This window comes from Verrucomicrobiota bacterium (assembly GCA_019247695.1).
GTDB lineage: Bacteria > Verrucomicrobiota > Verrucomicrobiia > Chthoniobacterales > JAFAMB01 > JAFBAP01.
This window is the reverse complement of sequence record JAFBAP010000152.1, coordinates 1-57,671: the sequence shown is the minus strand read 5'-3', so window position 1 is coordinate 57,671 and position 57,671 is coordinate 1. Positions and strand designations below refer to the sequence as shown.

Genomic DNA, 57,671 nt, shown 5'->3' with positions numbered 1-57,671 from the left:
GGTGGAACTCGCCGCCCTCCAAAGGGGCCAACACGTGGTCGTAACCGCGGCCAGCTCTTCGATGGGCGTTGCCGCCCTCCGAACGATCCATGCCATCGGGGCTAAAAGCATCGCCGTGACGCGTTCGGAGGGAAAACGAGAAGGACTGCTCGCCGCTGGAGCAGATGAAGTCCTCATCGCCGGCCGTGAGGATATCCTTGACGCCATTTTCGAACGCACTGAGGGGCTTGGGGCCGAAGTGATTTACGACGCGGTGGGCGGGCCCGGTCTCGAAGAGCTCATCTGGGCAACCAAACGCTTCGGCTGGGTCATCGTCTACGGCCAGCTGGGCGCCATGGACAGCGGAACGCCGTTACCCCTGGGCGCGTGCGCCTTACGGGGGCTCAAAGTGCACCCCAGTTTCCGGGTGTTCGATTTTACGGGCCATCCAAGACTGGGCCTTCCGGCAAGGGCCGAAGCCGTCGAGCGTGCGAAGCACTCTATTTCGAACGCCTTGGCGGCGGGCCGCTTTTCGCCCAAGATCGATCGGGTCTTTGTCGGACTGGAGCAATACGCCGCGGCGCACCGTCACATGGAAAAGGACGCACGGCTCGGCGGGGTTGTGATTTCGTTGCGCCGCTGAAGAAGCGATGCCGGCTCGAGCGGCACGTCGCGTTTCCTTCCGGCGTTCGCGCCTGCCGGTATGGCCCCTGACTGGCCGCCACGGACCTGACGACCGCGGAAGCAACTCCCCTCGCCGTGTGGTACGGCCCCGCAGTAGGTCTACCGAGCCATAAAAATCAGCGCTTCCGGCGCATACAACCGCTCGTCAGCCGGTGATAGGATTTGTCCCGAGTCACTTTGGATGAACGAAGCGCGCTCGCAACCTCCGATCCCGGGCCCGATGCAGCCCACAGAAAGTTATGGACAACTTACGGAATGAGACCTGCCTACCCATTGACCCCCTCACCCTTCCCACCAGGAGGGGTAGGCGACCTGCCACGATTCGTGGCCCCTTCCACATCCAGTCCAGCGACAATGGTGACGAGCGCCTGTTACGTGAGCTCGTTGGCGAGGTGACAACGTGGCCGGGCGTCGAGACAAGCCCCTGGCCGGTTGGCAGCGAGAACCTGGTGTCCCTCCGGGTAAACGAAGACCTGGCCACCGATGATCGATCTATCTTCATCACCGGCAGGGAGTTTGGGCGGGTTCTGTTCGACGCACCGACGATCTATCTTACATTACCGTTGAGTTGCGCCCATTGGGCCATCGTTCGCGGGTGGGCCGAACCCCATTTCTCCTCAAGCTTTGGCGTGGTACCGCCGGAGGTGATGGTCATTTACACGCCACGCGACGAACAAGAAAGGGCAGTGTGCCGGCGGCTGTTTCGGACGTCTTACACTTACTCGCTACACCGGTTTTCACGTCGGTTGAGCTGTCTTTGCCCCGCAGGGGCGATCCCGAAGGGATGATCGAGAGCAGCCAGGGACTTATACCATTTAGCTACGGTCTCTCAAATACGTGTGAAAAAGTATGCTCGGGAAACATCGATTCTCCGGATCCCCCCGGCACAAAAAGCCCGAAGTGGCGCTGGTGACCGCCGGGGTCGATTTGGACGTCCTCGGGATCGGCTACCATGAGGTGCCTGACGCCCAGCGGGAGGCGGTACTCAAGGCCCATCCGCGCGGGGAGGCCTTCAAGGAAAAGCTCATCCAAGCCTTTTACGACGGGTTCGGCCACAAGCCCGAGACCACCTTCGGCACGATGAACGACGACGTGCTCGCGTTGCTGGATCCAACATTCAGACGGGCCAACTTTTGCAGCATCATCCTTAATTCGGCCTGGCGCGAGTAGGCCAAGGGAGGAGGAAAGAACGGGCGGCGATACGTCGCGAGCCGCAGGCAACGCGACCAGGCGGCCCATGTAGCCGTCCGCGCCCGCGTTGCCGGATTCGCACGAAGGATTGTGCTGCGCCGGACGCCTTTGACGCCCCGTCGATCGGACCGGCGAACGCGTCGGTGTTCATTCGGGTTAGACGACTCCACGATCAGCTGGTCGCCTGACAACTCGTACACGCGCGTCAGGTCCTTGCCTATCAGGGTGCGCACCAGTCCGCCGTCCACGTGATACTTGAAGGTGTGAGCGCGTTCGTCGATCTCATAGGTGCCATAGGAAGCTTTGTAGCCGCCTTGCGCATATTGGACTGGCACAACGGAATTTCCTGCCTGCCTTTCGCGGTCATGACCTGCACCGACATATGGCCGTCGCGCGTGTAGACGAGCAGCCCGGTGCAGTCAGCCCGGTGAACGTTCCCGTCCGCGCCTTCCTCTTCAAGCCAGGCCAGCCGCCAAGCCCCGATAAACCGATCCCGAACGCCATCACTGACGCCGCGCTCCTCGCTACCGAACAGCGCGAGTGTGGTCATACCGATTGACAACGACGCTGCGCCAAGTAAAAGCGCGTTTTTCATTTGGAGCGTTTCTCGAAGACTTCCTTCGCGACCGGCACGGCGGACATCACGTTCAGCCAACCCGCGTAGAAGAGCAGGTGCGTAAGCACTTCCGAAGCTTCCGATTGTGTCAGGCCGTTATCCATCGCCCGGTTCAGGTGATACGGGATTTGTGCGACCTGGCCGGAGGCGATGAGCGCGCTGAGGGTCACGAGACTGCGGTCCCGAGGCGCGAGCGCCGGACGCAACCACAGGTCACGAAACAGGGGATCGCTGGTGTATTGCACGATGCCCGGAGCGACCGGCCCGACGTTTTGCTCGACCGAAGCCGCCCGCTGCATTATCGAGCGCCCGGACGAGGTGGAACGACAACTGAGACGCCTGGTTACGCGCGATCAGAACGGCGACCGTAATGAGGCCACGATCTCGCGCCGATAGACCAGGTCGTTTCCATACCTCCTCAAGTGTACCATGCGTGTACGGTCCGAGCGCCGGCGCGACGCCGTGAACAGCATCATCGCCTGCATAACCCGGGGTATTCGGATTTGTAGCCACGTTGTTTTGCTCCTAATGGTTCACTTGCCTTAAGGGATCGCCATTCACCCGCGATCTGGTTAGTGACTAACCGCCTTCCTCGCGCGGCATGACCTTGACGGTGGCGGCGCGGGCGCGGGCGCCGATCATGGGGCTCAAGTAGGAGCTGTCGCCGTACTTCGCCCGGTAGGCCTCGTCGATGCGGTCGTTAATCGGCCCGTCGACCGGCTCGAAGGTTACGTCCCTGGTCAGGCCCGCGGCCCTGATCCGCCCCGCCTTCTGGCGCAAGGCCGCCTGATACCATCGGGAGCCCTTCCCGTGGTACGCGCGCACATAGAGGCTATCAGCAACCGCGACCGACCAAATCCAGGTCAGGGTGCCGTAAGTTTTACCGTCTTCGCGGAAGGGTGCGATGTGCAGGTCATCGGCCTCGGCAATCTTGCGCAGTTCGTCTTTTGACCATTCAGTCATTGGTGGGTCCTTTCGTGCTTACTACTCGTCGATCCGGATGGGCCACGTTCCGGCGTTGACCGTTTCAGGATTGGCACCCGCGCGCACGCCCGTGTCGAGCGCATCAATGGGCGCGAGTTCCTCCTGGCTCAGAACAAAATCGAAGAGGTCGATGTTTTCCGCGATGCGTTCCGGCCGCACCGACTTGGGGATGGCCGAGAGCCCCTGATCGATATGCCAGCGGAGGATGACCTGCGCCGGGGTCTTGCCGTGTTTGGCTGCCACTTGGACAACGGCGGGGTGTTCCAGCGGGTTCTTCGCCGCCTTCGGGTCGACCCCGAAGTACACGTTCACGCCCCCCGATCCAGGTAGTCCAACGCGACCCTTCAGCGGTAGGTCATTCGCTCCAGCTCTTCGGGGTACCGAGCCCCTTGCACGGGGATCTTGGAGGCGGCAGCATCGACCTCGCGCAGGTCGTCCGGTGTAAGCTCGAGGGTGGCCGCGCCGAGGTTCTCCTCGAGGCGATGCGGCTTGGTGGTGCCTGGGATCGGCACGATCCACGGCTTCTGGGCCAGCAACCAGGCGAGTGCAACCTGAGCAGGCGTCGCGTTCTTGCGCTGCGCGATGCGGCCAAGTAAATCCACCAATGCCTGATTGGCTTCCCGAGCCTCCGGCGTAAACCGGGGGATGCGGCTGCGAAGGTCGGCAGGGTCGAACCCGGTGGTTTCGTTGATCTTGCCGGTCAGGAAGCCCCTGCCCAGGGGGCTGTAGGGCACAAAGCCGATCCCGAGTTCTTCGAGCGCCGGCAGCACCTCCTCTTCCGGCTTTCGCCACCACAGCGAGTATTCGCTCTGGATAGCCGTGACCGGATGGACGGCGTGCGCGCGACGGATCGTCTGCGCGCCGGCTTCCGAAAGGCCGAAGTGCTTGACCTTGCCGGCTTGGATCAGGTCCTTGACCGCCCCCGCCACCTCTTCGATGGGCACCTCCGGATCAACCCGGTGCTGGTAAAACAGGTCGATGGCGTCGACCCGGAGCCGCTGGAGCGAGCCCTCGGCGACCTGCTTGATGCGCTCGGGCCGGCTGTCCAGCCCGAACCGTTCGCCGGTAGCCGGATCGATCCTCCAGCCGAACTTGGTGGCGATGACCACTTGGCCACGGAAGGGGGCGACGGCGTCGCCCACCAGTTCTTCATTGGTGAATGGGCCGTAGACTTCCGCGGTATCGAAAAAGGTAACGCCGCGTTCGACGGCCGACCGGATCAAGGCAATGGCCGCCTGTTTCTCGGTGGCCGGCCCATACCCAGAGCTCAAGCCCATGCACCCAAGGCCGAGGGCCGAGACTTCCAGGTTGCGGTTTCCAAGTTTGCGCTTTTGCATCGGTTTCTCCTTACTTGTTTTCTGCTTCGAAGGCCTTCTTGGAGGCTCACCTCATCCGCCAGGCGGATAGCCCCCCCCACGAAGCCGGGGAGGAGTTGTGTGGGCGCAGAGCCCCCAGCCCTCCGGCGACCGCGGCGACCAGTAGGCCGGTGCCGACCGCGCCCGGCAGCGCCCGTAATGAATCGAGCTTTCGTGGCCATAGGGTAGTGAATGGTTCTGGTGAGGTTGCATACTTAAGGTTCGGCCTGAGCATCGGCCATTGACGCAGCGGCCGCTCGCGGAATCCTGCGGCCCCTGTCGGATTCTTGCGGGAAAAAGCCGTGTGGTGCTCCTGCCCTAGAGGGCGCGGCGGAACTGCGTGGGCGCCACGCCCACCTCCCGCCGAAAGACCTGCGCGAAATGGCTCGGGCTGATGTAGCCGACTTCGAGTCCGATTTCAATGAGGCTGCGGGAGATTTCCCGAATCAATTGTTGCGCCCGCAGCATGCGCTCGCGGGTCACGAATTGGTGCGGCGTCATGCCGGTGGCCTGCTTGAACACGCGCGCGAAATGGAACGGGCTCAGCCCAGCCAACTCCGCCAGCGCCCTGATGCAGATGCTTTCGGCCAGGTGCCCATGCACATAGTCCTCGATCTTATGGAGCCGGGCGATCGGCAAGCCGCCGCGCCGGTCCGGCCGCGGCGCGACGGCGACGTTGGCGTATTGCTCGGCCAGGTAAATCGCCAGCAACCGGGCGAAGGCCGCGACGCGTTTTGCATTCCCCGCCGTTCGGGCCGACAGCATCTCGGCACAGGCAAAACTCAGCTGCGCCAGCGTCTCATCCCGGCCGAAGAACTCGGTCACCTCCACGGCGTCCGCCTTGCCTGGGTGGATCATCTCGAAGGCGGTCAGGCACTGGTCCACGGCCAAGTGGAGGTGGATGAGGTCCAGTCCCGCTCCCACCGGGGAGCGCCAGCGCAACTCGTATGGGGTCTTGGAGCCCGTCACAAAGATATCTTTGCGCCGGACGTGCTGAGGCAGCCAGGCCCCGCCGACGTCCCGTTCCTGAAACTCGGCTGAGCCGTTCAAGGTGCAGACGATCAGGGGTTCGGCCGTGGCCGGCACGAGAAAGCCGTTCACCACGCGAGGGAAATGGTAGCGCCGGGCGAACAGCCCCGGCCATTTCAGGGTGGCGCTGTCGGCGAGCACCTCGCGTCCCGTATAGCGCGGAAAGACCTCGGCGGTGGTACGTTCAGGGGTCGTCATGGCAGGCCGGGGGTGATTGCAGAATCCGCTCCGAAGCGTACGCTAAACGGTCAAGAATCGTAAAAAGATTTAGCTCTCAACAGGCGACGCGGAACATGGGGCTGCCCTCAGGGCGGGAGCGGCGCCGGTCGTAAAGTCGGGTGGTCGACACGTTGTCGGCCTCAGCCACTCCCGGATTTCCCCCAAAGTCAGCGACCCGATCCGGCGCGTTGGCGGCCGCGGTGGCTCAACGCGCGTGCGGCCCGAAGCTTTTTCCATCAGTGGCCAAGAGCTCCTATGCCATAGAGGTAAAATCTTGTCTTCCTTCCCAGGCGCCCTGCCAACGTTACACCTATCAGACCGTATAAACGGTCCCGGCCCAACGGGCCGGCAGAAGGCGTTGCTTGCTGGCGGGTTCTGCCGCCCCTTCAGCAAATCCATTCCGGCGGGGCGGGCGTTTGTTGGGATGGGCGTACAGGCGTGACGCCTTAGGAGGGCTCGATCGTGATTTGACGGTTACCCAGGGGGTAAAGCCCTGGGCTAGGTTCCTTTGGCCCTTCAGGCCATCTAACCGTCTGTCTCCCGGCCCGTTGGGCCTAAAACCGATTCGACCGGCTACGGAGGATCCTCCGGCGCCGACATCCCCTGAGGCGACATTCTACCGAGATAACTGTCTGAATGGTATTAGGCGTTTCCGGCAGCCAGCGTCGTTTTCGCAGCTTGCGATGTAATCAAGGATTTCGACGAGATCCCGATCGGCCCGGCTCGTTATTTTAACTTCATAGCCCATCGTCTGATCGTCCCGCGCGCCTCCTCAATGCTCAGGCGCGGTTCGGTTGCGGCCGAACTCAACCCCTCATCGGCAGCGGCGATCAGCCCGTCAGTCTCGGGAAACGTATCGGCATTCAGCCAGTCGCGAAGTTCCTGACGCTCTTGCGGCGTGAGTTTCGGCAGCTCGTCGAGGATTTCCTTGATGCTCATTGCGTTGTCTCGAAGATATCGATTTGCCTGGCTAATTGTCAGTCCAAAGGAAATCCCGGCATTTTCCGTAAGTTACCTGTGGATGCGCTTGAGGGTGAGCGGGGGCACCGGCGCTTGGCGCACTCCGGCACTCTTGCCCAGGGGGGATCCGCACCTGGGGCCGCCAGAGAAACCGCAGCCAGCTTGAGCGCAAGGCGAATATCCGTTAACGATGACGCCCATGGTCGTCGGAAAGGGGGTGGGATTTGAGCACGCGCGCCGCTTTGCCCTGATCTATCATCTCTAATGGGCGCGGACGGACAAGAGCTCAACACGGCAGACGCGTTGGCGTGGTACGATACCCACGCCCGGGAAGTCGTTGAGCGCCATGAGACGCTAAATCCGGCTGCGGTGAATGCGTGGCTGGAACCGTTCCTGCCACCCGCGGGCGGGTTGGTCGCCGATGTCGGCGCGGGCGCCGGGCGAGACGCCGTATGGTTGGCCGGTAAGGGTTACGAGGTCGTCGCGGTCGAACCCTCGGTGGAGATGCGGCGCCAGGCAGAGCAGTTAGGCCGCACCCAGAGCGGCCGGATTCGCTGGATCAACGACCGGTTGCCCGGTTTGGAAGAACTTCACCGCAGCGGGCTCACCTTCGATTTCATCATGGTCAACGCGGTCTGGCACCATGTGCCGCCCGCCCAGCGCGAGCGCGCCTTCCGAAAGCTGGTCACCTTACTGAAGCCGACCGGCGCCCTCGCGATCACGTTGAAACGCGGGGAGGAACGGGGGTCATCAATCACAGCAGACGCCGGGCAAGAACACCGGGAAATCAGGTTTCCGGTTTCAGTTGAAGAACTCGAGAAGCTCGCCCGGGAACACGGGGCCTATGTCGCGCATGCCGGCAAAGCCCCGGACCAGATGAATCGCGAGGGCGTCAGTTGGGAACAGATCCTGATCCGTCTACCGGACGACGGCACCGGCGCCTTACCCCTGTTGCGGCACATCATCCTGGAGAACAGCAAGTCGTCCACATACAAACTGGCGCTGCTCCGGGTACTGGCCCGGATCGCGAACAGTTCGCTGGGGCTGGTCCGTGCGGACGAGGACGAGTTCGTGCAGGTGCCTTTGGGGTTAGTCGGCCTTTACTGGTTGCGGCAGTTCAAGCCGTTGCTTGCGGCCAACTTGCCCCAGATGCCGAGCCATGAGCAGCCCCTTGAAGGCCTCGGGTTTGTGAGACGGGCTTACCGGGAGATCCAGGGGGTGTCACACCTCGATTTGCGGGTTGCCGCCCGGTTTGAGGGCGCCACCGCGAAATGGGTCCATGAAGCCGTCAAGAATGTGGTCGACAACCTTAAAGTGATGCCAATTAAATACACATCCTACCCGGACCACCGCCGGGTGTTCGGGGTGACGGCGCCCGGAAAGGGCCGGCCACGCCTGGTGACCGGTCTGGAGCTCGATGGCGATTACCTGTCCGGCTTCGGTTACCTGCGGGTTCCCACCAATATCTGGAAGGCGCTGACCCGGTTCAACATCTGGATCGAACCGGCATTGATTGCTGAATGGGTCCGGATCATGAAGGGGTACGCGGCAGGGCAGGACCGGCAAATCCCGGAAGAGACGTACGCGCAGGCGATGCGATGGTCGGACCCGCAACGCGACACGGAGTTCGCGCGCAGGATCGCCTTGGAGCGTCTCCAGGAGGCCCCGCTGTTCTGCGTCTGGAGCGGCAAACGGCTAACGCCGCAGAACCTCGACATCGACCATTGTTTTCCCTGGTCGGCATGGCCCTGCGATGATCTCTGGAACCTGTTGCCGGCCGATCGTAAGGTGAACCAGCGCGACAAGTCGGACCGGGTGCCATCAGCGGATCAGCTCCGCGTTTCCCGGGATCCCATCCTGCAATGGTGGGAGGACGCATACCTGGCCCATTCAAGCGAAGTAGTGGCACACCGGTTCCTGAATGAGGCGGCGGCATCCTTGCCCGGCGTCTCCGGCTTATCGGGCGCCGATGAGGTTTACGACGGGGTCACGCTGCAGCGGATACGCCTGAGCCACGACCAGCAAATCCCCGAGTGGCCCCACAAACGGTGATCGGCGGCTTTGACGTGTTCGCCAAGAGCTTCGCGGGGCCGGGACGCAACCGGGCTCGGCCCACCGTTGGGGTGAAACAGGGCCCGGATCAATCATCTACTCTTTGGGTTTTTCTGATGGCGGGGGGAAGAGTTCAGACAAAACTCGGGAAATCTTTTTCAGGGTGCGATGGACGTTGAGTTTCCGCTTGAATAACGCCGGTTCGACGTTGAGCGTGATGCCCGGCAACTCTATTGTGACATGATATCTGTCGTAACGGCCAGGCAAAGGCCCGCGTCACGGCGGTCACGCGGGCTCCGCGCCGGAACCGGCATCCTCTTCCCGATCGCGGGCGAGCGCTTCGCACGCGCCGAGATACCACTCCTCGCAGACCTGGCCATAATGGCAGCCGAGTTCCGGGTAAATGTCGGAGTCAACCCGGGTGAAATCTCGAAGCCCTTCCAGGTCGCTGCCGCAGTCGAGGTTACACAGGTTAAAGGACAGAACGAATCCCAAGCGTCTCCATTCCGGGTCGGCTCCTCCCTGTTCAACGTCATCCAGGAACCGGATGAACTCGCTCAGGGAGAAGGGCCGGCGGGAACCCTTCTGCGGCAACTCGTATTCAGTCTCGTACTCGTCACTGACGCGGTACAGGATCCGGGAACCGGCAGGCCGGGCCCGAATGCTGATGACGTCACCGGTGGTCGATGCCAGTTCGATCCGGGCAATCTCAACCTCACGGCGCCGGTAGCGTGGCAGGTACTCCCCGCCCATGAAGGTGGGATGGATCCGGCCGAGGCCGTCACGGTCCTCTTCGCCAAGTTCATCGGCCAGAAGCGTCGGGTCCAACTGATCTAGCCGGCCCTCCGCGTGATAGGCGCGGATCATTTCCCGGCGGTTCCGGCCCTGGACGTTGCGCAACGCCGCATTGAGGGGGTCGCTGGGCGGCGCCCAATAGGAGGCAGGCCTAAACGAATAGTCAATGCCCGGATAACGTTTGAAGGAACTCATGGTTTTCAGGTCTCTCTCAAATAGGTTTTTGTTAGTCTTTGAGAGCACCCGGAGCGCAGGTAATAAAAAACCGCCGGCCTGCATCAGGCGGGCGGTTGGCATTACCAACTGGAGACTTTTTGTTTGTTTACCCGCTTGGGCGGGTCACATCCGAGGTCCCCTTGAGGGCCTCGCAGGCACCTTGGCGTCTCCACCGCCAGGTTGCCGTGTCCGGTTTCCCGGACCACTCCTGATGCTCGACTAACAGGATGCCAGGACCCGTGCAAGATGCCAAGGCAGATTTCAGATCAGGATAACAGCGAATTTACATTTCCTGGTGGAGATTATGTAATTTTCAGCACACTTCAGACGAGGCCTCGGGACCGATGGAAGATAGGCAATAAATGGCCGTCCGGATCGCCCGACCTGTAAACGTTGAGATCATCGACGGGCGCTGCCCACCCTATCCGGGGAAACCGGCCAATGCCGTCATTCATGCGCAGGTGCCCGTGCCCCTGAACCTTCGATTTAATCGCGAGCAGATACGGCCGATAATGCCATTCGCGACCGGTCCGCGTGCGGCGCGGCAAAGGGCGGCAGTTGCGTGTAACGGCGCCGGTATTCGTCCTTCCTGGTGGCAATCCAAGACTTAAAGGTGAACAGCTTATTTTCGCGCTTGTGGCGGCATTGCTCGAAAGAGGCAAAGCCGGAGGAAAACTTCTTTTCTGAATTGGTGGCAGAAGCATTCAGGACGCATCCTGAGTTACTTTACCGGTGGCTGGACAAAATCCGGGTGCAGGACATCCCTCGTGCCGGTAGTTTGGAGGTCACGGTTCAGGAACACGCCGAGATAGCGCCGGATCGATCGGGGTTCTACGATATTTTGATCCGCATCCAACATGACGCGGGCGTGCACCTGATCGTCATCGAATCGAAGCTCGACTGCCCGCTTAAGCGCGAACAACTACGCGATTATCAAAACGAACTAACCAACCGCATGGCCAAGGATCCCGGCGTAACCGCCACGCTGATCTGCGTCACCCGCGATTTTGAGAACATAGATCCGCCCGACGGAAGAGCGCAGTTCATTCAAACGAGGTGGGAATCCTTTTACGAAATCCTTGAAGATTTTCTACAAGCCAACCAAAGCTACCTCGCTGACCAGACGTACCGCTTTATCAGGGAACATCACATCGCCACACCTGTGAAAATCACGCGCCCGCACCTTGACGCACTGGTAAATTTTGGCTCCTGCGTACAAATGCTTGATGCCGTCTTTAATTCAGACATCCAGAATAGATTTCGGGAACTCGGCGGCCGCATGTTGACGCGCCCGAACCAGCGCATACGCTCGTTGCTTGCAGGCTGGTTATACGGCCTGCGCTGCCACCACGGTGACTGGAAACTCGGATTCCATCTCGGGTTTTGGCATGGATACCCCGCGCGGGGCGTTGTGTATGCCGGAGGGATCATTTGCTTGAACGGTCAGACGCCGGAGGATACACGGACGAAGATGCTATCGGCCGCAAGGGCTTGTCTGAACGGGGGAAGCGCTTGGAAACCTCTAGACGCGCCGAACTATTTTGCCACCGATCCGGGGTTCATCTGGGCGCAACCACTGGAGGATGCACTTGCAAAGGCAAATAACGCCGACGGCGTGCGCGGCGTCCTTCAACCGGTACTAAACTCGATGAGGCAGTTTAAGGATGAATTCTCTTTTCCGGGTTTCAGATGGGATAAAGACTCCCAGGACGAGCTCCAGGGCGAACTGTCCGAAGGCGTCTGATCGTGGTTAGGAATTCATACTGTCCAAGATCATGTGCATTCGCCGCGTCTTTTCTGCTGTTCGCATCGCTCAGATCCGCAGACGGCTTGCGGATACCTTATCGCAAAAGACCCCTTCATTCTCATGTCGTTTCACATAATGACCAAACCGGACCCATATACGCATTGGATCCGGGCCGGCAAACTGCTTGCAGGATAATACCATCTCGACGGCCATGGAGCTATAATCTTGTCTTCCTCCCCAGCTCCTCCCGCCGGAATTCTACCGAAATGATTGTCTAAACGGTATGAGTCCCTCAAGCCGCTTCGCGGTCCTCGCTACCAGCCGTTGGGCAATCGCGCGCAGCCTGAACGATCGTCATCAGTTTCGCCTCTATCCCTTTGGACAGACGAATGATCCCGAGCTCTTCCGCCGCGGCGGCGATGCACTCTGCATCGGTCAGGCCACCGTCCACCAACGCCGTAGCGAGGCCGACCAATTCCACATCGGGGATGTCCTCCAGCGGGCGGACGCCGGGAAGCGCTCGCCGAAATGGAATGCTCCCGCTGGGGTGTAAACCGGCCGGCCAGATAACGAAGGCGTCGCCTTGGACCGTGCGCTCGCACCTGGGATCGACGGCATCCAGAACGCGACCGCGAATCCGGCTGCCGCACTGCTTAAATCCGTGGGCGCGGGCCAACCGCTTGATCAGAACACGATCCAAAATCGGTCCTTCCGCTTCCACCACATGGGCGACCATGGCGCGCAAAGTCGGCCCATAGAGGGGGTCGTGGAACCGGGGCGCGAGCGGAACGAATCCGGCGGCCGGGAGGTCGGCGGGTTGGTACTCTTGAGTTGAGGAGTCCAGCGGTTCCTTTGGCAAACGCGCGTAAACCACCGACCCAAGAGCGGCAGCCGGCGGATCTGCGGGCAGCGCTTCCTGAGGGGTGCTGCCGGAGAGGCGCGTGGCGTTCCCTTCCGGAACCTCGGCTGAGGCAACGTCCGCTTCCGCCTGGTTCTGGTCCCGTTCAGAGGCGGCGGATACAACCATCTCGCACGCCTTGTTCTTACATGCTGCACGATCCTCCGCCAGGTCCGCCTGCAGTTTGGCGTCCAACCGTTCGCACGCAGCCTCGGCGTCTTGCCACCATTCAGTGCTCCAAATCCGGCGGATCCGCCAACCCATACCCGTGAGAATCCCTTCCCGGAGCCGATCCCGGTCTCGGGCGGTGGCTTGACGGTGGTAGGTTGCGCCGTCGCATTCGATCCCGGCGAGGTAGCGTCCGGGTTCGTCCGGGTGAACGACGCCGAAGTCGATCCGAAACCCCGAAACCCCAACCTGCGGGTGAAGGGTCCAGCCGCGTCTCTGCAAGGCTTCCTGAACGGCGTCTTCGAACGGTGACTCGGTCTCGCGCCCGGTCGGCGCCGATGACTGGGCCAAGGCAGCCGGCCCACGCTGCGAGTACTCCAGAAATGCTTTAAAGTCAGTGATGCCCCGGTTTCCAAGCCGCACGGCGTCGATCATTTCGGGACGCAACGTCGCAAAGACCAGCATCTCGGCCCGGGCTCGGGTTACGGCGACGTTCAACCGTCGATGGCCGCCCTGACGGTTGAGCGACGAGATGGTTGAGTGGACGCGCCCTGCGCCATCCGGACCGACTGCAACGGAAAAGATGATGAGGTCACGCTCGTCGCCCTGCACGTTTTCCAGATTTTTGACGAAGACCGGTTCGTGCCAGCGTTCCGTCTGGAAAAAGCTTTCCAAGGCCGGGTCCTGGCGGCGCTCAGCGTCCAGAAGGTTTTCGATCAGGCGCTGCTGTTGAGCGTTGAACGTGACGACGCCCAGCGAGCGTTTCTCGCGGACGAATGCCGGGTCCCGGAGCCTGCGGACGACTTCGGCCGTGACCTGACGCGCCTCTTCCCGGTTGACCCGGGCACCGCCCCGTTCGTAAACCCCGCCCGGCACGTGCACGTAACGGACGGCACGGTCGGCGGTGACCGCTGATGGAAACGTGACAAGCTCGCCGTTGTAGTAACGTTGATTGGAAAAGGTGATCAGGCTCTCGTGCCTGCTCCGGTAATGCCACCTGAGGGAGCGTCGGGGAACGTTTGCGGCCAGGCATTCGTCCAGGATACTCTCCTGGTCGCCCTCTTCTTCGGCGTCGTCCGCCTCTTCGAACGTGCGTTCGCCAAAAGTTGCCGGCGGCAACTGCTCGGGGTCTCCGACGATCAGTGCCTGGCGACCTCGGGCAAGCGCGCCGATGGCGTCCCAGACGGGGATTTGTGATGCTTCGTCAAAGATCACGAGATCAAATAAAGGCGCGTCCGCCGAAAGGTATTGCGCCACCGAGAGCGGGCTCATCATGAGGCAGGGCGTCAGGCGGACCAAGGCATTCGGGATTTTCTCGAAAAGCCGCCGCAGCGGTAAGTGCCTTGCCTTCTTCTGTAATTCCCGCGACAGGACGCCCCACTCCGGATCTTTGCCGAAGTCGTTCGGATCAGGCACGCCGCATCCCAGCTTGGCCTGAAGCATTCTTGTCGACAGCCGTTGGACCGCAGCGTCTGCCTGCTGAAAGCGAGCGAGGAGGTCTTCGTGTCGTTCCGGAAAGAATTTAGCCAAGGCAGGTTCCTCAGCCATAACGCCTTCCACCCACCAACGCGTATAGACGGTCTCCAACACGCTCGTGACCTCGTCGGGCCGGATCATTCCTGCGGCGAGCGCTCGGACAACCGAACCGAAACCTGCGGCGGACACCCGGCCCGCTGCCTCGTTCCAATAAAGCCATCCCGGCGCCTTGGACAGCGCACCCTGCCAGCGCACGAGGGTGGCGCGCGTGCAATCCGCCCACGGCTCAGGTAGGGTAGGATCGGCGCCCACCAGGTGGCAGAGGCTGCTCCAGGCTCCGTTGAACGCTTTCCAATAGTCGGGGAGGGTTGAGAGGTTACCCGCTACATCGGACTGCCATCGGGTAAAAAGCAGTGCGGGAGACCATCCGTTGCCCCCCTCCGGCAGCGGACGCGTCGGGAGCGCAGCCAGCAATCTGGTGGCCGCGGCTTGCAGCTCAAGGGCACGCCGAAGGGGTGCAAGGTCGGTCTTCAGGCCAGCCCATCGGTTGCCAAACACCGCCTTCAGCGTCGTCAAATCCCTAGCGTGTTGGTCTAAGAGCCGGCGTTCCGCCAGAATGCTCAGGTCAGGCCCCAGGTCTGCGGGCAACGGACCTGAGGCGTGGCCGGCGAGGACCTTTCGAACGGCGTTCCGCGTGAAAATACGGGAAAGAATAAAGGCCTTCCCGGCGGCCGACCAGCGGGTGGTCAGGGCCTCGACATCAATCTCGAGCACCGTCGGTTGGTAACTGCCTTGCAACCGGCCTGCGAGGCTCGTGTCATGGGCTTGCAATCGGGAGAGCTCGACCATCTCCCGATCGAGATTGGCATCAGGCGCGCTCGGCACCTGCGCAAGCAGTTCCGCCTCCCGTCCACTGCAACCCCCCAAGGCCACGCAGAAGTCCGTCAACGCCACAACGCCGGCGCACCCGGCCGGTTTCGGCAACGCGAGGCCGGTGACGGCGGCGTCAACGGCCCGATCAAGCTGATCCAGAGCGCCGAGCGCGGCAGTCAGGTGTTTGTGTACCTCGCGATTCCATGCGGGAGAAAAGGCGCGCGCACCCCACTCGCGCAAGGGGTGATTCGCGAAATCGCCGACGATCCGAGCCGCAGCCGTGAGTTCCCGGCCGAGTTCTGTGGTGTCCGGTCCTTCCGCGTTTGGACCGGCTCCAGGCATTGGGTGCGCGAAAGTGAGATTTTCGTACAACCCGCGACGGGCGACCAAACGACCGAACGCCCGGTACGGCGTGTCGCCGTTTGGCCAGGTCCGATGCAATGCTCGGACAAACCCGTTAAGTTCCTCTCGCAGTTTCGCCAGTTCTGCGGTCGCCTTCGGCCAGTCGGGTACCGGCGGCAGTTTGCCTTTTAGCCACGCCTGTTTGAGCCGGGCGAGCACCAGCGATTTCTGCGCTTTGTTCGAGTGGAGCTCAAGCGCGCGGTCGCCCAGGCCGATATCGCACAAGCGTCGTTGGACGACCTCCAGAGCCGCGGTTTTATGGGAAACAAACAGGACGGTCTTTCCTTCGGCCAAGCATTGCGCGATGACGTTGGTAATGGTCTGGCTCTTGCCGGTGCCGGGCGGTCCGAACAGGACGAAGTTCTTGCCGGCGGAGGCTGCGAACACCGCTGCAAGCTGGGAAGAATCGGCCGGAAGCGGCGCAAACACATTCTGCGGCGGGTAGGTACGGTCGAGCTCCTCCGGCCGCGGAAACGCGGCGCCATCGGCGAATGCGACGCGGGGCGTGTCGATGAGGTGGCGCACCAAGGCGTTCTCCTTGAGCTTGTCCGCACGCTCCTGGAGGTCACACCACATGAGGTGCTTGGTGAACGAAAAGGTCGAGAGCGAAATTTCCTCGCTAACTTCCCATCCGTGGAAGTCGCGGGTTCGCTGCCTGAAGGTGTGCAGGATCTTTGGAACATCGAGTCCGGAGAGATCCCTCGGGAGTTCTCGTTCCAGTTCCGGGATCTCCAAACGAAAATCCTGACGCAACATTTCCATGAGCGTCGGATTGAGTTGGGGCTCGTCCTCATGTGAAGCCAAGCGGAAACCATCCAGCACGCTTTTGCGCTCCAGGGCTACGGGAACCAGAAGGATGGGTGCCCGGCATTCTCGGCTGCCTTTGGTTTCACACCAACGCAGAAAGCCGAACGCGAGGTAAAGAACGTTGGCGCCACCTTCTTCAAACGCAGTCCGCGTCTTGCGATAAAGTTCCGTGAGTCGGTTTTCGAGATCATCTGAGCCGGTATCGGCGAAGAGTTCGCCGCGTTCAAACGCCAACTGCGGCGGGTCTTTCTCGTTAGCTGCTGCAGCCGTTCCTGAGTAACGGGGCGGCGGGACCGGGTCAGACGAACTGGCACTCGGGGACGCGTCGGGGAGAGACCGGATTTTGAACTTTTTGCCTGCCGCAAGCGCATCTTCCAGTTCGGAGGCGTCCGGACAGAAAAGGGTGACCGACCCGGTGCCCCTGCCGAAGTTGAGCAGCTTGTTGCGCAGGGTCAGGTCCAGGAGCCGGCGCTTCCAAGATTCGAGGCGATCGGCCCCCGTGAGCACCGGACGTTCCGGCGCCGGCCCGTCTTCCAGGAAAGTTGGAGTGGGATCAAGGGTCAGCTCCGGGCGGGGCGCCTCCCTTGACGGGTCGTTTGACGCTTCGCCTTCCAAAGCGTGGCGGTCGCCAAGTTCAAGCGGGCGAATCCCGGATCTTCTGGCGGCCGCTACGTCTACCGCCAACTGAAACGGCGCCGGAGCCCAATGCTCCAGGTGCGTTCCACCGATCCGGAGGGCTTCCGTGAATCGAACGGGCTCCTTTTCGGTGAGCAACGTGCTCTCGATCAGGATCAGTTCTTGCAGATCACGTCTCTTGCGCAGAGCCTGCACATCCCAGACCACGGGAACATCATTGTCGAAAGGCTGGAGCGCCACGCCGACAAAGGCATGCCCTTGAACCAGGATCAGAGCCGAATACAGCCCGGCTTGCTCAAAGCAGGAGGCCAGGAGTACGCTTGTGTCCAGACAAGTGCCGACCCGATGCTCAAGCAGGTCACCCGGGCTGCGTACCTTCTGGCCTTCCTCTTCGAAGCTGGCCGGAGGGTAAACGTAGGTGAGTCCCAGTTCGGATACAGCGGCCCAGATTGCTTCCGCGATCTCCCAAACCCGCGCTTTGCGGCCGCTGCCATACCCATCAATCCCGGTCGGGCGGCCCGCCTCGGCGAGTTTACCGGATGCCCGGTGCAGGAGGCTGTCGATGGCCGGCTCATTGGGCCGGACAAAGGCCGCGAGGAGTGCGGGCGCAACCCTCGCTCCAGTCCAGTGCGAGGGCGGCAGGAGTCGGACGTCGGCGCTGAAGTGGGTAGCCTCAGCGCCGTTTGCGGAAATCGTAAGCGTAAACGAACCGACTAATCCCTCGGTCAAGCGCCCCAGGAACCCTGCGTCGAGCCGAACGTGGATTACTGGTAAATCTTGCCGGCGGCCTCGGGAGAGTTGGTCCAATCGCCAAGTCTCGGGCCGCAGGAACGGCGGGTCGCTTGTCAAGGTGACCACGACGTCGTGGAGGTCACTGGTGCTCTCAAGCGCAAGCTCGGCCAGAAACGGGACCGCGTTCTGGTGGAACGCGGCGCTCACGGTGCCGGCATAGATGCAATGAATCCGGACAGGCGTTTGGGGCGAGGTCGACTCGTTGGCAGGAGGGCTCAAGTTTGAGGCGTCGGACGGCATTCGTAAACTCCGAGAGGGATCGGCAGTCTGCAACAACACTTGAGCCGCGTCGAACACCGGAAAAGGCTGGTTCGCACGCGGCGATCACGGCAGGAGCGAGGGCAACCGAAAGGTGCCATGTTAGCACTTTCAATGAAACGGCAGCCTGCAAGAAGAAGGCGGAGGGTGCCATCTCCAAACTTTCAATACACCGGTTTTGAGGTTGATTGAGCGGCTCGTTGCGCGAGTGAGACGGCCAGAACGGGTGGCCGGTGGCATTGCTTGCTGCGGCCGACCGAGCCGGTTTTAGCCCCGAAGGGCGGCAGAACCTAGCTCAGGGTTTACCCTACTGCCATTTAGTTAAGGGCGAGAGGGGATGCTTTCGTCCCGCAGGGACGTCTGATCGTAGGCAGGGGCTTCAGTCGCTGTGCGGGCGTTCTCCAGCGGTTGAGGTGCCCTGCCAGCTTTACACCTATAATACCGTATAAACGGTCTGGGCCCAACGGACCGGCAGAACATAGCCCAGGGTTTACCCTGGGAACGCACCCGTCCCCGATCGAGCCCTGAAGGGGCGGAAGAACCCGCGAGCGACGCCTTCTGCCGCCCCTTCAGGGCTGGATCGTGATTTTACGGTTACCCAGGGTGAAACCCTGGGCTATGTTCTCCCGGCCCGTTGGGCCTAAGACCAATTCAACCAGCTACGGAGCATCATCCGGCGGCGACACCCCCCTCCAGCCGGCATTCTACCGAGATAGCTGCCTGAATGGTATTGGATTAGCCGTCCCTCCGGGACGAAGACCACGCCCGGCCTGCCGGCCCTTAACTAAATGGCAGTGGGGTTTACCCTGAGCTAGGTTCTGCCGCCCTTCGGGGCTAAAACCGGCTCGACCATCCTGAGAAGGGGTGTATTCCGAGGCCAAGAGGGCCTAGCGGCCTGTCTATCTTCGGAGGACCGCCGCACTAACATCAGGTGCCCGTCCGGGGCAAAAACCGGTGTAAGTTTACACGCGTTCCAAGCGGAAAACGGAGGGAAACCGCGGCCAGACTCGGCGCGCGAACGCCAGCCATTCAGGAGCGGTCGGCCACAACCGGTCGCGAAGCTGCAATCTCCTTGGCGGGCGGAACCCCGTGCTTCCCGGCTTCGCCTCGATGACTAACTTTCTCGACCAGGTAAAACATCACCGGAATCAGAAAAATCGCGATCAGCGTCGCGGCCAGCATGCCGCCAATGACGGTCGTTCCGAGAATCTGGCGGGACGCCGCGCCCGACCCGGCGGCCGCCCATAGCGGCACGCAGCCCAGGATGAATGCAAACGCGGTCATCAGGATCGGGCGAAGCCGCAGGCGCGCCCCCGTCAACGCCGCCTCCAGGACAGGCGCGCCTTTGTCGTACTCGGCCCTGGCAAACTCAACGATCAGGATCGCATTCTTTGCCGCCAGGCCGATCAGCATCACCAAGCCGATTTGCGCGTAGACGTTGTTTTCGAACATCACTGAACTCTGGCCATACACGTCGGCTTGGAACAGCCTCCCCATCAGCGCCACAAAAGCCCCAAGCACGGCGATCGGCGTGCACAACAGGACACTGAACGGCAACGACCAGCTTTCGTATTGAGCCGCCAGAATCAGGAATACGAATAGAAAAGACAACCCAAAGATCACGGCCGGCGACACCCCCTTTTGCGCCTGCTGTTCCTGAAACGACATCCCGAGATAGTCATACCCCATCTCTTTCGGCATGGTCTTGGCGAACACGTCTTGCAGCGCGGCCATCACTTGGTAGGAACTGACACCTTCCTTACCCGTGACGCTCAACTGCGCGCACCGGTGCATGTTGTAACGCATCGTGAACTCGGGCCCCATCCGCCGCTCGATCCTGACGACCGACGAAAGGGGGACCGGATCGCCTGCCTTGTTGCGCACATAGAACTGTCCGACGTCTTCGGGCTTGGTGCGAAAGGGTCCATCCGCTTGCACATAGACCTGCCATTGCCGTCCGAAACGATTGAAATAATTGACGAACGAGCCGCCCATGAACACCTGCACGGCCTTATACACGTCCGACAATTCAACCCCTTGTTTCAGGACTTTATCCTGATCGACGTTGAGGTAAAACTGCGGAACGCTCGGCAACCAGGTCGTTAAAACACGGGCAAGCTCCGGGCGCCGCTGCGCTGCTTCAATGAAGCGGCGCGTTTGTTGCGCCAGGAAATCGACCGGCATGCCTGCCCGGTCTTCCAAAACAAAGGTCACGCCCCCGGAGGATCCGATCCCCGGGATAGACGGCGGCGGGAAAACGAACGCGATCCCGTCGGGGATCTTCCCAAGCGCCTCATCCGCATTCCTTATCATCGCCCGTAACTGCTCCTCCACGGCCGTCCGCTTTTCCCAGGGTTTAAGGGCCACAAAGAAAAAGCCGTTGTAGGTGGTGCTGACGCCGCTGAGCATGCTGTACCCCGCGATCGCCGTCACGTCTTGCACGCCGGGCGTGCTCCGGAGGATGTCCGACACCCGTTTGCAAGCGGCGTCGGTCCTTTGCAGGGACGCCGTTTCGGGCAACGAGAGGTTAGCAAAAAGGTAGCCTTGATCCTCGGTGGGAACGAACCCTTGCGGGATCTTGCCGCCAATCCAACCGGTCGCGAGCAGGACCAAAGCCAGAAACAAAAGGCAGAAAAGACCGCGCCGCATCAACCGGCGGCAGACGCTCACGTAACCGTTGGTTGCCGAGCTGAAGGCTTTGTTGAAGGCCTTGAAGAAAAGGCTTAAAGGGCCTCGGCCGGCTTCCTTCTTCGGCCGCAGCAGCAGCGCCGCAAGCGCCGGGCTCAACGTCAGGGCATTGAAGGCCGAGAAGATCACCGATACGGCGATGGTGACCGCGAACTGCTGGTAAAGCCGGCCGGTGATGCCGGGGATAAACGCGGTCGGGACAAAAACCGCCGCGAGAATCAGTGCGGTGGCAATCACAGGGCCCGTGACCTCTTCCATCGCCTTAACGGTGGCGTCTCGCGGCGACAACCCGTTTTCGATGTGGTGTTCGACCGCTTCCACCACCACGATTGCATCATCCACGACCAAGCCAATGGCCAAGACGAGGCCCAGCAGCGATAACGTGTTGACCGAAAACCCGAGCAGAGGAAACAGCGCAAAGGTGCTGACCAGCGACACCGGCACGGCGCACAGCGGAATCAACGTGGCCCGCCAGCCTTGGAGAAAAATAAACACCACGATGATGACCAGGATCATGGCCTCGGCCAACGTTTTGTAGATTTCCTGCATCCCGGCCGTCACCGCCAGTGTGGTGTCCAGGGCGATGGAATAGTCAAGTCCGGAAGGAAACCGCTCTTTGAGTTGCGCCATCAACTGCCGGACGCCCCTGGCCGCATCGACCGCGTTGGAGCCGGGCAGTTGGTACATGGCGAGCACCGCGGCCGGCTTGCCGTTGAAGGTGCTGGTCATCGCGTACGTCTGGGCACCTAACTCAACCCGCCCGACGTCTTTGACCCGTACGTACGCACCGTCCGGCGTCGCCCGGATCACGACGTTACCGAACTGCTCCTCGGTCACCAACCGTCCCTGCGCAAGAACCGTGTTGGTGAAGGCTTGCCCGGGCGGGACGGGTTCGCCGCCAACCTGTCCCGCCGGGTTGACGGTGTTCTGAGCAAGGATGGCCTGTTCGATTTCCGGGGTAGTAATGTTGAGCGCGGCAAGCTTGTTCGGGTCCACCCAGATCCGCAACGCGTATTGCCCGGCTCCAAAGACGCTGACGCTCGCAATGCCGGGCACCCGGAGAATGGGATCATTCAGGTTGATGTAGGCGTAGTTCGCCAGGAATTTGGAATCAAACTGGCCGGTGGGGGAATATAAAGAAATGACCATCAACGGTGCGGCGGTCGATTTTGCCACGGTCACCCCGTAATTCTTGACGCTGGAGGGTAACTGTGACTCGGCCTGCGACTCGCGCATTTGCGTCAGCACCTGGTCGATGTTGGAGTCGGTGGTCAGATCGAAATCGACCGTGAGCTTCATGGCCCCGTTGCTGGCGTTCAGGGAATACATGTAGTTCATGTGATCGACGCCGCTCATCTGCTGTTCGATAGGCGTGGCGACCGACTGCTCCACCGTCAAGGCGTCCCCGCCGACGTACGTGGCGCTCACCGCGATTTCAGGCGGGACAATGTTGGGGTATTGCGCCACCGGCAGGCTCAGGAACGAGACCACCCCGACGATCACCATGACGATGGAAATCACCATGGCCACGATCGGACGATGGATGAAGAATCTGGCCATGGAGTCTCTCCCCCGGAGCTAGGATTGGCCCGACGGCGGGTTCTTCTCTGAACCAGCTCCGGCGCCTTCGGCCTCCGGTTGTCCCGGGTACGGCTTGGCCGAGACCTGCATCCCTTGGCGGACCTTTTGGAAACCTTCCACCACCACCTTCTCACCCGCTTTGAGGCCTTCAGTCACGACGATTAAGCGGCCGTAGACCGGCCCGGCTTTCACCGCCCGGATCTCCGCCTTGCCGTCCGGGTGGACGACCACGACCTGGTCACCGCCCTGTAGTTCCGAGATGGCTTCCTGCGGAATCAACAGCGCGTTCGGGATCGTCCGGACCTCGGCACGCGCCCACACGTATTGCCCGGGTCGCAACGTCAGGCCGGGATTTGGGAAGTTAACGGCGATCTGAATGGTCCCCGTCTTTGGATCGACCTGGCGGTCTACAAAAGCGAACTTGCCTTTGTGCGGGTAGACGCTGCCATCCGGCAGGATGAGTTCCACTTGCTCCGGACGCTCGGCCTCCGGCACGCTCATCATCTGCTTCAAGCGGTCGGCGAACTCCCAATAGTTTTGCTCGCTGATGGGGAAATAGCACCGGATCGGCTCGATTTGGGATACGGTCGTCAACGCCGAGTTACTCCCGGTGCCGACCAGATCCCCGATCTGCGCCTGCGCCTGGCCCGCGATGCCGTCCAGCGGCGAAATGATCTTCGTATAGTCCAGGTTCAGCTGAGCTTCGTCCACCGCCGCCTGGGCCGCCGCCACTTTGGCCAAATCCGTTTGATAGGTCTGCGTCTGGTTGGTGTACTGCTCCTCAGAAATGACTGCGCCCCGCCACAGTTCCTTTGCCCGCTTGGCCTGCAGGTCTGATGCAAGCAAATTTGCCTTGGCCTCTTGGAGTTGGCCGTTGGCTTGAGCCAGGGCCGCCACGAACGGCCGGGGATCGATTTCAAACAGCAGATCGCCTTTCTTGACGTAACCGCCCTCCTGGTAGGCGCGTTTCTGTAGATACCCGGTCGCGCGCGCCCGGACGTCGGCATTCTCGGACCCGTTGAGCGTGCCAACCCACTGGCGAATAAAGGGAACCTCTTTCTGGATGACCTCCGTAACAAGAACCTCAGGAGCGGCGGCAGCCTGCTCCGGGGACGGCCGTTTCTCGCACGAACTGAAGGCGATCAAAAATGAAAGCGAGAACGCTACCCTGCCGATGGAAACGAGTGCCTTCATAGTGATTGTCCGACCGAATGGGGCCCGTGTTTTCATGGAATCGACGTCGGTGCAATCCTCTAGATTGGGACACGGTGAGGACATCCACCGGCAGCAAGGGTCACCCCCCCGCCGCAGGCACCAACCCGTTCTGCGACAGAGAGTAACATAGCCGGTCGGCCGTGTCTATCAGACCTTAGTCCAATGCTAAGGCGTCACGTCCGTACGCCCACCCCGACAAACGCCCGCCCCGGCGGGGCGGGCGTTTGTCGGGGTGGGCGTACGGACGTGACGCCTTTGGAGGGCTGGATGGCGGGGGAAACGCCTTCCCAGGGTTCCACCCCGCTGCCATTTAGTTAAGGGCCGCTGGAGGGGGCGCTTTCGTCCCGAAGGGACGGCTGAGGTTAGCCAGGGACTTCAGTCCCTGGACGGGGCATTTAAGGGGGATCGCGTCCCGTCGGGACGCCTGAAACGCTGCCCCGTGGCGTGCCGGCTCCCAAACGGCCAGCCAAACCCGGCGCGACCCTCGGCGACGAACACCCGAACGGCGCCCCACCGTTGAGGCCCGCCTGGCCCGGCGCACGCCTTCAGGCGTCCCGATGGGACGCAACCCCTGGGGGACGCCTTCACAGGCACAGGCACTAAAGCTACCTGCCTAACCTCAGCCGTCCCTCCGGGACGAAGGCAATACCCGGCCTGCCGTCCTTAACTAAATGGCAGTGGGGTTCTACCCTGGGCTAAGGTCTCCCGGCCCGTCGGGCCTAAACCGTTTATACGGTTCAACAGGTGTAACGCTCGCAGGGCGCCTGGGAAGGACGACAAGATTTTACCTCTATCGCCGTCGAAATGGTATTCCGGCCTACGTACTTTGCCCTAGCAGCGCGACGTGAAGTCCCTCCTTGCCAGCCTCGGGGTAGATTGCTTCATACCTATATTGCTCCTGCAGATCCGGACGCGCCCACACTTCGTTGTATTTACTCCGGTAGTTGAAGTGCAGGGACGGCCGGCTCGCGCCGTCCTTGTTCCGACCGTATTTGATAATCCGCGCGATCGCCTCGCGGTCCGGATGGCAAAAGTGATTGCCGTTGGTTGAGACAAGGTACCGAGGGCAATCGAGGAGCTCAAGCAGTTCAGTGCTCAGGTTGTTCTGGCTTGCGTGGTGCGGCACCTTGAAGGCATCCAGCTTCAGCTTCGAGCCGGCCATGCCACGACGTTGCTGCAGCAGCATCCGGACAGAAGCCGCCAGGACAGGGGCATGCGCATCGGCACCGAGGAGGACGCTTGCGCCCTCAAACTCCGCCAGGACGGCTATACTCGAGCCATTCGGAACACCGGCGTCGCCGGCAAAGGCTGAATCAGCCAGTTGATCAACGTCGGTAGAAGATGACGGCTTTCCCCTTAGGAATTGACTGTAGTCGACTCGGGAGCCAGGCTCCAGGCCGTAACGTTTCAGTTCACGCGTCCACGCCGGAGCCAGTTTCTTCAACTGCGCCGGCGTCGGCGACAGCAAGGTGAGTCTCATGCCTCCGGGCAGCGTGTATTCCGGGAGTTCGTCACCGGCCACGACGATAGTTCCCCCGTCCAACCACCGGTTCCACGGGAGCTCAAACTCCTGAATCGCGGTTGAAAAGATCTCGCCTTGTCTTGCGCCGAGTTGTCCCGAGACGTGGCGCCAACCGTTAAACCAGACGTCGCCGAACTTCAACCCGCGTTTGATCGTTTTGAGGAACGGAAGCGCACCCCCGATATGATCCGAGTCGATGTGAGACATGATGAACAGCTCGAGCAGCCGCTCTTTCTCAGGCACCGCCTCGACGCGGCGGTTTAGCTCTTTGACCGCCCGCTGAGTACCGCAGTCGATCATCCATCGATGGGTAGACCGTTGATCACCGTACTCGATCCATAGGGCGTCCCCATGTTCAGCCGGGAGCATCTCGACCCGGAAGAATGGCGCGCCCCGGGATTTGCGAGGCGGTGGCGGGCTCCTACCGCTCGCCGATGGTCCGAGCGTGGGTGACTGGCTTGACTGGCTGCCGGCCGGCTCGCCAGGCTGCGCAGGCGCAACCGGTGCACTCGACCCTGAGGCCGCGGATCCGCCGTCCCCCGGAGGACTGGCAGGCCCAGGCGGCATTGATCCACCTCCACTCTCCGAAGGACCCAACGACGGTGGCGCCGTGGGATTGCCGGCCGGTCCGCCCCCCTTCCGGCGCAGGACTTTGACCAGATCTCCTGCCGTATGAATCAGACCGAACGATCCGTCCCATTCGGCGCAGCGCTGAATCCCTCGCTCAGCCAACCCCTGCTTGAAACGTTCTGTGCCCCACCAATTGACGTAGCGGTCGAATTGCCGTCGCGTGGACTGCACCGGAAACTCGTCGCCCCATGGATAGAACGCAACGAGTCTCCGGGCGTGTTCCATCGCCTCTTTGTAGCATTCCTCCTTTTGCGTCTGGCTCAGACCGGGTTTACCGAGCCGAAGCAACCACAGCTCGGCGAGGCTGCCCTGCGCCCATGCACGTTCTTCCTTCGTTGCATGCTCACGATACAAATCCGCACAAAACGTGGCTGCACTCCACCGCGCCTCGTCATTATCCTTTCCTAACACTACCGAGAGCGAAATGAACTGGACCAACACCCAATGTACGGTGGCGATGCGCTGCACCGCGCGTGCCTCGTTGACGAGCATGCCGCGCACCCCCTGGTCGTAGTAGTGCAACGCCTCCTCGAGCAGCTCGTATTCATCTCTCCAGTACCTGCGATCGTTTGAAGGGGTTTGCTCGGAAAGCGTAAATGCCGCCTGCGCCAAACGCTTAAGCGAGCTGGCCCGGAGACCAAGGCACTCGACGCCGTACTGCCCGTTCAATGGCAATCGCTCCACGACATTGTTGATATCCCTGTCACACTCTTCGAATGACGTGGTACTCGGCGCTTCTTGAGCAGCCTTTCGTACCGCAATGTCGATGCGCTCGAGCGCGGCGTTCATCGCCCGCCGGGTTTGGCGGTATCGCAGCGCATCCAACTGTTCGGACCACGTTTGGGGGAGCGCCTCGTAGACGACAAGACTCGCCCAGTCATGCCAAGTCGACGTGAAAAGAGCATGCAGCTTGCTACGCAACTGCTGGAGCAGCACGAGCGGATTCCTGCCCCAGAGAAGTCCCTTATAGAGGGTCTCGGCAAAGGGGATCGAGCCGTCTTTGCTGAGCGGAAACTGCGAGGCGACCACCAGAGGAATACCGGACTGATGCAGCGCATGCGCGAAGCTCGCGCCTGGAACGGCGACGGTGCCGACGTTGGCGCTGTCGCAGCTCGCGACGGTGACCACGGTAGGCCGGTGAATGCGGTTGTCGCCGACCGACGTCAGTGCGCAGGCAAATTGCTCGCCGGACACCACGTCGGCCGAGCCGTCGTCCGCACGAAGGACCAGGCCGAATGAATCGCGTGAGGTCTCGCTCAGGTCGCCATGAGCAAGGACATGAACATGCGTGTACTTGTGGTCATCGCATTCTCCCACGACTTGCGTCAGCGTCGGATTGATCAGGATCGTCAGCAAATCACCGTACTGTTCGCGGTCGGGGTCCTTCGAGCGCACGGGATCATCGCGGCGCGGGTATCGGAAAGGTTGAATCGCCTCCAGAAGCTTTTTTCGGTGATCTTCGTAAGGGACGTAATCCGGATCGCCGGCGATGAACAGGATGCGCGGCCGGTCCGGCCATACGACCCCTTCCGCCGATACCGTTCGGATGTTTCTGGTTATGCAGATCGGCGGGCGCGTCTGGATCGACAGACAACTCTCCCCGGTCACGGCAGGAGATACCGGCACTTTTGCGATTTCAAAGGGGAGGAGAGCCAGTTCAGACGGGGAGAGGGTGATGCGAAGATGGACAAGCGTGCTCGTGTGGTTCGGATCACTGGCCAGTGCACCCGGCAGCCCCGGAACAGACCCGAGAATTCTACCCATCTCCACACCGGTGGTGTGCAGCATCGCCTGGCGATCGGCAGGCGCGCCGGTTTCGTAACGCAACTCTCTCAGGCGTCTCTCGAAGGCCGCGTGTTCGTACGGCACCGAAACGACCCCGGCCCCGGAGTCACCCGAGATGGCAAGATATTCCGTGAGCGGCGACAGCAGCTGGTTGTGAGGAGGTCCTGCACGAAGAAACTCCACATGGACAAGCTTGATCTGAATGTCGCTGAGGGTTGAAGATTGCAGGGGACTATCCATAAGGCGGTAAGCTGGATTTCGGCGGGCTGCATAAACTTTGTACCAGAACCTCGTTGCCGAGCGCAGCTCAAAACAGTGGAGGGTCAATGCCTCGCTCGCGGAGAGTCAATTCTTAGTTGCCGGGCTTTGCTCACGAGCAAGTTCAACTCAAGATTTACGTCGATATCCTACCGTCCCGCCGGTGCGCCGGTTAGCCGCGGTGCTGCACTGGTCGAATTGGCGCCGGACTCACCAAGCCCAAGCGCAGTTCTTTCACTACAAAATCCGGAACGCCTTGAATGCCTTGCACCATCTGCGACTGTAATATTAAGCCGCCCGGCTCAGGTTTTGTCCAATTCTCACGGCGGAGGCCCTGGAAGTTAGGAAGGCCTTTGGAGGTAATCGATACAACAGCTCACGTCCCGGTTTGGCAGGGCGGCGAGGCGCTGGATTCACATTACCAATTTCGATCCTCCGTCCGATGCCGGCGGCGACGTGTGACAAGGGTGAAAAGGCTCTTGCATCGTTTGCAGGCGGCGTGCCCGGCGGATACATTTATCCTTATTGATATCGAGGATGCCGACGAGCTGATCAGGTACTTGCGCCAAACCGGGCGGATCGACCCGGATGAAACTCCGGGGCTTCGCGCCCTGCCGGGGGGCGTCTCAAATAAAACGATTTTGCTGCAGCGGCAGGACGGCGCTCGCTGGGTTTTAAAGCAAGCCCTCCCAAAATTGCGCGTCCAAACCGAATGGTTCAGTGACCCGGCGCGGATTCAGGTGGAAGCTAACGCTCTACGGTATCTCCCGCGCCTCACACCCCCAAACAGCACACCAGCGCTCCTGTTTGAAGACCAACGCCAGCACCTGCTCGCCATGGAAGCGGTGCCCGAACCTCATGAAAACTGGAAGGAACGGCTGCTCAAGGGCTTGGTCGATTGCGACCTGGTTCGGCAGTTTGGGCGGCTGCTTGCAACCCTTCACCGGACCAGTCACGAGCTGCGTCAGGAGTTAGCCCCGATTTTTCGAAGCCGCATCTTTTTCGAAACCTTGCGGCTGGAACCTTATTACCGGTTCAGCGCAGAGGCGGTGCCCGAGGCGAAGGCGTTTTTACTTGCCTTGCTGGCAGACGTTCGCAAACGCCGCGTGAGTCTGGTCCACGGCGATTACAGCCCCAAAAACGTCCTGGTGCATGGGCGGCGGCTGGTGTTGCTCGATCACGAAGTCCTTCATTTCGGCGATCCGGCCTTTGATGTCGGCTTCAGCCTGACCCATTTGCTCAGTAAAGCGCTACACCTCCCGGAACATCGAGCGCCGTTGCTGGGGGCAGCGCTCGAACATTGGGGAACCTACGCGGCGCAACTGGACCTGGTTCCCTGGTTTGAAGGCATCGAGTGCCGGGCAGCCAGACACACAGCCGCTTGCCTGCTCGCCAGAACGGCAGGCCGCTCGCCTCTTGAATACCTTTCTGCCGAGGAACGCGCCAGGCAGCGGGATGCGGCCCTACAGTTGATCACCTGTTGCCCGGCAACCGTGCCGGACCTTATAGACCGCTTTGGTCAGGAAATCGTGCGCCGATGAGAATCAAACGCGTGGATGCATGGGAAGTTTTGGACAGCCGTGGCCGTCCGACCGTCGCTGCTGCATTGATGCTGGACGACGGGACGGCCGCTTCGGCATCGGTGCCCTCGGGCGCATCGACCGGCCGCGCGGAAGCCAAAGAGCGACGCGACGGCGGGAAACGTTTTCGCGGGCTTGGCTGCCGGCAAGCGGTCGCCCACATCCGCGGGCCCATTGCTGCGGCGCTGCTGGGCGAATGTTTTGATGACCAGGAGCAATTGGATCGCCACCTGCTGGAACTGGATGGCACCGCCGATAAGTCACGCCTCGGCGCGAACGCTTTGCTCGCCGTCTCACTGGCGTTTGCCCGGGCGGCGGCAGCCTGCTCCGGGATCGAGCTGTTTACCTACTTTGCGTCGCTGCTTCCAGAGCCGTTCCCCCCGCGTCTTCCCGCCTTGACGATCAACCTCTTCAGCGGGGGAAAACACGCCTTTGGGCAGGTGGCAATTCAGGATGTGCTCGTCGTTCCGAAACTGGGCGCGACGGTCATGGAACGGCTGGCGCAGGTTTACGAAGTTTATCAACAGGCAGCAGCGCTCGGCGCCCGCCGCTACCAAGTCCGCGCGCTCACCGCAGACGAGGGGGGATTGGCCCCGCCTTTCAGCGACAGTTCGGAAATGCTTGAGGCGGCCGCTGAAGCCGTCGGTGCCGCGGGCTATGAACTCGGTCGGGAAATCGGTCTCGCCGTCGACGTGGCGGCGAGCCATTTCGCCCTGGCCGGCGGGTACTACAACCTCGACGGCAAGAGCTTGTCGTCGGAGCAACTCATCGAGACGATCAGCGCGTGGACCCGTTCTTACCCCGTCATTAGCGTCGAGGACGGGCTTGCGGAGGATGACTGGGCGCACTGGCCCGTCTTACGGCGGGAACTCGGCGACCGGGCCTTGACCCTGGCCGACGACTTAACGTGTACAACGCCCGCGAGAATTCGGCGTGCGATCGATACGGGTGCGGCAAATGCCTTGCTGCTCAAAGTGAATCAGGTCGGTACCTTGACCGAAGCAAAAGAATCTTACCTGTCGGCCAGAGCCGCGGGGTGGCCCGTCTCGGTCAGCGCCCGCAGCGGCGAAACCGAAGACGCCTGGCTGGCGGATCTGGCCGTGGGCTGGTCGGCAGAGTTTATCAAAATCGGTTCAATCACTCAATCCGATCGGCTGGCCAAATACAATCGCCTCCTCCAGATAGAGCACCAGTACACGATGACCGGCTTTAGCCCCGAAGGGGTGTTAGAACTTATACCATTTCGATGGCCATCGAGGTAGAATGTTGTCTTAGGCCCAACGGGCCGGTAGAACATAGCCCAGGGTTTACCCTGGGAACGCACCCCTCCCCCCGATCGAGCCCTGAAGGGGCGGCAGAATCCATGAGCGACGCCTTCTACCGCCCCTTCAGGGCTCGATCGCGATTTGACGGTTACCCAGGGTAAACCCTGGGCTATGTTCTCGCGTCCCTTCGGGGCTGAAACCCGGGAGAAATTCCACCAGGATAACTGTCCAAATGGTGTAAGAGGGTGTGTGAAAACCGGCGGCAACGGGGTGAATTTTCCCGGGCATCTCACACACCTGCCTAACATCAGCCGTCCCTGCGGGACGAAAGCATCCTCCTCGCCCTTAACCAAATGGCAGCCGGATAAAACCCTGGGCTATGTTCCCTCGGCCCGTTGGGCCTAGTACTAATTGCGGATCCTCAGCCGCCTGATTCGAACCCTGCAAATCCGAGCCCAAGTGTTGAACGGGGATTGGCGCGCCACGCTGTCGCAGTGGTACCCCGGCATGCAGTTAACGCCCGAGCCGAAAGCAGCTTAGCCCCCGGTTTTTTCCACTCTCCCCACGAGGAGTTGTTGAATGTGGCGATAGAGGGGGGGACTCGGCCTGGATCTCTCACGGCTGGATCGCGCCGGTCCCCATTTCACTTTCCACAATCCCTTTCTCGACTCTGTCCGCGCTGGTTCGTGTAGGCCGGTCCTTGAACAGGATAGCGAAAACCACGATGACCGCACCCGCCATTCCGGCCGGGACCAGCCACACCGCTTTCCACAGATTGTCCACCGCGCCTTGCGCAGCGAGCATTTGATAATGTTGGACGACACGGCCGGAGATCTCGGCACCGATCAGCATGCCGACGCCGTAAGTGATCAGTGCGAGGAAGCCTTGTGCGCTGGCTCTAATCGTGCTGGGCGCGGTGTTATTGACATAAACTTGGCCCGTTACAAAGAAGAAAGCGAAACATATACCCTGCATGAGGATGCCGGCGTAGTACATGAAGACGAGTCCTTGCGGGTTGCCGAAAGCAAACAGCAAGTAGCGCACAAACCACGCCAGCATGCCCAAAAACAGCACCTTCTTGATGCCGAGTCGCACGAAAAAGAACGGCATGACCAGCATGAAGAACAACTCGGAGATCTGGCCCATGGTCATTTTGCCAGCAGCGTTGGCGACACCTCTCTCATTCAGGAACAGGTTGGCGAAGTTGTAGTAGAACGCTAGCGGGATACAGATCAACAGCGAGCAGATGACAAAAACGGCGAACGACCGTTCGCGCATCAGCCTGAGCGCGTCCAGTCCCAGCACCTCTTTGATCGTGACCTTTTGGCCCAGCAACTTCGGCGGCGTGTGGGGCAAAGCAAAGGCGAGCAACCCCGCCAACACTGAGCAACCGGCCGCAACCTTCATCGGAACGGACGTGGCCTCCACCTTCATAAGGCCAATCCCCAGACCCGCGACGATCCATCCAAGCGTGCCGAAAACACGGATGCCTGGAAATTGCTTTTCGGGGTCGTCAAGCTGGTCGAAGCAAACGGCATTTACTAACGCCAGTGTCGGGTTATAACATAGTGCGTAGACGAGCAATATCCAAAAGAGTGCTGCCGGTTCCGCGACGCTCGAGGCGGCATACAGGGCTGCGGCCCCAAGCAAATGCAGGATGCCTAACACCTTCTCGGCGGGGAATAAACGGTCGGCGATCATGCCCACGAGGAAAGGCGCGACGATTGCGCCCCAGGGCATCGTGCTGTAGGCGCGGCCTATGAAGTCTCCCTGAAGCTTTAAACCTTGCCCTAAATAGGTGGACAGGGTGACAAACCAGGCACCCCAGATGAAGAACTGGAGAAACATCATCGCCGAGAGACGCACCCTTGTTTCGCGGGTGAGCTTGGTGGGAAAAGCATTCATAATGATCAGTCTAGACGGGGACCACAGGGGAGCAATCCGAGTTCAAAGTCGGGTTCTGCTGAAAAACCCTTAATTTCGCGATCCTGCTCGAGAGTGAGTCCGTCGTGTTGAGCTACTTACCAGTCACGATTTTCCGCAGGTCGTGGTCTTTCAACAGAAACAAGTGCGCTGAGGTTTAACAAATAGAATCATTAAAGCATAGTGTCGCCTAATATCGCTTTTTACTAGGCTTTTCCTCAACTAACCGAATGTAATCCTATCAGTTAAGTCTTAATAAAACGCCAGCCTTGCGGTAAGGCCTGAAAAAATCGAACCGACCTCGCCACAACATCTCTCGGCGAAACACCTTCGGGTAGGGGTGGCGTAACCAGGTATTCCCGATCAGGGTCGACCCATATGGCGCTTATCTCACTCAAGCGCGTCCCCTACAGTCCATGAAGGCAATTCGGATTCACAACCCACGCAGGCGGCGCGTGGCTCATGCGTCGAGGCACAGTTTGAAGGGCTGCCTGTGCTTCAGATAGCTTCTGGATTGCCTCTTTAATGGCGTTCAGCTGTTGGGCTTCCCACCTTGTGTATTCTTCCAGCGCTGCTTGCTGGCTTTTCAAGACCGTTTGAAGCTCCTCAACGGTGTTTTGTTCGTTTATATTCATCGGTTTTTTCTATCAACCCTCGTCATGTTACCGCTTAATGCTTGAGTCGCTTGGAATGGGAGGGTAGCTCCCTCGTTGGCTTGTGAAAATGCGCGCGGTGATCGATGCCCTAAAAAGCACTGACTGCGAAAACCCCGGTCTGGAATCAGATGGACTTTCAGGCGGAATGTGGTCATCCAAACTCCTCACCGAGAATAGGGAGGCCTTCCCTCACAATCATGGAAAGAAGTACGAGTAACGCGGTGAATATGACAACTAGGGTTGCAGCTTGCAACATCTTTCTACAGGAAAGTTGGACGCATAAGCGGAAAAAGCCGGTGCAAACGTTTGCTTGATCTCTACGTGGTGATAGCGCCACTGTCGCGAGGCCCTTTATGAGTGGACGGCCTAGCGTGCGGTTCTCGAGAGGAGTCCAGTGATAAAGGGCAGCAGGTGGTGCCCTTTATTGGTGGAATGTGGCCCTTAATGAGTGGACGAAGCGTCGCGCCGTTTTGCTTGTCGCCGCCGTGGCCCGCCAGGCCGAGTTTGGCCCCATTTTGCCTCACAAAGGATGGCTCTTGAGTCCCAAGCCACCAGATCTGATGGGAGAGTGGAACAAATCGGGGGCTAAGCTGCTTTCGGCTCGGGCGTTAACTGCATGCCGGGGTACCACTGCCCGCCTGATGGACCTTTCGAGCCTCCGCGGCTGACTCGCGGCCGGCATTCTTCCATGGGCCGTCTCGTTCCGACGGCTGGGGATGCCGGCGGGAGGCGCGCGCCGCACTGGGTCCTTCGGTCCATTTACGATCTACGATCCCCGGCGAAGGCCAAAATGTTGTCTTCCTTTCCGGATGCTTCGCCGGATTTCTACCTATTATTCCGTATAAACGGCCTTAGATGGCGCGTGAAAACCGGCGGCGGCGAAGTGAATTTTGCTGGCATCTCACACGCCCGCTTAGGCCCAACGGGCCGGCAGAACCTAGCCCAGGGTTTACTCCACGGCCATTTAGTTAAGCGCCGGTGGAGCGGGGCGCTTTCGTCCCGCAGGGACGGCTGAGGTTAGGCAGGTAGCTTTAGTGCCTGTGCCTGTGTGCGGGCGTCCCCCCGGGGGTTGCGTCCCCTCGGGACGCCTGAAGGCGTGCCCCGGGCCACAGGCGGGCGTCAAAGGTGGGGCGCCGTTCGGGTGTTCGTCGCCGAGGATCGCGCCGGGTTTGGCTGGCCGTTTGGGAGGCGGCACCCGCCGGGCCAGCGTTTCAGGCGTCCCTACAGGACGCGATCGCTCTTAAATGCCCCGTCCAGGGACTGAAGTCCCTGGCTAACCTCAGCCGTCCCTTCGGGACGAAAGCGCCCCCATCCAGCGGCCCTTAACTAAATGGCCGTGGGGTTTACCCTGGGAACGCACCCCTCCCCACGATCGAGCCCTCCTAAGGCGTCACGCCTGTACGCCCTCCCTAACAAACGCCCGCCCGCCGGGTTGGATTTGCTGAAGGGGCGGCAGAACCCGCGAGCGACGCCTTCTGCCGCCCCTTCAGGGCTCGATCGTGATTTTACGGTTACCCAGGGTAAACCCTGGGCTAAGTTCTCTTGGCCCTTCGGGCCGTAAGACGGTCACGGCTGTCCCCGCGCTGCCCTCAAAAAATGTGGGTAAAGCTCAGGGATTCACCCTGGGCTATGTTCCTTTGGCCTTTCAGGCCATCAAGCCGTCTGCCGGGCCCGTTGGGCCTAAGACCGATTCAACCAGCTACGGAGCATCCTCCGGCGCTGGCGCTCCCTGGGCCGGCATTTTACCGAAATAACGGTCTGAATGGTAGCAGAGATAGCGCGCCTCGTTCGAGCACCGCCAGGTCCGGTGCCTCCGCGGCATCGGACGCCGATGAGGTTTATGACGGGGTCACGCTGCCGCGGATGCGCCTGAGTCACCTCACGACCGGCAAATCCCCGAGCGGCAGTACAAACGGTGATGCGCGGCTTTTTCGAAGCGACGCGGACCTGTCCCTGTCAGGAAAATCTCATCCAGGTCACTTTTTTGGGCCGGCTGTCCATGGACGAAAAGGCTGAGCCGACCCATCATAAGGATCAATGAATGCCCCCCATCGGATCCGCATAAGGACCGCATGCGTCGCAGGCGTCAAGGCGATCGGCTGGTCCGGTTGTGGAGGCCAAGCTTTCAAATAAACTCACCACCGTCGTACGGATGCAAAACCCCTCAGGACCACACGGTGCAGCGACGCCAGTAACCGCGACGCTCTCGACCGTTACCATTCCGACCTACGCCGCCGGCCGGCCTGAGATCCACCCGCTGTTTTTTGAAAAAAGGGTTTACCAAGGGTCAAGCGGCAAGGTTTATCCCATCCCTTTCATTGACAAGGTTCAGGACCGCCCGCAGCCGGTCACCTATCGCGCCGCCTTCCTGGAAAACGATTACCTTCGGTTGATGATGCTTCCTGAGATCGGGGGACGCATCCACGTCGCGCAAGATAAAACGAATCACGACTACGACTTCTTTTACCGGCAAGACGTTATCAAGCCCGCCCTGGTGGGCCTTGCCGGTCCCTGGATTTCCGGGGGCGTCGAGTTCAATTGGCCCCAACACCACCGCCCCGGCACGTTCATGCCTGCCGACGTTGAGCTCGAACGCGAAGCGGACGGCGCTTGTACGGTGTGGATGTCGGAGCACGACCCCATGACGCGGTTAAAAGGGATGCACGGCGTTCGCATCCGGCCGGGCTCTGCGCTGATCGAATTGCGGGTGCGCCTATTTAACCGCACCGCCGTCACCCGGACCTTTTTGTGGTGGGCCAACGTTGCCGCCCGGGTTCACGATCAATACCAAAGCTTCTTCCCGCCCGACGTGCGCTACGTCGCAGATCACGCCAAGCGTTCGATGAGTTCGTTCCCGGTCGCTGAAAACGCCTACTACGGGGTACGATACGCTGAGCGTCCGGGAGCCAATGATTTAACCTGGTACAAAAACATACCGGTGCCCACGAGCTACATGGTCGTCCACACCCGCTACGGCTTTTTCGGCGGGTACGATTACCGGGCCGAGGGCGGCTTTGTGCATGTGGCTAATCGTCACGTTTCGCCCGGCAAGAAACAGTGGACCTGGGGCAACCACGCGTTTGGTTGGGCTTGGGATCGGGAACTCTCGGATGATGCCGGTCCCTATGTGGAATTGATGGCCGGCGTCTACACCGAAAACCAACCGGATTTTACGTACTTGTACCCGTACGAAACAAAAACCTTCTCGCAGTACTGGTGGCCGATCCAGCAGACCGGACCGGTGCAGTGCGCGAACGCGTGTGCAGCGATTCGTCTTCAGGTTTTATCCGGCCGCCGCATCCAGGCGGCGGTGGCCGTCTCAGCACCGCTCCGAAACGCCCGGCTTAGGCTCCTTGAAAATGACCGGCCCTTGCTTGATCTCACGGCGGACATTGAACCGGGAAAGCCGTGGCAGAACGCCGAATGGCGCCTTCGCGGCGAGGACCCGGCCGCGCTTTGCCTTACGATCGAGGATCACCAGGGCAAGGCTGTTCTGACCTACCGTCCGGAGCCGAACCGTTCGAACGTCCAAATTCCCTCCCCCGCAACGGCCCCGCCTCTTCCTGCCGAGGTGGCAACCAATGAAGGGCTGTTCCTGATCGGCGAACACCTGGAGCAATACCGGCACCCGACCCGTGACCCGGAGGCTTATTGGACCGAGGCGCTAAAGCGGGATGCCTGCGACGCCCGCAGCCGGATCGCCCTCGGACGGCGCTGCCTGCAAAGGGCCCAGTTCGCCGAGGCCAGCGAGCATTTTGACCGCGCAAACGCCCGTCTGACCGAGCGGCATCCCAACCCGATCACCGGAGAGGCATTCTACTACTCCGGCCTGGCCCGGCAGTTCCTGGGCGACGACGAGAAAGCGTACGAAGCCTTTTATAAAGCCACTTGGGATTACGCGTGGCGCTCGCCGGCATACTACCGGCTGGCCCTTTTGGATTGTCGCGCCGGAAAGTTTGAGGAGGCCCTGCATCACCTGGATCTGACCTTGATCACCAACCGGGACCACAACCACGCCGTCATCCTGTGCGCCTTGGTGCACCGGCAAAAAGGAGAACCCGGCCTGGCGCAACGGGAACTTTCCGAATTACTCGCGCGTGATCCCCTCGACCAGTGGGCCCGGTATGAGATGGCGCGGTGGTCGGGTGGCTTTGACGATTTTATTGGGGGCTGCCGCAACGACGCGCAGATCTTTCTGGACCTGGCCTTTGACTATGCGGACGGGGGATTCTACCGGGAGGCGCTGGACCTCCTGGCGCTTCATGACAAAACGCCCGCGGCGCCAACGGCGACGCCAAACCCTCTGGCGAAGGTACCCGCGCTCACCCAATTCGTGGCAGCCTGGCTTTGGGAGCGTCTGGGCCAGGAACAACCGTCTCGAAAGGCACTGGCGGAGGCTCAGCAGAGCTCGCCCGAATACCTCTTCCCCTCGCGCCTTCAGGAGGCGGTCGTCCTGGAATGGGCCTTGAAACAGAACGGGTCTGCACGCAACGCCGGCTTTGCTCTCGGCAATTTCCTCTTTGACGCCAGACGACACGAGGACGCCATCGCCGCCTGGGAAAGAGCCCGGAACGCTGACCCTGCCTGCCCGACGGTGCTTCGCAACCTCGGGATCGCCTACTGGAACGTGCGCAGGGACGGTCAGGCGGCGCGCGAGATGTACGCAAAGGCGTTTGCGTGCGATCCGGCCGATGCACGGGTCTTGTTCGAGTACGATCAACTTCGAAAGAAGCTGAACGACCCGCCGGACGAGCGGTTGGAGTTCCTCTTGGCGCGTATGGACCTGGTCACCCGGCGGGACGATTTAAGTACCGAAGTCGCTGCGCTGCTTAACCTGCTTGACCGGCCGGAGCAGGCCCTTCAATTGATCGAGGGGCGCCGTTTTCACCCGTGGGAAGGCGGTGAAGGCCAGGTGCTCCGGCAGTACACCGCGAGCCGGATCAAACTTGGGCGCAAAGCCCTCCACCACGGCCTGGCCCATCAGGCGCTCACGCATTTCGAAAGTGCGTACGACCCGCCGCCGGCGCTTGGCGAGGCGTACCATTATTTGCAGGCGAAAGCCGACGTGAATTACTGGAAAGGCCGCGCCTGCCGAGCGCTGCACGAACCCGAAAAGGCCCGGGCGCACTTCGAGATGAGCGCGACTGAGACGGGTGACTTTCTGGAGATGAGCGTCACCGAACATTCGCCGCTTACCTTTTACCGCGGCCGTTCACTGGCCGAGCTTGGGCGTCCGGAACAAGCCAAGGCCCTCTTCGAGAGCCTCGCAACTCACGCCCGAAACATGCAGGCGGAACCGGCAGCGATCGATTATTTTACAACTTCGTTGCCGCTGATGTTGGTGTTTGATGAAGACCTGCAAGCGAGAAAGCAGACTGAGGCCGTTTTCCTCCTTGGTTTGGCCCAACGCGGGTTAGGAGACCTTGATTCGGCAATCGCCTCTTTCAAACAGGTTCTCCAACGGGACCGCTCGCATCTCGGCGCCGGCGAACAACTGCAAGAACTCCGCGAAGCGTCCGAACGCACCCCGGAGCAGCATGCATCGGACGACGGGTTCTTATCGACCGGACGCCACGATGCCGTGTAATCTACCCTGCCAACCATCCCTCTCTACCGTCCCCCCTGAACGATCAGGAATCTTTAAGCTAACACTCGTCATGAAAGCAGAGAATAATAGAACGCGTTTTATCAATGCAGTCGTCACCGGGGCACTTACCCTGCTGTTGGTCAGCCCGCTGAAGGCTGAAGACGTCAAGATCGGATTTGTCGTGAAACAGCCGGAGGAACCGTGGTTCCAGGATGAATGGCGCTGGGCGGATACGGCCGCCAAGGAAAAGGGGTTCACCGTGGTCAAGATCGGTGCCGTTGATGGGGAGAAGGTCATGACCGCCATCGACAGCCTCGCGTCCCAAAAAGCGCAGGGATTCGTCATCTGTCCGCCCGACGTGAAGCTGGGCCCCGGCATCGTGGCCAAATCAAAAGTTGACCACCTTAAATTAATGACGGTCGACGACCGGCTGGTGGACGGCAAGGGTAACCCGATCGAGAGCGTTCCGCACATGGGAATCTCGGCGTACAACATCGGTAAGCAGGTCGGCCGGGCGATTGCCGACGAGATGAAAAAGCGGGGCTGGAACATGGACGAGGTCGGCGCGATTCGCGTCACTTACGAGCAGCTCCCAACGGCGCATGACCGCACCTCCGGCGCCACCGAAACCCTTCTGGCGGCGGGTTTTCCCCAGGCAAACATCATCGACGCCCCCCAGGCAAGGACTGATACCGAGAACGCCTTCAATGCAGCGAATATTGCGATCGTCAAAAATCCAAAGTTTAAAAAATGGGTGGCCTTCGGCCTCAATGATGAGGCGGTGCTGGGGGCAGTGCGCGCCGCTGAGGGCCGCGGTTTTAAAGCCGACAGCATGATCGGCGTGGGGATTGGGGGCGCGGCCTCAGCCATCAATGAATTCAACAAACCCGAGATGACCGGCTTTTTTGGCACGGTACTGATCAGTCCCAAGCGTCACGGCTACGAAACGGCGCTTGAGATGTACAACTGGATCACCAACAACCAAGAACCCCCGAAGCTCACCTTGACGGAAGGCAAGCTTATGACCCGCGAAAATCAGAAAGCCGTTCGCGCCGAATTCGGGGTTTGAGTCACCGCAGGCAGATAGAGGCGTACCGGGACGGGGACGAGGCGGCGCTCGGCTTTTCCTTAGCCGGCACGCCCGTCCGAGGCAACCATCCGCCCGCCTCAGGCCAGTCATTCACCGATCCAGACGATGCCTGCCTACCTTCAGTTCAAGGATATCACCAAGCTGTTTCCGGGAGTGAAAGCCCTTAACCGGGTTAGCTTTGCCGCCGATGCCGGCTCAGTGCACGGGCTGCTGGGAGAAAACGGCGCCGGCAAGTCAACGCTCCTCAAAATCCTGGGGGGCGAATACCAGCCGAACGAGGGAGAGTTGCGCATCGGCGATCAGCCCCGGCATTTTACCAGGGCGGCCGATTCCATTGCGGCGGGCATCGCGATCATTCATCAGGAATTGCAGTACGTTCCGCACCTGAGCGTGGCGGAAAACCTGCTCCTTGGCCATTTACCCAACCGTTTGGGTTTTGTCCGTGCGCGCGCCGCGATGGAGTTCGTGCGCACCCGGCTCCGAGCGATGGGGGTGACGTTAAACCCGAGCGTTAAATTGGCGCGCCTGTCGGTCGCCCAGCGGCAGATGGTGGAGATCTGCAAGGCGTTGCTGAGAGACGCCAAGGTCATCGCGCTTGATGAACCGACCAGCAGCCTTTCCCATCGTGAAACCAGGATTTTGTTCCGGCTGGTAAAGGACTTGCAAGCCCAAGGAAAGGTCCTCATCTATGTTTCGCACCGGCTGGACGAGATTTTTGAGCTGTGCGACGCCTGCACCATCCTCCGCGACGGCCAGACGGTGGTTTCGCATCGCAGCATGTCCGGGCTGACGCGCGAACTGCTCGTCAGCCAGATGGTCGGTCGCGAAATCAAGGATATTTACGATTACCGGCCCCGGCCTTTGGGAGAGCCGCGGCTGCAGGTGCAGGCGCTCATGGGACCGAAGCTGAAGCAACCGGCCAGCTTTACGGTTCGTCGCGGCGAAATTCTGGGCTTTTTTGGCCTGGTCGGGGCCGGCCGCAGTGAGCTGATGCGGTTGATTTACGGGGCGGACAAGGCGCAGGGGGGACAACTCAGATTGGATGGCAAACCATTGCGAATCCGGCGGCCGTCCGACGCCATTCGTAACGGCATCGTGCTTTGTCCGGAAGATCGCAAGGAGGAAGGCGTCATCCCCATCCGGTCGGTGTCCGAAAACATCAACATCAGCTGCCGCCGCGGCTACCTGCGGTGGGGCATTTTCGTAAACGACAAACGTGAGGCTCAGACCGCCGACGCATTCATTAAAAGGCTTCGGATCAGGACGCCCGGCCGTCGCCAGTTGATACGTTATTTATCGGGCGGCAACCAGCAAAAGGCGATCCTGGGCCGCTGGCTGGCGGAATCCGCGGTGAAGGTAGTGATCATGGATGAACCAACCCGCGGGATCGACGTGGGGGCAAAGAACGAAATCTACCAAATCCTGTACCAACTTGCTGACCATGGCTGCTCGGTCATCGTGGTTTCCAGCGAGTTGCCGGAGGTTCTCGGGATCGCCGACCGAATCATGGTGATGCGCGAGGGGCGCGTGTCGGGCGAGTTGTCCCGGCCGGAGGCCAATGAAGAGCGCGTTTTGGCCTTAGCCCTTCCCCAAGAGGAGAAAATAAAATGAAGGTGACCACGGACGAAAAAACCAGCGCACCCTACCCCGCGGAACCGGCGGCACAAAGCCCTCGATACCGCCAATTTCTCCAGTTGATGGATGAGTTCAGCCTGGTGCTCATCTTCGCGCTGCTCTTTTTCGTGCTTTCAATCGCGGTGCCCCACTTTCTCTCGATTGAAAACCTGCTAGGCCTGGCGCTATCCGTCTCACAAATCGGGATGGTGGCCTGCACGATGATGTTCTGTCTCGCGTCACGCGATTTCGACCTCTCGGTTGGCTCGACGGTTGCGTTCGCCGGCGTCCTCTGCGCGATGATACTCAACGCGACGGATAACGTGGTGATCAGCGTCGCCGCGTCCATCCTGGCAGGCGCATTGATCGGGTTCATCAACGGGTCGATCATCGCCTACCTCCGGATCAATGCGCTTATAACGACCCTGGCCACGATGGAGATCGTGCGCGGGCTGGCGTTTATTTCGTCCGGGGGCCAGGCCGTGGGGGTCAGCAACGAGGCGTTTATCTACCTGGCGGGAACTACCTTCCTCGGGATCTCGATGCCTATCTGGACGACCCTGATTTGCTTCATCGTGTTCGGCATCCTGCTGAATAAGACGGTGTACGGCCGTAACACCCTGGCCATTGGGGGAAACCCGGAAGCTTCCCGCCTTGCCGGGATTAACGTCGAACGCACTCGGGTCCTGATTTTTGCCATCCAGGGTGCCGTGGCCGCCCTGGCCGGCGTCATCCTGGCTTCCCGGATTACCAGCGGCCAGCCGAATGCCGCGCAAGGGTTCGAGCTTAATGTGATCTCAGCGTGCGTCCTGGGTGGCGTTTCGCTGATGGGTGGCCGTGCCACGATTTCGGGCGTGGCCATCGGGGTGCTCATCATGGGGACTGCGGAAAATGTGATGAATCTTTTGAACGTTTCTGCGTTTTACCAGTACCTGGTTCGCGGCGCCATCTTGCTGATTGCAGTCCTCGTTGACCAACTGCGTAACCGCGCGGCCCGGGATTGATGGCGCCGGTGTACGCCGGGACGGCCGTGGCGCTTGCGCGGCTTGCCCATTATCTTTGCTAGATGCCTGGGATCACCATTCAGCCCTTCGGGCAAACCCTCGCGGGCGAACAGACGCAACTGTTTACGTTGCGGAACAGCGCCGGCATTACCCTGAGCGTAACCGACTACGGGGCCAGGATTGTCAGCCTGCGAGTGCCGAACCGAAACGGGGACCAGGTCGACGTCGTCCTTGGCTTCGACCAAGTATCGGATTACCTGACCGACGGGCACTACCTGGGGGCGACCATCGGCCGATTCGCAAACCGAATTGCCCAAGGACGTTTCGTTCTGGACGGCCGGTCGTACTGCCTTTCAATCAACGATGGCCCCCATTCGCTCCATGGCGGCAGCAGCGGATTCGACAAGCGGCTTTGGCGGGTAGGAACGTCTGAGCCTGGTAGACCGGAGATAAGCTTCGAGCTCCACAGCCGGGATGGTGATCAAGGCTATCCCGGTTCGCTCGATGTAACGGCTGCTTTTTCGCTCGGGACCGGGGTGGAATTCGAGATTTCGTACGAGGCAGTTACGGACCGCCCTACCATCGTGAACCTGACGAACCATTCGTACTTCAACCTCGCAGGAAGCGACAGCGGCACAATCCTCGACCACGTGCTCCAGGTACACGCCAGCTCCTACACGCCACTGGACTTTCTGCAGGTTCCGACCGGAGAAGTTCGCCCGGTGGCGGCCACGGTGGTGGATTTCCGCTGTCCGGTGGCGATCGGCTCGCGGATGGGGATCAAAGAACCGAACGCAAACTTTGTTCGGTACAACGAGAATTACGTCCTGGATGGTGAGCGGACTGGAGACAGGCGAGTTGCTGCGACATTACTGGATCCCAAAAGCGGGCGAACGATGACCGTGCTGACCGATCAACCGGGGCTTCAGCTCTACACCGGAAACTACCTGAACCTCAGACGAGGCAAGCAGGGCCAGTCGTACCCCGCGTTTTCCGGGATCTGCTTGGAACCTCAGCATTTTCCCGATTCTCCGAATCACCCGAATTTCCCTTCCACGACCCTCCGCCCTGAAGAGAAATTTCACGCCGCCACGGTCTACCGGTTCAGCAGCGATGATTAGCCCTGGAACCCGGCGCGGCTCAAGCGTTGTTCCGCGCCGGAGCCAGCGGCTGAACCGGATTCCGTCCGCAGCGTGAAATCGAATCGATGGGTGTTGTTATACCATTTCGAGAGCCATGGAGATTAAAAAAAAATTTGTCTTCCTTACAGGCGCCCTGCCGGCTTTACACCTATTAGACCGTATAAACGGTTTAGGCCCAACGGGCCGGTAGAACATAGCCCAGGGCTTTACCCCCTGGGTAACCGTCAATTCACGATCGCGCCCTGAAGGGGCGGCAGGCCGGGCGTGGTCTTCGTCCCGGAGGGACGGCTGATGTTAGGCAGGGACTTCAGTCCCTGAAAGGGGCATTTATTGAGCTTTAACAAATGTAATCATCGAACAATCCAGGGAAAATGATTCTGATCGTGTCGATCAAGTCTCAATCATACCCTTTCGATGACCATCGAGCGAAAATGTTGTCTTAGGCCCAACGGGCCGGGAGAACATAGCCCAGGGTTCCACCCTGGGAACGCACCCCTCCCCCCGATCGAGCCCTGAAGGGGCGGCAGAAGGCGTTGCTTACGAGTTCTGCCGCCCCTTCAGCAAATCCAACCCGGCGGGGCGGGCGTTTGTCAGGATGGGCGTACGGCCGTGACGCCTTAGGAGGGCTCGATCGAGATTTGACGGTTACCCAGGGGGTAAAGCCCTGGGCTATGTTCTCCCGGCCCGTTGGGCCTAAGACCAATTCAACCAAAGTACGGAGCATCCTCCCGCGCCGGCACCCCCTGAGCCGACATTCCCCTGGGCTAAGTCTCCCGGCCCGTTGGGCCTAAACTGTTTATACGGTTTGATAGGTGTAAAGCCGGCAGGGCACCTGGGCAGGAAGACAAAAACTTTTATCTCCATGGCCCTCGAAACGGTGTGAAACAACCCTTCGTACAGCCGATGCGCGTCCCGCCGTTCGTCATTAGGTGATTGGTTGTTTCTGGTCGATGCAGGCTTGCCGGGTACTGGGCTCAGCCGGCGCTACGGGGCACCAGTCAGGGTAAACGCCGCCCAGAAATAAGGATGCGCCGCTCCTTTCCGGGCCGCGCGGCGGGTCTTGATGAGGTCGCGTTGCGCATCGGCGAGGGCGTCAGCTTTCGCATCTCCTGCCGCGAGATTCTTGAAAAAGCCCTTCATAAGGGCAGCGGTCTCTACGTCGGGGACAGACCAAAGCGAGGCCACCACCGTCTGCGCGCCTGCGAGTTGGAACGCTTGCCGCAATCCGGCCGCGCTCATGCCGGCATAAACATCGCCGAGTGCCGTTTGGCATGCGCTCAACACGACGAGATCGGTGCCGCGCAAGTCGCAGCCGACGATCTTCATACCCGTCAGGATGCCGTCATCGGCATCATCGCTCCCGGCAGTTCGTTGATTGCATCCGGCAAGCAGCAGGCGGCAGCGTAGAAGAGGGTTCTCCAGGAGGAACCCGGTTCCAGGTTTGAGGTGAGAATCATCAAAGCCCAGCTCCTTTGTGGTGATGAACTGGCCGTGAGTGCTGAAGACCACGTCCCGCGGACGGCGGATGCTCTTGAAAACGCCTTCCAGCGCGTCGTCGCCCATGAACAGGCGCGGTTTCGCCTTGGCGTAAGCCTCCAGAAACGGAAGAATTGCCATCGCCTCCTCACGCGTGTGCGGAAGAGGCCTTGCGGCTTGACTGGGAATAAGCCGTCTTACTCTGGTGCGCGCGTCCGCGACTTCGGGAGGAGATAGATCCGCCAGTCCCGTGTCCGTCTTTAACTCACCGATCAGCTTGCGGGTTTTGCTCGCCGCTTCATCCGGGGGCAGGTTGTAATTGGGATCTGCCATAATCACCGGAGGCGTCGTATCCTGAACCGGACGACCGTGAACGAGCAAGTCACGGCCGCTGATGACGTAACTCACCGTGTGGCTTTCCACCAGGCTCCGCCCATCGGTTGTACAGAGGGCTGCCCAGGGAACCAGCCAGAGTTGACCATCGGGGCTTAGAATCCACCGTTTAACATCGCCAACCCGATCCTCCAGCGGTTTAAGGATGAGGTTGGTGAGGGGCGCCGCGGCGTCTTTGAATTCCTGCTCGAGGTCGCGTTCCTCGTCTTGATCAATGGAAAGGTCGAAGCTATTGAAGATCCTGCGCACCTTCTCGATCTCGGCATCGATGGTGTTCGCGTCGCCGAGATCCACCAGTTGAATGGCTGTCTGATCGCCGGGCGGAATGATCCAGACGCCGTAACGGCTTATGCCCTTCGCTCCGTTCGGGCCGCCATGATCACTCAGGTCTTCCGCATTGATCCTGGCAAATTCCAGCAGGATCCCGCCCGCCGGAATGCCGGCGCGCACGTCCGCGAGTTCAACACCGCGTCCCGCGGAGGGCGGACGATGCTCGGCCTGCCCGAGTTGGCGTGAAAGCTCAGCCTCTCGCTGGAGGAGTTGTTCAAGCTGGTCCTTGGATGCAGGGGCATCCGGCGCGGTCACCACGGTGTTTGCCAACAAAGCAAGGCGCGTTCGGACGCTCTGCAACTCGCCGGCAATCTGTACAACCTGTGGATCCGCGCTGTCGCGTGCGAGCAAGGTTCGTTCCGCGAGGGCTTCGTGAGCTAACCCCTTACTCGCGAGCAGCCACTGCGCAGAGGCCGTTACGATCTTAGGGTCATTCGGCTGCGCCAAACCGAACGAGAGCGCGGTCTGGACCTCGATCATGTAATCCTGAAGGTATGAGAGTTGTTCAGACTCGGACAGGCAACTAAGGCCGGCGCGGAGCGCCGGGTAACGAACGCGACCGTCTATCAGCCGGGTTGCTTCCTCCCAGCGGCCGGTATGCGCGTATAGCATCGAAAGGTAGAACGCCTCGTGTGAGGGGCTGCCGACCCTTCGGACGTCGCGGTCCATCGCGCGACGAAGCAGCACCTCGGCCTCGCTGAACTTGCCCTCTTCGACCAATACGTAGCCGAGCGTACGCAGTACCAGCGGATTCGACTCGCGGTGTCCGCTGCGTTTATCTTCCGCCGCAAGCACTTCACGGAGAAGCGATTCAGCTTTCGGCATGTCTTTTAACGTCAGGTAATCGACGCCGAGCTCATAAAGAATCGTTAAAACACCAGGGTCATCGCGCCGGTATTTTTCACGCCGCGCGGCAAGCTCCTGCCGGTTCAGGGAGATCGCATCCTCGATTTTACCTTGACGAGCGAACAGTCGTGCGAGGTTGGCCCGGACGGTTGAGGCTTCGTCGACGTGACCGGTCCGGTTGAAGTAGTTTAACGCCTCGAGGTCGAGGCGTTCCGCTTCAGCGAGTTGCCCGATCATTGCGTTGCATACGCCCAGGTCCACCTTTGTTCGTGCCGCCTGAAACTGCCCAGGCGCGGCATACGAATCAAAAATCCGTAGCGCCTCTTGCAGGAGCGTCACCGGATGACCGAAATCCGAATGTAACATGTAGGCTTCAGCGAATTCGCGCTTGGCAACGGCGGTGAGGGGCGATGCACCGCCGTACAACTGCTCGACGGCAGCCTCGAAACGCGCGCTTGTAAGCAGGGCTTCATCCAGCTTTCGCCGATCCTCAAGTTTATGAATGCCGGATAGGGCTGCTTCGAAACCTGACGGGGTTCTCAGGTCAACCTCAGGCTGCTGAGCTTGGAGGCATCTCAGGTCCAAAAGGCACAACGCAAGTAAGGTGACGAGGGCCTTCGAACTCGGCCGGATGGAGGACACGTTTTTGGCTATTCCTTTGTTATGGCCGGACCGGCGATCACCTTATCGTCCGGCTTGTGTTTGTGCCGATTTTCATAAACCTCATGGATGACCACGCCGGCAAGGACAGGAACGAAGTTGATCCAGTGAGCATGGGAGAAAAAAACCAGGTAGCTCGCCAGCACCGCCAATACCGGGACTGCAAGCATTCGAAGCGCAAAATGGAGCCGGTGCGGCCGATAAAACTGCCAGATAACCAGAAGAAACCCGCAAACGACGTCGACTGCGAGCATGAATGTCTCAGCCGCAGGCTTGATCGTTCTTTCCTGCAGTTCGGCCTCAACCGCCTGGGCAATCAACTCGGCGCCCGGCAATGGGCCGAACGGCGTAGTATACCAATCCGCCGACTTGCTGAAAACGCCGCCGACGATGACGATCTGCCCCTTGATTGGGGAATTCTCCTTCCAGCCGTCACTATTCTCCTGAGCCAGTAATTCGGTCGCTTCGATCCGGCGCGTGTTAGGATGGTGACCCGCCGAGAAGGTGAGGATCAGCGGTGATTCCTGGTGTTCGCTGTCTGGATCGTCGATGCGGCGGCAGACGGCGGGATGGCCAGTTCCGGAAGGGACGGTGCAAAACGTTTTAACCAACGCCCACGGCATCGATCTTTCCTCGCCATCGACCGTCGGAAGCATGCGCCGGTAACGTCTGACTACCCGGTCGTTCTCATCAATGGGAAAGAAGGCAAGTGCCGCAGGCGGTTGAGGCTGCGCGCCGCCAAGGACCGGTTGCGGCTCCAGCACACCGTCTCTCTGAACCGCATTCTGCGCCCAGATGATCGGCGGCCAGTGTGCAGACGACGCCATCACCTTACGATCAAACACGATCGTCGATTTAGTTGTGTCAATGTCTACGCCGATCACAGCAGGTTGTCCTTCCGCAGCGATCTGGATGATTTTGGCGAGGGTATCGGCGTCGAGCGGACTCTTTTCGTGAAAAAGATGGTCGTAATCGTCATCGGTGATGGCGATCAGCCAGACGTACTTTGACGGCACCGGCTCACCGGTTTTAAGGAAAAAATCGAGCGACGAGCTCTCGAGGCCGCTGAACCATCCGAGTTGGGTAAAAACGAAGGTCACAGCCGTACAGAACCCGATCACAAGGACTGCCGATTTCAGGTGGCTCCGAAGTTCTGCCGGTTTAAGACGCTCCCAGAGTTCTGACCTCATCTAGTCCAGTCCCTCCGCGGTTCGTTTGCGAGATGCTCCAGGTATGCGCGAAGCACCGCGTGCTTCTCCTCTGCAGAAGCGCTCGGTCCCCACTGTCGCGTAAGCTCAAGAGCGCTTTTGAAGGCGTTATCCGCGGCCTGAAAGCTTTCCGGCTTGCAAACCAAAAGCCAGGTCTCGCCGACCGGCCCCTCGTCAGGGTGGATGATACTCACGCGGTACAGGCCGGGGCCGGCGACAGGAACCAAGGCTGCTGACCTCGCGCCCGGATTCCAATCGATCGTGGTTTTACTTGCACTCGGCGATGGGGAGGTCGCGCTCGCCGACAGCGGTCGAAGCCGAACAACGTATCTTGCCCCTGGGATAGACTCGAACAACGGGGTCAGTTCGACGGCGCCATTCTGCAGCGCGACCACCGTTTCCTGCAGAGGCTGGCTGCGCTGGCCTCGGGTCATGGTAGGGATGTAGCGCTCAGGTTGCTTAACAAAGAGTGATTGCACCGCCTTGATCACCCTGTCGAAAGGTGGCTCTCTCGTTCCGAGAGGCTCGAGCTGAATCGGCACGCTTAAAGATCCCGGGTTTTTTGCCGACCGCTCCTCGTGCCGTCCATTCGCCAGATGGATGATGATTTCAGCGTCGTTTGGGTGTTGGGCCAGGGAGTCTGGTGAGATGGCGATCTTCGCTCCTGCAAAGACCCCCTCTCCCTGCTTCAGTGGTGATCCATTTTGCAGCCAGTCGCCGGTCATCTCGTACACGTAACCCACCACTTCGGCGTCAGAGCGGCCGGTGATTTCTTGCGGATCTAACGCCAGAACAATGGGAATCCAAACGAGCCAAACAAACGACCCGGCACTGTGCAAAACCAGCTTGCAGAAGCTTTTACCGTTGGATAGACGCACACCCTGCGAGCCTTTCCGGGATGACATTCTGCCATCATTTGGTGCAAAATGGCAAGGCGGAGCCTAAAGAGTTGTTGATCGACGAAGGTGCGACTGGTTGCGCCGGGGGCGCCGGCCACATGCCGGATTGACACGTCAGCGGCGCGATCATACCGTTGGAACCTTAGCCATTTCCCCCCCAAAAACATCTGAAGGAATGCCCATGAAAATGCTGAAGCTGGGCGTCGCCCTTGCGGTTGGCGCGTCTATTGCGCTGGCGGCCCAAGCCGTCTTCGCGCAGGATCGGGAACTGAAGATCGGCGTCGTCGCGGCCGAATCCGGATCGTTCGTCTCTGCCGGAAACACGATCGTCGCCGCGGCCAAGCTCGCGGCGAAGCAAATTAATGACGCCGGCGGCGTCAAAATCGGAGGAGCAACCTACAAAATCAATCTCTACATTCGTGACAATCGCACTGACGTAAATGTGACGATCGCGGCCGCCCGGGAACTGGTTGACGACGTCGGGGTCAAAGCGATCTGGGGCACCGAAACGCATGATTTTTCGATCTCTATGGCAAAGATCACGGGGGCGTCGAAAGTTCTCCAGTTTTCCGGTAATAGTTCCCTGGGGGCCGTGCTGGACGACAAGGCGGTGGCGCCGGGAGGCTGGCTCCACTACACTTTCCAGACGGAGCCTCAGGAATGGCAGCGCAGCGGCAGCACCGCCAAAGGCGTTCTGGCGCTTTTGACCCCACTGCTGCCTCAGGCGCCGAAGCATTCGGTCGTGTTCGTCGGGAACGATGCTACCGGCCAATACCTGTCCTCGCACTACGTGAAGGCGTTGGAGGCAAACGGACAACAAGTGGACCTGGTGAAGTATCCGCCCGATACCACCGATTTTTCCCCGTTGCTCACCCGGATCAAAGGGCTAAAGCCGGACATCGTCCATTTCTGGTACAACGGGGACTCCACGTTGACCGCCTTTCCCCAAGCGCTGAAGTTGGATGTGGCGCCCGCTTATTTCCTGTTCGGAGTCGACCCAGGCATCTATGCGGAGCGCCGGTTGAAATCGGATAAACCGGTGACCCTGAGCTGCGTTCCGGTTTGCTGGGGCGCGTCGCCCTATCCCGCGGTGCAGGACTATTTCAAACAGTATTTTGACCTGGGCGCCGCCAAAGGACCGCAGTCATCGGTCTCACTGCTCTACTACGATTACTTTTTCATGTACGCCAAGGCGCTGGAACAGGTCGGATCGCTCGATAACCCGGACGCGGTTGTGGATGCCATCCTCAAGATGAAATACCAGGGTGTGGTATCACCGGTTCCCCTGAGTTTCAACGACCACCACCAGGTAACGTTCGCCACCGAGGTCTGCCTGGTCCAGCCGGATACCTCGGATCAATTCAAGACGGCGGTGCAACAGCCCCCGCCCGCACCGCCGCCGGGCGATCCGGGCGGTTAACCTCAAAAGCCCCGCCGTCGCCCGAGTTTCTCTGAGCCTGCGGAATGCAGATCTTCATCCAGCAATTGGTTAACAGTCTTTCGGTGGCCAGCGTCACCATCTTGATCGGGATTGGGATTACGTTGATCTTTGGCCTGGCCGGGATCGTCAATTTTGCGCACGGCGAATTCCTGATGGTCGGCGGGATGGTTACCTGGTTTCTGGTCGTTTCGGGCTTAAACTTTTTTGTGGCGCTGGTGGGAGCGATGATTCTGGTCGGCGCGCTCGGGTTTGCGGCCGAACGGGGCTTGTTCCGGTTTACTTTGGACCGGCCGATGAACGGATTCATCATGTCGATCGGCTTAAGTGTGATTCTTCAGCACGTTGTCATTCGTCTGTTCAACGAAGTCCAGAAAACCATTCCCGACCCGATCAGCGGCGTCTGGATGGTAGGAGGGGTTGACATCATCGCCATGCGCGCTGTGGTTGTAGGAATAACCGTCATCGTGGTCGCCATTACCTACCTCGCCATATCGCGCAGCCGTTACGGGATGGCCTTGAAGGCGAGTATTGCTGACCCGGATACGGCTGCGCTGATGGGCATCCCGGTCAGGCGTTATGTGACCGGCGTCTTCGTCTACGGCAGTGTCCTGGCGGGCTTAGGGGGCGCACTCATGATTGCGTTGTTTCCGATCACGCCGTTTACGGGAAGCGTTGTCATCATCCGCGGATTCGCGGTTTCTCTCATCGGCGGGCTCGGAAACGTCGGCGGTGCGGTCCTGGGCGGTCTGATTTTGGGCTTGGTCGATGGTCTAAGCGCGCAGTACGGTTACCCGGAGTGGACCGACGCCTACTCGCTGGTTGTGATGATCGTGATTCTCATCGTGCGTCCCCAGGGGCTTCTTGGCGGGACACTGGGCCCCCGAGCAACTTGATCGATTCCGCGAGCCCAAGGAGAGATGGGTGATGAAGGATAGCCCGTCGAAGCCGAACGCACCGATCGGTCCGGCCCAGGACGCCGCGCCGGACCGGCCGGAAGTGGTGCGTCGCGCCGGCAAAACGCACCATGGCGGGCGGTCCACTCTGGCAGAGATAGTCACCGCAGTCGTGGTCGCCGGATTTCTGGTCGGTTTCCCGTCGATGAACCCGGGTTACCGGTTTTTGTCACTGGCCATCACCACCGGATTCACGGCCGTCGCGTTGTACGGTTTAGGCTTCCAGTTCGGCCAGGCCGGCATCATGTCCGTCGGACACGCCGCGTTGATGGGGATTGGGGCGTACACCGCTGGAATCCTGGCGGGAAAGCTCGGAATTGGTTTCTGGGTGGCGCTGCCTTGTTCTGCCTTGGTCTCGGCGGTTGTTGCCGGCCTGGTCGGGTTACCCTCCCTACGGGTAAGCGGGCAACATTACATCATCATTACGTTCTGCTTCTGCGCCTTACTGAACATCGCGCTCACGAATGGAGGCCAGTTCACCGGCGGCGCGACCGGTCTTGATGTAGGATCCATCGGTTCAGCCTTTGGCCTTAACTTCAATAAACTGCTGAACACCTATTACCTCGTTGTCGTGGTGCTGATCATCTGTCTTCTGGCCACCCATTTACTGGTGAACTCCTCGTACGGCCGGACGCTCCGGGCGCTCCGGGAGAATGAAACGCTCGCGCGCGCCGTGGGCATCAACACAAACCTGCACAAGATCGGCGCGCTGATGGTCAGCGGCGCTTTTGCGGGGGTGGCCGGCATCCTCCAGGCCTACTACCTCCGCCATATCTCACCGAGCCTTTACGGCCCGTTTCCGAGCCTTTACCTTGCGTTGATGGTCATGCTGGGGGGATCCCGGCTGCTCTATGGGCCGTTGGCCGGGGCCGTCATCGTGAGTTTTCTTCCCGAAATCCTGAATCTGAACCCGATTGATTCCAGAATCGCTTACGGCGTGGCTCTCCTCGCCGTTATCCTGCTGCTCCCCGGGGGAGTGAGTGCCGGATGCCTAAACATCTATCGCTGGCTCACGTCGAAACGACGGCCTTAAAGGAACGGCAAACATTATGCCAGCGCTTGAAATTTCCGGATTGCGCAAAACCTTCGGTGGCGTGATCGCCTTAGCCGGGATAGACCTCTCGATCGAGGCAGACAAAATCGTCGGCATCATCGGGCCGAACGGATCCGGCAAGACGACGCTGTTCAACGTTATTACCGGCGTGCATAAGCCGACGTCCGGCCGCGTGATGTGGCAGGGCAAAGACATTACCGGCCGGCCCGCCTACCAAATAGCGCGATGGGGACTGGTGCGAACGTTTCAACAGGCGATGTCATTCCCAGGATTGTCCGTTCGCGAGAACGTGCGAATCGCGTGCGAGCGCGCGCGCGGTGACCATGAAACAACGAGGGCAGAATGGGGTTCTCCGGACAAACTTCTTCATTTCGTGGGTCTCGCCGACCGCGGCGACGAAATTGCGGGAGCCATGCCCTTTGGGAACCTTCGCCGCCTCGGAGTGGCGCTGGCTTTAGGGGTGAATCCGTCCCTGCTGCTGCTCGACGAGCCGGCAGCCGGTTTGAGCCACAGCGAGGCGGACGACTTGATGGAATTGGTGTTTCGGTTGCCGAAGTTAGGGATCGGCGTGTGCCTGATCGATCACGACATGTTTTTAATGAGCGCCTTATGCGAGCGCCTCGTCGTACTGAATTTCGGCACCAAAATCGCTGAAGGCCCACCGAAACTGGTCCTGAACGATCCCAAAGTCAGGGAGGTTTACCTCGGAAGCGACCTATGATGCCGCTGGAAGTCGAGCGTCTGCGAACGGCTTACGGTCCTGTCGTGGTGAGCAGCGACGTATCGCTGAACGTCGGCCGGCAGGAGATCGTTACCATTCTCGGTCCTAACGGGGCGGGCAAATCGACGCTGCTGCGGGCCATTGCCGGATTGCTGAGGCCGAGGAAAGGGACCGTTCGCTGGAATGGTCGCGATGTCACCGGCGTGCCGGCTGACCGGATGGCCAGCATGGGCGTGGTGATGGTCCCTGAAGGACGGCGAATTTTTGCCGATCTGACGGTGCAAGAAAATTTGCGCCTTGGCGCTTATATCCGCAAAGACCGGGACGCGATCGAAGCCGACATCCGGCTCATGGAAACTTACTTTCAAGTCCTCGCCACCAAGCGCCACGCCCGGGGCGGGGAGCTCAGCGGGGGGCAGCAACAGATGTTGGCGATTGCGCGCGGACTTATGGCGCGTCCCCAGGTTCTGTTGCTCGACGAACCTTCGCTTGGCCTGTCCCCGTTACTGGTCAGAGAAGTGCGTTCCGTGATCATGGATGTCCGTGAGAAATTTTCCGCCGCGGTTCTGCTGGTTGAGCAAAACGCCGGGCTTGCGCTTGCGGTTGCTGAACGCGGCTACCTGTTGCAGCACGGCGAGATTGTCGCCTCCGGTCCGATCGCGGCACTGAAGGACGATCGCCTGATACATGAGCTCTACTTAGGGCAGGCTCGCGGGACGAGAATGACCGGCCGCGGCGATCCGTGAGGGGCGCAACGTCACTCGGATCTGTTGCGGAAAATCACGTCCCGAGCCGGCGGGGTGTACATGCCATTGCGATTATTCCACCCGCACGAAGGCGTAATGAACGTCCGGATTTTCCGGCGGATAATCCGTCCGAATAACAAGGGTGGCGCTCTCCGGCCTGGTGGTCGGGGGCGGCGTGACTTTCACTTCGAGCGCTTTGCCTGGACGGGTCTCGCGAACCTCCAGTTTCACCGCCGGGTCATCCGATTGCACCGAAACGATTGCAACCGGGAATTCGTCCGCAACCGCAATCCGAAACACCTTGGGCTCGGGTGGGTCGCCGACCCGCCACATCAGGAATTCCGGGTCAATCGTGATCGCCGGGGGGATGTCCACCGCCAGCCGCAACAGCGTCAGGTCATCAGATTTTACGTCCGTGGTGATGTAGATCCACTTTTCCTGGTGTCCAATGCGTCCCGCGAACTGGAATCTCGCCTCGATCTCTCCCGATTCCCCAGGCGAGTATTGCCTTTTTCCCAAAGCCGCGGTGGTGCAACCGCAGGAAGTCCGGACCTCACGAATCGTGACCACCGAGTTTCCGGCGTTCGTGAAGCGGTAATGAGCGATCACCTGCCTGTCCAGCGGTTTCGCCGCAAAGGTTTGGATGGTTTGATCCCACTTCAACTGGCCCAACGCAGGCGTGACAAATGCCAGGACAAGAAGTGAAAAGGGCTTCATGACGCGCCTCGCAGGTCCAACTTCCAGACCTTAGACCAGGTGGTGCACCCATTGCCAAGTGAATCAATCACCCAGTAAAAGCATTGCGGTATGCTCGATGTCGGGGGCGGGAAGTGTTATGACCGCCTCGGCAGACCCTTCGGTTTGCGCTATGGTCAACGAAGAACAGCTTAGGATCCTCCGGCAGGGCGTAGCCGCCTGGAACCGGTGGCGAGGGAAACAGCCCGCAATCCATCCGGACCTGTGCGGGGCAAACCTCCGCTTTGCGGACCTCCGCGAGGCAGACCTTAGCAGGGCGGGCCTTCGTGGGGCAAACCTCAGCGACGCGGACCTCCGCGGGGCAAACCTCAGCGGCGCAACCCTCCGCGGGACGGACCTCTTCAGGGCGGATCTTTTCAGGGCAAACCTCAGCGACGCGGACCTCCACGGGGCAAACCTCCGCCAGGCAGACCTCACTGAGACGAACCTCCGCGGGGCAAACCTTAGCCACGCGGACCTCGTCCGGGCTCAATTAATCAGCACCGACCTTGCCGGTGCGATGCTCACCGGAAGTTCCGTCTACGGTGTCTCGGTGTGGGGCATAAAGGTGAATGAGCTTACAAAGCAGCAGAACTTCATCATAACGGACCACGACGAACCGGTCATCACCGTCGACAACATCAAGGTCGCCCAATTTATTCATCTGCTGCTAAACAACCAAGAGATCCGTGAGGTGATCGACACGATCACCTCCAAAGCGGTGTTAATCCTGGGCCGCTTTTCTGAGGAACGGAAACCGGTCCTCGACACCCTTCGGGAGGCGCTTCGCAAGCACGATTACCTTCCGATCCTGTTCGACTTTCCGCCTTTACCCAATCAGGCGACCCTCGGGACGATCAAGACCTTGGCAAGCATGGCCCGGTTTGTGATCGCAGACCTAACCGACGCCCGGAGCGTGCTTCAGGAGCTTCAGGCCGTTGTCCCGGCCTTTCCCGCAGTCGCCGTGCGTTTGATGATCAGGAAGTCTGAGCACGAATACGGCATGCTGGACGAGATCCGGCTGCACCGGTCCGTGGTCGAAGACACGTACGAGTATGAGGATACGGATAAAGTGATTGCTTCGATCCGAGAAAACATTATTGCCCCGGCGGAAGCCAAAGTGGAAGAACTGCGGCGACTCATTAGGCCGGTTGCTCGGTAAGCGCTTGGCAAACCGGCACGTCCGCGGGATCACGGAGTATCCCTTGTGCTCGCCGGTTTTGCTCTTCTTGCGCCGTCCCACGCAGATGACCTCAATTGCTTGCACGTCTTTACGCCTGCCGGCGAGCGCTATGAAACGGCGATCGTCAGGGAAGGCAAGGCGTCGCCGCGGGCTGCCGCGGCAGGATAGTCCGTGCCGGCCTAAGCCGTCGGGGGCCGCCGGCCACCGCCGGCGCGCAAGCTTTTGACCTCGATGCCGATCCGGCCGGGCATTGAGGCAATCTTGCTCTTGCGCCAAGCCGGCCGCAACGTTTACCCCTCTTGAGTAATGGCGCGGGAGGCCCGGCCGTTAAAAAGTAAGATCGGCTTATCCACCGTCACGAGCAGCAATCACCCCCATGCGCATTCACTACCTGCAGCACGTAAGCTTCGAAGGGCCCGCGGCCATTGAAGATTGGGCGAGGGAAACCGGGCATACCATCATCGGCTCACACCTTTACCGGGGCGACGCGTTGCCCGACCCGGCAGCATTTGACCTGCTCGTGCTGATGGGCGGTCCCATGAGCGTCAATGACGAAGGCGAGTACCCCTGGTTAAGGGAGGAGAAGCGATTGGTCCGAAGGGCGATGGAGCTGGGGCGGGCCGTCCTCGGCGTCTGCCTGGGCGCGCAGCTGATCGCGAGCGCGACGGGCGCACGAGTCTATAGGGCGTTGCACAAAGAAATCGGCTGGTTCCCCGTACGTCGCGTCACCACCGAGGGCGTAGGGGCGCGGTTGCCCGAGACATTCACGCCGCTTCACTGGCATGGAGAAACGTTCGACCTGCCCAAGGACGCGACGCGACTGGCCGAGACGGACCTCACCCCCAATCAGGCCTTCCAGCTCGGACCGGCCGTCGGGTTGCAGTTCCATCTGGAAGCTACGCCCCGGAGCGTACAAGCACTGGTCGAGAACGCCGCCCATGAGATCGAGGCGGGCAAACCGTTTCAACAAAAGCCACCGGCGATCGTGACGCAAACGCCGGAGGCTGCCAAGACCGTGTGGCCCGTGTTGTGGAGATTGCTGGGGCATTTGACCGGCGAGCAAGCCTGATCGCCCGTTTCTTGCCGGTTGTCCGCCCGGCCCATAGCAGCCCCGCCCCCTTGAAGCTGAAAAACGCGGGCGCCCGCAGGTGACGTGATCCGAGAAGTGGATCTGCGACAGGCGCGCGGCCTGGGCCAGCGGGCGGGTGAGCTGCCGGTCGGCCTCGCTAGGAGACGCGGGGCGCCCGAGGGGTGATTGCGGCTAACACCCCTTCTCAGGATGGTTGAGCCGGTTTTAGCCCCGAAGGGGCGGCCGAAAATGCGAGCGACACCTTCTGCCGGCCCTTCAG

The 57,671-nt window shown here is 60.5% G+C and carries 36 protein-coding genes, 2 pseudogenes and 1 riboswitch (1 of these 39 running past the window's edge); of the genes and pseudogenes, 17 read left to right on the top strand and 21 right to left on the bottom strand.

The window, feature by feature from the left end:
• Positions 1-622: the 3' portion of a zinc-dependent alcohol dehydrogenase family protein gene (locus JO015_17615; protein MBW0000916.1), read on the top strand. 440 nt of this gene lie to the left of the window's left edge; the window shows 622 of its 1,062 coding nt (coding positions 441-1,062); its start codon lies beyond the left edge, outside the window; the stop codon is at positions 620-622.
• Positions 623-1,482: 860 nt separating this feature from the next.
• Here JO015_17615 and JO015_17610 read toward each other — a convergent pair.
• The 9 genes and pseudogenes from JO015_17610 to JO015_17570 form a co-directional block, all read right to left on the bottom strand.
• On the bottom strand, positions 1,483-1,719 hold the full coding sequence (locus JO015_17610) for a hypothetical protein (GenBank protein ID MBW0000915.1): 237 nt from the start codon (positions 1,717-1,719) through the stop codon (positions 1,483-1,485).
• Positions 1,701-2,189: a lipocalin-like domain-containing protein gene (locus tag JO015_17605; protein ID MBW0000914.1), complete on the bottom strand. Its 489-nt coding sequence runs from the start codon at positions 2,187-2,189 to the stop codon at positions 1,701-1,703. Before JO015_17605 ends, JO015_17610 begins: the two co-directional genes overlap by 19 nt.
• Positions 2,075-2,404, bottom strand: a complete 330-nt coding sequence (locus JO015_17600; protein ID MBW0000913.1) for a lipocalin-like domain-containing protein — start codon at positions 2,402-2,404, stop codon at positions 2,075-2,077. Before JO015_17600 ends, JO015_17605 begins: the two co-directional genes overlap by 115 nt.
• A gap of 41 nt (positions 2,405-2,445) precedes the next feature.
• Positions 2,446-2,983: pseudogene (locus JO015_17595) on the bottom strand (carboxymuconolactone decarboxylase family protein).
• Between the two features lie 66 nt (positions 2,984-3,049).
• A complete protein-coding gene (locus JO015_17590; protein MBW0000912.1) occupies positions 3,050-3,433 on the bottom strand; it encodes a DUF2255 family protein in 384 nt (127 codons plus the stop codon).
• Positions 3,434-3,454: 21 nt separating this feature from the next.
• Entirely contained in the window at positions 3,455-3,802 is a 348-nt protein-coding gene (locus tag JO015_17585) for an aldo/keto reductase (GenBank protein ID MBW0000911.1), read from the bottom strand.
• Positions 3,799-4,791 carry an aldo/keto reductase gene (locus JO015_17580; GenBank protein MBW0000910.1) on the bottom strand — a complete coding sequence of 331 codons (993 nt, stop codon included), beginning with the start codon at positions 4,789-4,791 and terminating at the stop codon, positions 3,799-3,801. Before JO015_17580 ends, JO015_17585 begins: the two co-directional genes overlap by 4 nt.
• Positions 4,792-5,127: 336 nt before the next feature.
• Positions 5,128-6,036, bottom strand: coding sequence for a helix-turn-helix transcriptional regulator (locus tag JO015_17575; GenBank protein MBW0000909.1), 909 nt, complete (start codon positions 6,034-6,036; stop codon positions 5,128-5,130).
• Positions 6,037-6,783: 747 nt separating this feature from the next.
• Positions 6,784-6,996, bottom strand: a complete 213-nt coding sequence (locus JO015_17570) for a hypothetical protein (GenBank protein MBW0000908.1) — start codon at positions 6,994-6,996, stop codon at positions 6,784-6,786.
• A gap of 285 nt (positions 6,997-7,281) precedes the next feature.
• On the opposite strand from JO015_17570, the gene JO015_17565 reads away from it, so the two are divergent.
• Positions 7,282-9,069, top strand: a complete 1,788-nt coding sequence (locus JO015_17565; GenBank protein MBW0000907.1) for a methyltransferase domain-containing protein — start codon at positions 7,282-7,284, stop codon at positions 9,067-9,069.
• 285 nt (positions 9,070-9,354) lie between these two features.
• On the opposite strand, the gene JO015_17560 is transcribed toward JO015_17565, so the two are convergent.
• Complete coding sequence (locus tag JO015_17560; protein ID MBW0000906.1) at positions 9,355-10,059, bottom strand: hypothetical protein; 705 nt, start codon at positions 10,057-10,059, stop codon at positions 9,355-9,357.
• A 113-nt stretch (positions 10,060-10,172) separates the two neighbouring features.
• A riboswitch (SAM riboswitch) is annotated at positions 10,173-10,300 on the bottom strand.
• A 393-nt stretch (positions 10,301-10,693) separates the two neighbouring features.
• On the opposite strand from JO015_17560, the gene JO015_17555 reads away from it, so the two are divergent.
• Positions 10,694-11,824 (top strand): hypothetical protein, encoded by a 1,131-nt coding sequence (locus JO015_17555; GenBank protein MBW0000905.1) that lies wholly within the window; start codon positions 10,694-10,696, stop codon positions 11,822-11,824.
• A gap of 295 nt (positions 11,825-12,119) precedes the next feature.
• On the opposite strand, the gene JO015_17550 is transcribed toward JO015_17555, so the two are convergent.
• From JO015_17550 to JO015_17535, 4 genes are all read right to left on the bottom strand, one after another.
• Entirely contained in the window at positions 12,120-18,098 is a 5,979-nt protein-coding gene (locus JO015_17550; protein MBW0000904.1) for a DUF3320 domain-containing protein, read from the bottom strand.
• A 1,068-nt stretch (positions 18,099-19,166) separates the two neighbouring features.
• Entirely contained in the window at positions 19,167-22,385 is a 3,219-nt protein-coding gene (locus JO015_17545) for an efflux RND transporter permease subunit (protein MBW0000903.1), read from the bottom strand.
• Between the two features lie 18 nt (positions 22,386-22,403).
• Positions 22,404-23,600, bottom strand: coding sequence for an efflux RND transporter periplasmic adaptor subunit (locus tag JO015_17540; GenBank protein MBW0000902.1), 1,197 nt, complete (start codon positions 23,598-23,600; stop codon positions 22,404-22,406).
• Positions 23,601-24,438: 838 nt separating this feature from the next.
• The gene (locus JO015_17535; GenBank protein ID MBW0000901.1) at positions 24,439-27,798 is read right to left on the bottom strand and encodes a CHAT domain-containing protein; all 3,360 of its coding nucleotides are present in this window, start codon (positions 27,796-27,798) and stop codon (positions 24,439-24,441) included.
• Positions 27,799-28,283: 485 nt separating this feature from the next.
• On the opposite strand from JO015_17535, the gene JO015_17530 reads away from it, so the two are divergent.
• Both JO015_17530 and eno read left to right on the top strand, forming a co-directional pair.
• The gene (locus JO015_17530; protein ID MBW0000900.1) at positions 28,284-29,357 is read left to right on the top strand and encodes a phosphotransferase; all 1,074 of its coding nucleotides are present in this window, start codon (positions 28,284-28,286) and stop codon (positions 29,355-29,357) included.
• A complete protein-coding gene (gene eno, locus JO015_17525; GenBank protein MBW0000899.1) occupies positions 29,354-30,658 on the top strand; it encodes a phosphopyruvate hydratase in 1,305 nt (434 codons plus the stop codon). The genes JO015_17530 and eno overlap by 4 nt, the downstream gene beginning before the upstream one ends.
• Positions 30,659-31,276: 618 nt before the next feature.
• Here eno and JO015_17520 read toward each other — a convergent pair.
• Positions 31,277-32,566 (bottom strand): nucleoside permease, encoded by a 1,290-nt coding sequence (locus tag JO015_17520; GenBank protein ID MBW0000898.1) that lies wholly within the window; start codon positions 32,564-32,566, stop codon positions 31,277-31,279.
• Between the two features lie 425 nt (positions 32,567-32,991).
• Entirely contained in the window at positions 32,992-33,219 is a 228-nt protein-coding gene (locus JO015_17515) for a hypothetical protein (protein MBW0000897.1), read from the bottom strand.
• A 2,173-nt stretch (positions 33,220-35,392) separates the two neighbouring features.
• Between JO015_17515 and JO015_17510 the strand changes: the two genes are divergently transcribed.
• From JO015_17510 to JO015_17490, 5 genes are all read left to right on the top strand, one after another.
• Positions 35,393-38,827 carry a DUF5107 domain-containing protein gene (locus tag JO015_17510; protein MBW0000896.1) on the top strand — a complete coding sequence of 1,145 codons (3,435 nt, stop codon included), beginning with the start codon at positions 35,393-35,395 and terminating at the stop codon, positions 38,825-38,827.
• Between the two features lie 70 nt (positions 38,828-38,897).
• Positions 38,898-39,896 (top strand): arabinose ABC transporter substrate-binding protein, encoded by a 999-nt coding sequence (locus JO015_17505; GenBank protein MBW0000895.1) that lies wholly within the window; start codon positions 38,898-38,900, stop codon positions 39,894-39,896.
• 126 nt (positions 39,897-40,022) lie between these two features.
• Entirely contained in the window at positions 40,023-41,528 is a 1,506-nt protein-coding gene (gene araG, locus JO015_17500) for an L-arabinose ABC transporter ATP-binding protein AraG (GenBank protein ID MBW0000894.1), read from the top strand.
• Positions 41,525-42,535: an L-arabinose ABC transporter permease AraH gene (gene araH / locus JO015_17495; protein ID MBW0000893.1), complete on the top strand. Its 1,011-nt coding sequence runs from the start codon at positions 41,525-41,527 to the stop codon at positions 42,533-42,535. Before araG ends, araH begins: the two co-directional genes overlap by 4 nt.
• Before the next feature lie 62 nt (positions 42,536-42,597).
• A complete protein-coding gene (locus JO015_17490) occupies positions 42,598-43,656 on the top strand; it encodes a galactose mutarotase (protein MBW0000892.1) in 1,059 nt (352 codons plus the stop codon).
• A 1,005-nt stretch (positions 43,657-44,661) separates the two neighbouring features.
• On the opposite strand, the gene JO015_17485 is transcribed toward JO015_17490, so the two are convergent.
• From JO015_17485 to JO015_17475, 3 genes are read right to left on the bottom strand one after another with little or no spacing between them, the layout of a single operon-like run.
• Positions 44,662-47,364: a CHAT domain-containing protein gene (locus JO015_17485; GenBank protein MBW0000891.1), complete on the bottom strand. Its 2,703-nt coding sequence runs from the start codon at positions 47,362-47,364 to the stop codon at positions 44,662-44,664.
• 8 nt (positions 47,365-47,372) lie between these two features.
• Positions 47,373-48,572 carry a CHASE2 domain-containing protein gene (locus JO015_17480; GenBank protein ID MBW0000890.1) on the bottom strand — a complete coding sequence of 400 codons (1,200 nt, stop codon included), beginning with the start codon at positions 48,570-48,572 and terminating at the stop codon, positions 47,373-47,375.
• Positions 48,569-49,495 (bottom strand): hypothetical protein, encoded by a 927-nt coding sequence (locus JO015_17475; GenBank protein MBW0000889.1) that lies wholly within the window; start codon positions 49,493-49,495, stop codon positions 48,569-48,571. The genes JO015_17480 and JO015_17475 overlap by 4 nt, the downstream gene beginning before the upstream one ends.
• A gap of 184 nt (positions 49,496-49,679) precedes the next feature.
• Between JO015_17475 and JO015_17470 the strand changes: the two genes are divergently transcribed.
• The 5 genes from JO015_17470 to JO015_17450 are packed head-to-tail and all read left to right on the top strand — an operon-like array spanning position 49,680 to position 54,404.
• Entirely contained in the window at positions 49,680-50,909 is a 1,230-nt protein-coding gene (locus JO015_17470) for an ABC transporter substrate-binding protein (GenBank protein MBW0000888.1), read from the top strand.
• Positions 50,910-50,953: 44 nt separating this feature from the next.
• A complete protein-coding gene (locus JO015_17465) occupies positions 50,954-51,823 on the top strand; it encodes a branched-chain amino acid ABC transporter permease (GenBank protein ID MBW0000887.1) in 870 nt (289 codons plus the stop codon).
• 31 nt (positions 51,824-51,854) lie between these two features.
• Positions 51,855-52,916, top strand: coding sequence for a branched-chain amino acid ABC transporter permease (locus JO015_17460; protein MBW0000886.1), 1,062 nt, complete (start codon positions 51,855-51,857; stop codon positions 52,914-52,916).
• Between the two features lie 13 nt (positions 52,917-52,929).
• Positions 52,930-53,658, top strand: coding sequence for an ABC transporter ATP-binding protein (locus tag JO015_17455; protein MBW0000885.1), 729 nt, complete (start codon positions 52,930-52,932; stop codon positions 53,656-53,658).
• Positions 53,655-54,404 (top strand): ABC transporter ATP-binding protein, encoded by a 750-nt coding sequence (locus tag JO015_17450; protein MBW0000884.1) that lies wholly within the window; start codon positions 53,655-53,657, stop codon positions 54,402-54,404. Before JO015_17455 ends, JO015_17450 begins: the two co-directional genes overlap by 4 nt.
• Before the next feature lie 72 nt (positions 54,405-54,476).
• Here the strand turns inward: JO015_17450 and JO015_17445 are convergent, their stop codons facing one another.
• Entirely contained in the window at positions 54,477-55,121 is a 645-nt protein-coding gene (locus tag JO015_17445) for a DUF1573 domain-containing protein (GenBank protein MBW0000883.1), read from the bottom strand.
• Positions 55,122-55,272: 151 nt separating this feature from the next.
• Between JO015_17445 and JO015_17440 the strand changes: the two genes are divergently transcribed.
• Together JO015_17440 and JO015_17435 are read left to right on the top strand one after the other, a co-directional pair.
• Positions 55,273-56,301 (top strand): pentapeptide repeat-containing protein, encoded by a 1,029-nt coding sequence (locus JO015_17440; protein MBW0000882.1) that lies wholly within the window; start codon positions 55,273-55,275, stop codon positions 56,299-56,301.
• A 397-nt stretch (positions 56,302-56,698) separates the two neighbouring features.
• A complete protein-coding gene (locus JO015_17435) occupies positions 56,699-57,391 on the top strand; it encodes a type 1 glutamine amidotransferase (GenBank protein MBW0000881.1) in 693 nt (230 codons plus the stop codon).
• Between the two features lie 57 nt (positions 57,392-57,448).
• On the opposite strand, the pseudogene JO015_17430 reads toward JO015_17435, so the two are convergent.
• Positions 57,449-57,559: pseudogene (locus JO015_17430) on the bottom strand (JAB domain-containing protein).
• Between the last annotated feature and the right edge of the window lie 112 nt (positions 57,560-57,671).

Coding starts and splice junctions, on each gene's coding strand:
- JO015_17465 (MBW0000887.1), top strand. CDS start 50,954: ATGCAGATCTTCATCCAGCAATTGGTTAACAGTCTTTCGGTGGCCAGC.
- JO015_17535 (MBW0000901.1), bottom strand. CDS start 27,798: ATGGATAGTCCCCTGCAATCTTCAACCCTCAGCGACATTCAGATCAAG.
- JO015_17560 (MBW0000906.1), bottom strand. CDS start 10,059: ATGAGTTCCTTCAAACGTTATCCGGGCATTGACTATTCGTTTAGGCCT.
- JO015_17490 (MBW0000892.1), top strand. CDS start 42,598: ATGCCTGGGATCACCATTCAGCCCTTCGGGCAAACCCTCGCGGGCGAA.
- araG (MBW0000894.1), top strand. CDS start 40,023: ATGCCTGCCTACCTTCAGTTCAAGGATATCACCAAGCTGTTTCCGGGA.
- araH (MBW0000893.1), top strand. CDS start 41,525: ATGAAGGTGACCACGGACGAAAAAACCAGCGCACCCTACCCCGCGGAA.
- JO015_17540 (MBW0000902.1), bottom strand. CDS start 23,600: ATGAAGGCACTCGTTTCCATCGGCAGGGTAGCGTTCTCGCTTTCATTT.
- JO015_17600 (MBW0000913.1), bottom strand. CDS start 2,404: ATGACCACACTCGCGCTGTTCGGTAGCGAGGAGCGCGGCGTCAGTGAT.
- JO015_17580 (MBW0000910.1), bottom strand. CDS start 4,791: ATGCAAAAGCGCAAACTTGGAAACCGCAACCTGGAAGTCTCGGCCCTC.
- JO015_17475 (MBW0000889.1), bottom strand. CDS start 49,495: ATGTCATCCCGGAAAGGCTCGCAGGGTGTGCGTCTATCCAACGGTAAA.
- JO015_17590 (MBW0000912.1), bottom strand. CDS start 3,433: ATGACTGAATGGTCAAAAGACGAACTGCGCAAGATTGCCGAGGCCGAT.
- JO015_17515 (MBW0000897.1), bottom strand. CDS start 33,219: ATGAATATAAACGAACAAAACACCGTTGAGGAGCTTCAAACGGTCTTG.
- JO015_17440 (MBW0000882.1), top strand. CDS start 55,273: ATGGTCAACGAAGAACAGCTTAGGATCCTCCGGCAGGGCGTAGCCGCC.
- eno (MBW0000899.1), top strand. CDS start 29,354: ATGAGAATCAAACGCGTGGATGCATGGGAAGTTTTGGACAGCCGTGGC.
- JO015_17505 (MBW0000895.1), top strand. CDS start 38,898: ATGAAAGCAGAGAATAATAGAACGCGTTTTATCAATGCAGTCGTCACC.
- JO015_17570 (MBW0000908.1), bottom strand. CDS start 6,996: ATGAGCATCAAGGAAATCCTCGACGAGCTGCCGAAACTCACGCCGCAA.
- JO015_17445 (MBW0000883.1), bottom strand. CDS start 55,121: ATGAAGCCCTTTTCACTTCTTGTCCTGGCATTTGTCACGCCTGCGTTG.
- JO015_17565 (MBW0000907.1), top strand. CDS start 7,282: ATGGGCGCGGACGGACAAGAGCTCAACACGGCAGACGCGTTGGCGTGG.
- JO015_17460 (MBW0000886.1), top strand. CDS start 51,855: ATGAAGGATAGCCCGTCGAAGCCGAACGCACCGATCGGTCCGGCCCAG.
- JO015_17575 (MBW0000909.1), bottom strand. CDS start 6,036: ATGACGACCCCTGAACGTACCACCGCCGAGGTCTTTCCGCGCTATACG.
- JO015_17520 (MBW0000898.1), bottom strand. CDS start 32,566: ATGAATGCTTTTCCCACCAAGCTCACCCGCGAAACAAGGGTGCGTCTC.
- JO015_17510 (MBW0000896.1), top strand. CDS start 35,393: ATGCAAAACCCCTCAGGACCACACGGTGCAGCGACGCCAGTAACCGCG.
- JO015_17545 (MBW0000903.1), bottom strand. CDS start 22,385: ATGGCCAGATTCTTCATCCATCGTCCGATCGTGGCCATGGTGATTTCC.
- JO015_17450 (MBW0000884.1), top strand. CDS start 53,655: ATGATGCCGCTGGAAGTCGAGCGTCTGCGAACGGCTTACGGTCCTGTC.
- JO015_17480 (MBW0000890.1), bottom strand. CDS start 48,572: ATGAGGTCAGAACTCTGGGAGCGTCTTAAACCGGCAGAACTTCGGAGC.
- JO015_17435 (MBW0000881.1), top strand. CDS start 56,699: ATGCGCATTCACTACCTGCAGCACGTAAGCTTCGAAGGGCCCGCGGCC.